We start from the raw sequence: 45,749 nt of genomic DNA, 5'->3' as shown, positions 1-45,749 counted from the left end.
GGGGGGGGGGGGGTGTGCCGCTTTCTCTCTTTTTTTTTTTTTTTTGTCCCCCGCGCCCATTTTTGGGGGGGGGCCCCCCCCCCCCCCCACGGAGAGGGGGAGCGCCGCACGGGATTGCTCTCCGCCGCTGGGTCAAGAGCGCACACCCGCAATTCTCGTCCAACACTGGGCCGCGGTGAAATGCGCCCCCACCCCAAACCCCAACCCTTCCCGCTCGACACGCTCACCGTGAACCGCTCAAACCCCGAGCATCTCTCGCGCCAGCTCTATCACGGCCTCGTCGCCATCATCCGCAGCCGCGCGCTTCCCCCTGGCTCGGAGCTCCCCTCCACCCGCGCGCTCGCCGCCGAGCTCGGCCTTGGCCGCAACACCATCGTCGCCGCCTACGACCAGCTCGTCACCGAGGGCTATCTCGCCAACCGCCAGGGCGCCCGCCCGGTCATCGTCGACCTGCCCGAGGGCCCGCGCGAATCGCCGCGCGAGGAGCCGCCCCTGCCGCTGCGATCACCCTCGCTGCGCGGCCGGCTGCTGCTCAGCCAGCCCTATCATCACGGCCGTCCAGGCCATGTCGCCTTCCACCCCGGCATGCCGGATGCGGGGAGCTTCCCCTTCGGCGTCTGGGGCCGGCTCGTGGCGCGCCGCGCCAGCCATGGCGGCGAGACGCTGTTCGGCACCTATGACGTCACCGGCCACCCGGCGCTGAAGGCGGCGATCGCCGGCTATCTCTATTCCGCGCGCGGCGTACGCTGCAGGCCGGAGCAGGTCGTCGTCACCACCGGCGCGCAGGCCGCCTTCGATCTTCTTGCCCGCCTGCTGCTCGACCCCGACGACACGGTGTGGATGGAGGAGCCCGGCTATTACGGCGCCAAGGCCGCCTTCACCGTGGCCGGCGCCAGGATCCTGCCGATCGCGGTCGACCAGGAGCGCGGCTGGCGCCTCGATGCGCCTGTGTTTTCGCCCCGCCTCATCTATGTGACGCCGGCCTGCCAGCATCCGCTCGGCATCACCATGCGCATGGAGGAGCGGCTGCGTCTGCTCGACATCGCCGAGACCGCCAATTCATGGGTGATCGAGGACGATTTCGACGGCGAATACCGGTTTCAGGGCCGCCCCGTGCCGGCGATCCAGAGCATGGACCGCTCCGGCCGCGTCATCTATGTCGGCACCTTCGCCAAGCTGCTGTTCCCGGCGCTGCGTCTCGGCTTCATGGTGCTGCCGCCGGAGCTCGCCAGCCGCATCGTCAACGCGCTCTCCACCACCGGCCAGTTCGCGCCGCTGCTCCTGCAGGCCGCGCTCGCCGATTTCATCACCGAAGGCCATATGAGCCGGCATCTGAAGCGCATGCGCCGAATCTACGCGCAGCGCCGCCAGCTGTTCCGCGACATCGTGTCGGAGCGCCTGCGCGACGAGATCACGCTCTCGCCCGCCGAGGCCGGGATCCAGCTGGTGGGCTATCTGAGGGACGGCATCGACGACATCAAGGTCAGCCAGGCGGCGGCGAAGCGGGCGATCAACGTCTCGCCCCTGTCGAAATATTTCCAGAACACGGCGCCGACCCAAGGGCTGGTGCTGGGCTATGCAGCGTGTGATGCCGCGCAGACGCGGGACGGGGTGGAGCGGCTGGCGGCGGCGATAGGGGAGGTGCTGGGGTGAGGAACAGTGGCGCCAACGCGTGGCGCACCCGACAAGATTCGAACTTGTGACCTCTGCCTTCGGAGGGCAGCGCTCTATCCAGCTGAGCTACGGGTGCTTCCCGGTGAACCGGAAAACGAACCGGCCGGTGAGCCGGCCAGCCACGGCTTCTTAGCGGAAGCCGCAGCACGCTTCAACGGGCAATTGGCGATTGTGCGGTGGGCGTCGCGGCTGATTGTCTGACTGAGGATTGGCGGATAGGGCGCTCCCCTCTCCGTCTCGGCTTCGCCGAGCCACCTCTCCCCGCCTCTGGCGGGCGAGGAACTCGAGTTCCTCACCCCTCCGCCGGCACCTTCGCGGTCTTGCGCCTCACGGCGCGCCTTGCAGCGTGCTTCTGCTTCTTCGCGCTTGCCAGCTCGTGCATCGCATCGAGCTGCATCTGCTGCATTTCGGCCAGGCGCTGCCATTGGCGCGAGATCAGGTAGTCGAGCTTTTCGTGCAGGTGGCGCACTTCCAGCTCGGCCTTCAGGTTCACCCGGTAGTCGTTGAAGGAGCGCAGCCGGTCTTTGGCTTCCTGGCGCTTCTGGCTCATCATGATCACCGGCGCCTGGATGGCGGCGATACAGGAGAGCATCAGGTTGAGCAGGATGAACGGGTAGGGGTCGAAGGCGTTGGTCGTGCCGGCGACCAGGTTGACCCCGATCCACAGCAAAAGCACCGCCGCGAACGAGATCAGGAACCACCAGCTGCCGCCGAACTCGGCCATGGTGTCGGAGACGCGGTCGGGGAAGGAGCGGTGCTCCTCATATTCCTCTTCCGAGTTCTCCGAGATCGTGTCCTGCTTGGCGATCGATTCCACCACCTGGCGGTCGAGCTCGGAGAATTCGCCGTGCTCCTGCTGCAGCAACTCCTCCATGTAGCGCATGCGGTAGCGGCCGAGCTCCTCGCGGCTGATGCGGGCGCCGCGCGGCAGGTCGGGATGGTCGGAGCGGATGCGGTCGGCCAGACTGGGCCTCAGGTCGTCGATGCGCACCAGGTCGCGCTTGCGGAATTTGCGCCCCGATATCGCCGAGGGCTTCTTCTTCGGCTTGATCCGGGCCGTGCCCGGAACATGCGGTTCGCCGTGGGGCTCGGAATCCGGCACCTCCGGCGCTTCGAGGATCTCGTCGGCGGCTGCCTGCGCATCCTCCAGCACGGTCTCCGCCTCGAGATACTCGCCGGCGACGTCGTCCTCGTTGTCGGCCTGGATTTGCGCGGATGCCTTCGGGTCGCCTGCCATGGTCGGTGCTCCTGTTCGAGGCTTTGTGGGTACGATACGCCAAGCCGGCGCGGCATATCCATGGTCAGTGTGAAAAGTGTGTGACGGAACAAGTTCTTGTGATTGGAGCAGGACGGGGAGCGCCCGGCGCTGCACGTGTATTGCATAGGGCAGCGCCGCTCGCGGTCGTCCCACCCTCCTGGCGCAATCGTCTCCGCCGCCTGGCCTTGATCCACATCGAACTGGCCCCTGTGGCGGGCCTGATAGGCTGACTATATCGAGATCAGGCCTGACCGTTCAGGCTCCCGCCACCTGGGCGCGCGCGGCGCCCCGCAAAAGAGGGATCGCCACCATGTACAAGAAAATCCTGATCGCCACCGACGGCTCGGAACTCGCCCAGAAGGGCGCCGCCCACGGGCTGGAGCTGGCCAAGGGCCTGGGCGCCACGGTTACCTTCGTCACCGTTTCCGAGCCGTTCCCGGCGCTGGCATGGGGCGGCGCCATGGCCGGCTATGTCGCCGCCGACGAGCTGGTCAATTACGAGGAAAGCGCGCGCAAATACGCCAGCGAGCTGCTGGGCAAATGCAAGGCCGAGGCGGATGCCAAGGGCGTCGGCTCGAAGGGTGTCCATATCGAGAACCGCACGCCCGCCGAGGCGATCCTCGAGGTCGCCGGCGCGGAGGGCAGCGACCTCATCGTCATGGCCTCGCACGGCCGCCGCGGGTTGGGCCGCCTCGTGCTGGGCAGCCAGACGGCGGAGGTGGTGTCGCTGACGCAGATCCCGGTGCTGGTGGTCAGATAAGCACTATCGGTAGCGATCCTTCGCGCCACCCTTGTCCTGCCGGACATCTCCCCCACAAGGGGAGATTGGCGGTTTTGACGTCCCGCTCATTCCTTTAGCGCTCGCGATTGGCGAAAGCCAGCGTGACATCTGATCTCCCCCAAGTGGGGGCGCTGTCCCGCCGGCGTCTCGGACTTTCCCGTTCGCCCCGCCGCCCTACTGTGTCGGCAGCAGCGGCGCGCCGGGCGATGCCAGGTCCGGAGACGGAAAATCGGATGCCGACTGGTCCGGCACCGCCGACCCAGGTGTCGGCTGATCCGGCGGCGGCAAACCGGGCAACGCCGGGTCCGTCGGCGGAAGGAGGCCGGGGGGCGGCGAGGCAGGCTGCTGCCCGGAATACATCAGCCTCGGCTGGCCGGCGTCCGCGATCGCCGGCCCCAGACTGCGCTGGATCAGCGCCTCGGCATGGTCGTTGCGTTGGCGCGCGCTGTCGGCGCCCATCACCACCACGATCAGATGCCGCCCGTCGGCATTGTAGGAGGTGACGATGTTGTAGCCGGAAGCTCTTATGTAACCGGTCTTGATCCCGTCGACGCCGCGCACGCGCCCCAGCATGTCGTTATGGCCGCGCACCAGCCGGCCGCGGAACATGAAGTCGCTTTCGGAGAAATAGTGGAAATGCTGCGGGAAGCGCTTTTCCAGCGCCATGCCAAGCACCGCCATGTCGCGCGCCGTGGTCACCTGGCCATCGTCGGGCAGGCCGCAGGCATTGCGGAAACTGGTGCCGGACATGCCGAGCGAGCGGGCCTTGGCGGTCATCATGGCGGCGAACTGGTCCTCCGAGCCGCCGCCCAGATATTCGCCCACCGCCACCGCCACGTCGTTAGCCGACTTAACCACCATGGCACGGATGGCGGAATCGACGTCGATCGTCTCGCCGCGCCGGAAGCGCAGCTTTGTTGGCGGCTGCGAGGCGGCGTGGTCGGAAACCGGGATCCGCGTCTCCTTGGTCACCCGGCCGCTCTCCAGCGCCTCGAACAGCATGTAGAGCGTCATCATCTTGGTCAGCGACGCCGGGTAGCGCTGCGACCGCGAATTGACCTCGAACAAGGTCTTGCCGGTCGAGGCGTCGACCACGATCGCGGCATATTTCTGCGGCTGCGCCGGGACAGCGAGCACGCTTTCCGGCGGCGCCGCAGTCGTGCAGCCGGCGACCAGCGCGAGCAATGCCAACAGGGCGATGAGTTTCTGGAGGACAGGGAAGAGACGGGGCAAGACGGGTCTGAAGCTGTTGCGAAGATGCGGCGAAGCTAACGTAACCCATGTGCCGCGTCCAACTGGTTAACGGGAGCAACGAAGCATATGCCCAGCTTTTGAAGGCTGGCGCCGCTGGCCTAACGGGACGGGCGCCGTATGCGACCGCCCGCCGTGGACGGAAGAGCAGGGGCCCGATGCAAAATGCCGATCGCCCTGCTTGCACGGAAGGCTGAACGCAGGCTTTCCTGACGTATAGCAAAGATTCGCAGGAGGCATTCATGGACACCGTCACCATCGGCGCAAAGGGCATCTCCGTCTCGCTCGATCTCGCCGTCGGCCATATCGCTGCCATGGAGGTCGAGGGCGAAGGCCGCACCCTGAGACCCCTGCATCGCGCGCCCTGGGTCGGCGTGCCGCGCGAGACATTGCCCGTGAACCTCCCGGAAGGCACCGTGCGGCTCTCGGGCGATTTCCTCTGCGCGCCTTTTTCGACGAGCGATGTCGAACCCGCGCCCCTGCATGGCTGGCCGGCCAACAGCGAATGGGACGTCGTCGAGAACGCCGCCATTGCCGGCGGCTGGCGGGCCGTGTTCCGGCTGCGCCGCAAGGTGATGGGCGCAGCCGTCGACAAGGTTTTTACCCTGCGCGACGGCCATCCTTTCCTTTACCAGGAGCACGTCTTCTCCGGCGGCTCCGGCGCCATCTCCGTTGCCCATCATCCGATGACGGTCATGCAAGGCGGCGGCCGGCTCGCCTTCTCGCCCAAGCGCGTCGCTGTCACGCCCCCAACGCCGCTTGAGTCCGACCCGGCGCGCGGCCGCTTCATGCTGGCCTATCCGGCCCGCGCCGCCGACCTCACACAGTTTCCGCTGGCAGTCGGCGGCACGACCGATCTAACCGACTACCGCATGGATGACAGGCGCGAGGATTTCATCACCCTGGTCGAGGCGGATCATGGCGGCCCGGGCTGGACCGCGATTGCGCGGCGGGCCGAAAAGGACCTGGTGCTGGTGCTGAAGAACCCGGCCGAACTGCCGGTCACCATGCTGTGGTTCTCGAATGGCGGCCGCGACTACGCGCCCTGGAGCGGTCGCCATCTCGGCGTGCTTGGCATCGAGGATGGCCGCACCGCTATCGGCCACGCCGCCTCGCTCGGCGACAACTGGCTGAAGCATGAAGGCGTGGCGACAGCCTTCGCGTTGGCCGAGGGGCGGTCGGTCTCGTTCCGCCATGTCATCGGCGCGGTTACGTTCGCCGAGGCCGAGGCGTCGGCCGACATTGAGGCAGTGGCCGACCGTTTGCGCATTCTTGCGCCGAACGGCGCGGCGAAGGAGGTGCCGTTCGACGGCGGTTTCCTGCGGATAGGGCGTTCGGTTCCGGCGTGAGAGTTCAGGCCGAGACGCTCCTTGCTCCGCCCGTGGACGACGAAGGGGATGGTCGCCTCGGCTGATCTCGAAGGCGTACAGGCCGCCGAAACTTCGGAACCGGGTTTGAATTTTCCACCGACACCCGCCAAAATACAGGCCAAACCGCACCGGAAAACCCCCCGATGTCCGAGATAGCCCATATCACAGCCGCCATCTTCAAGCGCGCCGGCAAGGCCAAGCGCTTCGTTGTCGCCATTGCCGGTCCGCCTGGTTCCGGCAAGTCGACGTTGTCGGCGAACCTGCATGAGCTCTTGCCGGAAGGCACATCCGAGGTCGTGCCGATGGACGGCTTCCATTATGACGATATCATTCTCAACCGCCGCGGCCTGCGTCCCCGCAAGGGCGCGCCCGAGACCTTCGATTTCGCCGGCTTCGAGACGCTATTGAAGCGCATCCGCTCAGGCGAACCTGACATCGCTATCCCGGTCTTCGACCGCAGTATCGAACTGTCGCGCGCGGCGGCCCAGATCGTTTCCGCCGACACCAAATTCATCCTGGTCGAGGGCAATTATCTGCTTCTCGACGAGGAGCCGTGGTCGCGGCTCGCACCCTTGTTCGATTTCACCATCTTCGTCGATGTGCCGCGGGCAGAGCTTGAGCGTCGGCTGATGGAGCGCTGGCGCGAACATGGCAAGTCAGACGAGGATGCCCGGGCCTGGATCGCCTCCAACGACATGCCCAACATCGAGCGGGTTCTGGCGCGGCGACGGCCGGCCGACATGGTGATTGGTCAATGACCGCGGTGATTGGTTAACCCGCTCAATTCTCAATATTTTCGGGCGGGAACTTTAAGGTTTTCTCGCCGTTATCAACCTGTCCCGAATTGTCCGGCGCCGGAGCAATTCCTGGAAGCGCGCAATCGCTCTCCGTCCGGAATTGTGAAAAGAACAGAGCAGGAGCCGTCAGATGGCAACCAACAGCAGAAAGCCCGTGGCCAAAAAAGCCAGGGCCACCCAATCCAGGACGACGCAGGCCAAGGCGGGCGCCAGCCCGGCGATCGCCGAGCGGTCAAAAGACGCCAAGCCGGCTTTCGGCAAGGCGGCGCCGAAGAAAGTGACGCCCGGCCTGACCCACAAGGTCGCGCCCAAGGCGCATAAGCCGCACAAGCCGGCAACGAAGACGTCGGGCCCGATCCGCACCGCTGCAAGCGTTGCGACCGGCGCGGTGGTAGCGACGGCAAGGCTGGCTGCGTCCGTCCTTGGCAGGAAAACCAGCGCCAAGTCGAAGTAGGGCCAGAGCACTTTTCGCGTCAGTGCTCCTAGCCCTTTGCCGGAATGGCGAGGCCCCTTTTCACCGCAGGTCGCGCCAACCCGCGCTCCAGCCATTCGGCGACGGTCGGGAAATCGTCGAAGCCCACCAGATCGCGCGCTTCATAGAAGCCAATCAGATTGCGCACCCAGCCCAGCATCGATACATCGGCAATTGTGTAGTCGTCATCCATGATCCATTTGCGGCTCTTCAGCCGCGTTTCGAGCACCCCGATCAGCCGCCGCGATTCGTCGCGGTAGCGCTCCAGCGGCCGCTTGTCGGCAATCTCGCGCCCGGCGAATTTGTTGAAGAACCCGACCTGGCCGAACATCGGGCCGATCGCCGCCATCTGGAAGAACACCCACTGGATCGTCTCATAGCGCCGTGCCGGATCGGCTGGAACGAGCTTGCCGGTCTTGTCGGCCAGATAAAGAAGGATGGCGCCGGACTCGAACAGACCCAACGGCTTGCCGCCGGGGCCGTCCGGGTCGACAATCGCTGGTATCTTGCCGTTCGGATTGAGCGACAGGAATTCCGGTGTCCAGCTCTCATTCTTGCCGATATCGACATAATGCGGCTCGTAGGGCAGGCCGATCTCCTCAAGCGCGATCGAGACTTTAACGCCATTCGGCGTTGTGGCGGAATAAAGCTGCAGGCGGTCGGGATGCTTGGCCGGCCAGCGCTTGGCGACGGGAAAGGCGGACAGGTCGGTCATTGAAGACTCCGGATAGGGACTGGCGCCGGGCAGCGCTCATGGCGGGGTGAGCAAGAATTAGGTCCGCGGCCGGCCGGGATCAATACACCGGCAATCGGCTAGAGCAATTCCAGGAAAAGTGTGAGCGCGTGTCCGGCCGTAATTGCGTAAAAACAAAGAGATAGAGCGGTTCGCCGTTTCCGGGAAACGGGGGACCGTTCTATCCATGCTCACACAGTCAAGCGGTCGGCTTCGGCTAGACCGCCTTGAAGGCCAGCACCGCATTGGTTCCGCCGAAGGCGAAACTGTTGCTGAGCGCGGCCCGCACCTTGCGCTCGCGCGCGACGTTAGGCGTCACGTCGAGATCGCAGTCAGGATCCGGCTCGCGATAATTGGCGGTCGGCGGCACGATGCCGTCGCGGATCGCCATCACGCAAGCGATCATCTCCAACCCGCCGGAAGCGCCCAGGCAATGCGCATGCATCGACTTGGTCGAGGACACTGAGAGCGAAGGGGCGTGGTTGCCGAAGACGCGCTTGATCGCGGCGGTCTCGATCTGGTCATTGGCCTTCGTGCCGGTGCCATGCGCGTTGAGGTAGTCGACGTCTTCCGGGTTGAGCCCGGCATCCGCCAGGCAGAAACGCATCGCCGCTTCCGGTCCCTCGACGGTCGGCGCGACGATGTCGGAGGCATCGGCCGAAAGCCCGACGCCGGCGATCTCGGCCAGGATTGTGGCACCGCGCGCCATCGCGTGATCGTAGCTTTCGAGCACCGCCATGCCGGCGCCTTCGCCAAGCACGAGGCCCGCGCGGTCGGCCGAGAACGGCCGGCAGGTGTCGGGCGAAAGCACCCTGAGTGCCTCCCAGCCCTTGAGCACGCCCCACACCAAGGGCGCTTCGGTACCGCCGGCAACCATCACGTCGGCACGGCCAAGTCTGATCTGGTCGACCGCCGTGGAAATTGCATGGTTGGCCGAGGAGCAGGCCGAAGTGGCGCCGAAGACAGGGCCGCGCAGCCCGAGCGCCATGCTGACCTGGCCGGCGGCCGCGCCCGGCATCACTTTCGGCACGGTGAAGATGGCGGCGCGATTGCGCCCCTCGAGCAGGATCGCGCGGTAATTCTCCTCGATGGTCTCGAAGCCCGCGACGCCGATGCCGACGATTGCGCCCATCCGGTAGGTGTTGTCGGCATGCGCCGTCAGTCCGGACTGCCGCATGGCCTCGCGCGCGGCGATCACCGCCAGCAGGCTGAAACGGTCCATCGACACGACCTGCTTGCGGTCGATGCCGTGGTCCGGCAGTTCCTTGATTTCGCAGCCGGTCTTGACCTTGAGGTCATGCAGCGACGGATTGTCGATCGGGCCGATGGCCGAGCGGCCGGCGCGCATGGCGTCCCACATCGCCGGCGCATCGTTGCCGAGCCCGCAAATCCCGCCAATACCGGTGATGACGACGCGTTTTTGCATGCAGTCAGGCTTTTTTCGCGATCAATTCGCGAACCGCCTCGACCATGTCGCCGACGTTCTTGAGATTGCTCCAGGCATCGACTGTGTTCATCTCGATCTCGATGCCGTACTTCTCCTCGAGATCGAAGATGATCTCGGTCAACTCCAGCGAATGGATGCCGAGCGTTCCGAGATCGGTGCTGGCGGTGATTTCCTCACCACCGGTATCGGCATGCGCTTTGATCTTTTCGATGATCTCGGTCGTCAGTTGGTCAGCCATTCGGTTCCTTCCCTGTCGTTTCCCGACGCCAACTGATCAGCGCCCCTTTTATCCCCGGATCCAACAACGCCGTTGCCCTTAACTCGCCAGACACCGCTACCTCGCCAGACACCGCGCGACCGCTCCAAGGTGGCTTCCCTCTATAGAAACCAAAACGATGTCAAGCAACAAGCGATATATCGACAAAGCCGCCGGAGTGCTTAACCTGTAGGCGTGGACATGATCGATGACACCGTGACATCCCGGCCCGTCCCGCCTGCCGCGCAACGTGTTGCCGGCCTGGGCAGGCTTTTCTGCGGCAAGAGCGATGGCCGGACGCGCCTGCAGCGGCTTTACCAGGACGGGTCGGCCAAGATCCGCCTGCCGACGGTAGAAAGCGATCCGCTCGAGGCGGTGCTGATCAACACGGCCGGCGGGCTGACCGGCGGCGACCGTCTCGGCTGGGCGATCGAGGTCGGCGCCGGCGCTTCCGCCTCCATCACCACCCAGGCCTGCGAGAAGGTCTATCGCGCCGCCGCCGACAGGGCCGAGGCAAGCGTCGGCCTGCGGGTCGGTTCGGGCGGCCGCATCGCCTGGCTGCCTCAGGAAACCATCGTCTTCGATCGCGCCGCCTTCGCCCGTACCTTGGATGTCGAGCTCGCCGACGATGCGGAGGCATTGGTGTTGGAAGCAACGCTGTTCGGCCGGCTTGCGATGGGCGAGCGGACGGTTCAAGGCAGCTTCCACGACCGCTGGCGGATCCGCCAGGGCGGCACGCTGATCCATGCGGAGGACTTCCGGATCGGTCCGGATATCGCGGCAACCCTTCGGCGGCCGGCGGCGGCCGGCGGCGCACTTGCCGTCGCCACGCTGCTGCTCGTTTCGCCGCAAGCGGAAAACCTGCTCGAGCCGGCCCGCGCCATTATCGGCGACTCTGCCGCTGGCGGTGCCAGCTTCTGGAGCGTCAGCGGATCTGGCAAGCTTCTTGCGAGGCTCTGCGCCGGCGACGGCTATCAGCTCCGCAAGCGGCTGGTTCCGCTCGTCGAACTGCTCAATGGACGGGCGGGCCTGCCCAAATTGTGGTCACTCTGATTCTGAGTATCAGGACATTGCATGAATCTTACGCCGCGTGAAAAGGACAAGCTACTGATAGCCATGGCGGCGATGGTGGCGCGCAGGCGCCTCGAGCGCGGCGTCAAGCTCAACCATCCCGAAGCCATCGCCCTGATCACCGACTTCGTCGTCGAAGGCGCCCGCGACGGCCGTCCTGTCGCGGAACTGATGGAGGCCGGCGCCCATGTCGTCACTCGCGCCCAGGTCATGGAGGGCATCGCCGAGATGATCCACGACGTCCAGGTCGAGGCGACGTTTCCCGACGGCACCAAGCTGGTGACCGTGCATGAACCCATAAGGTGAGGCCGATGCTGGAGCTCAGGCCCAATTGCGAATGCTGCGACAAGGATCTGCCGCCGGAGGCGACCGATGCGTTGATCTGCACCTTCGAATGCACCTTCTGCGCCGACTGCGTGGATACCGTGCTAGGCGGCGTCTGCCCGAATTGCGGCGGCAATTTCGCGCCGCGGCCGATCCGGCCGGCGGCCAAGCTGACGAAATATCCGCCATCGACCAGGCGCGTGCTCAAGGCCGAAGGCTGCGGCCCGCGCGAGGCTGCTTAACTAGGTCAATTGGAAAGGGCAGAAATGATCCCCGCCTCGACGAAACGAATCGCACTTGCCGCGATCCTTTTCCTGGCCGCCCCCATGCCAGCTGAAGCCCATGTCGGCGCAGGCTCCGCCTCGTCCTTCGCCGCCGGTTTCGCGCATCCGCTGTCCGGCCTCGACCACATGACGGTCATGATCGCCGTCGGCGTCTGGGCGGCGATGAAGGGTGGCAAGGCGGTCTGGGCCTGGCCGCTCGCCTTCCTCGGCGTGATGCTGGCCGGCGGCGCGCTCGGCATGCTGCATGTGCCGGTGCCTTTCGTCGAGCCGGCCATCCTTGCTTCCGTCGTGGCGCTCGGCCTGCTGGTGGCATTGGCGATCGACCTGCCGGTCCTGGCTGGGATCGCCATCATCGGCCTGTTCGCGCTGTTCCACGGCCATGCCCACGGCACGGAAGTGCCCGAAAATGCCGGCGGACTGGACTACGTGGCCGGTTTCGCGATTTCCACGGTGCTGCTCCACGGCGTCGGCATTGCAGCCGGCCTTCGGCTTGGGTCGCGCTTCCGTGGCCTGGCGCGCGCCGCCGGCGCCGCTTGCGCGGCTATTGGCGTGGGCCTTTCCTTCGGCGTGTTGTGAGGGCGCGATGATCCCCGGTGAAGTCATCACGGTAAAAGGCGACATCGAGCTGAACAAGGGTCTGCCCACGGTGACGCTCAAGGTCGCCAACAGTGGCGACCGGCCGATCCAGGTCGGCAGCCACTATCACTTCTTCGAGACCAATGAGGCCCTGAAATTCGACCGCGAGAGCGCGCGCGGCATGCGGCTCGACATCGCCGCCGGCACCGCCATACGCTTTGAGCCGGGGCAGGAATGCGACGTCACGCTGGTCCCGCTGGGCGGCAGGCGCGAGGTCTATGGCTTCCAGCAGAAGGTGATGGGCAAGCTGTGACGGCCGTCGGCGTGCTCGCATCACTTCGGAGGCTTGGCGGCCGCGTAGATGACGACCTTCCCCGGATTGTCGAACTCCACGGCGAGCACGTCCTCGGCCTGCACGCGCCGCGAATCGATCGCGTTGAAGAGCAGGGCGTTCGCCTCGATCTCCTTACGCAGCTCGGCGACGTCCTTCTGATGCTGCTTCATCTTGTTCTCGATGGCCGGCGGCGGCCCGCCTTCGCTGCGCGCCGCATCGGTCAGGAACACGATGTCGACCGTGTCGAGCTTGGTGGTCTTGCGCACCGCCCCGATATTCTCGCGGGTGCGGCCGATCGCCGTGATGACCTTTCCGGCCTCCGTGCTGGAGAGCGTCTCCTCCTGACGAACATCAGAATCGACGATTGCGGCGGCAGGCTTGCCGCTGCCCAACGGCTGCGCAGCGGATGCCGCCTGGGGCGCGGCCATGACAAACGCGGCGGCAACCAGGGCAATCCATCTTGCAGGGCGCAGATCATTCGCCATCGATCGCTCCTGACTGAACTCGTGAAGGGGCGAAAACAGCGAAACGGTCCGGTCTGGCCGGTGGTTCCCCTCAAAAGCCGGAAAGCGGACCGCGACACGGCCCGCATTCCCTTCAAAACATGGTTGGCGGACCGCAAGGCGGCCCGCCTGGGCCCGCGATCAGCTTGCCTTCTTGGTAATCAGCGTCAGGGCGCCATTGGGCTGCATGCTGGCGGCGATCACCTGCGCCGAGCTCATGCCCTTGGCTTCGAGCGCGGATTTCACCTTGGGCGTGGCGTCGATCGACTTTCGCAAGGTCTGCAGGCCGGCATCGCCGCGCTGCGCCACGATCTGGTTCACCTGCGTCTGCGCGTCCTTGGGCAGTTCGGTGATGTCGACGACGTTGACGCTCTGGATCGACGGCACCCCGGGCTGGGCTTTCGGCGCGGCCGGAGCGGTTGGCGCCGGGCTGGGCAGCGGCGTCGGCTGCTGCTGGGCATTCGCGGCGCCCGCCATCATCAGGGTTGCGGTCGCGGCGAGAACTATCGCTTTGCGCATGGATATTCCTTCCATCGGATTTGGAGTGGTTTCGCCCGCCTCAAGCGCCCGAGAGGAACGTCCAAATGGGCGCTCAAGGTGTCGCCGAGCGGGTCATTGCGTGACCATTGGGTGGCGACAATGTGCAGCCCACGCCCAAACAACCCTACTTTTGGCAAGCTGAATTTCGGGAGCAATCGCTGATGGCCAGGATAAGCCGCGCCGCCTATGCGCAGATGTATGGACCGACTGTCGGCGATAAGGTGCGGCTTGCCGACACCGAGCTGTTCATTGAAGTCGAGAAGGACCTCACCGTTTACGGCGAGGAAGTCAAATTCGGCGGCGGCAAGGTCATCCGCGACGGCATGGGCCAGAGCCAGGTGACGCGGGCAGGCGGCGCCGTCGATACCGTCATCACCAACGCGCTGGTCGTCGACGCGCTTGCCGGCATCGTCAAGGCCGATATCGGCCTGAAGGACGGACGCATCGCGGCGATCGGCAAGGCTGGCAATCCGGACACGCAGGCTGGCGCCACCATCATTGTCGGTCCAGGCACGGAAATCATTGCCGGCGAAGGCAAGATCCTGACCGCCGGTGGCTTCGACGCGCACATCCATTTCATCTGCCCGCAGCAGATCGAGGAAGCGCTGATGAGCGGCGTCACCACCATGCTGGGCGGCGGCACTGGCCCGGCGCATGGCACCTTGGCCACCACCTGCACGCCCGGCCCCTGGCACATGGCGCGCATGATCCAGTCGTTCGATGCCTTTCCGATGAACATCGGCCTGTCGGGAAAGGGCAACGCATCAAAGCCGGCGGCGCTGGAAGAGATGGTGCTGGCCGGCGCCTGCTCGCTGAAGCTGCACGAGGACTGGGGCACGACGCCTGCGGCCATCGACTGCTGCCTGTCGGTCGCCGACGCCTACGACGTGCAGGTGATGATCCACACCGACACGCTGAACGAATCGGGCTTTGTCGAGAACACGGTGGCGGCCATCAAGGGCCGCACCATCCACGCCTTCCACACCGAGGGCGCCGGCGGTGGCCATGCGCCCGACATCATCAAGGTCTGCGGCCTGCCTAACGTCATCCCGTCCTCGACCAATCCGACCCGGCCCTACACGGTCAACACCTTGGCCGAGCATCTCGACATGCTGATGGTCTGCCATCATCTGTCGCCGTCGATCCCGGAAGACATCGCTTTCGCCGAAAGCCGCATCCGCAAGGAAACGATCGCGGCCGAGGACATCCTGCACGACATCGGCGCCTTCTCCATCATCTCGTCGGACAGCCAGGCGATGGGCCGCGTCGGCGAGGTGGCGATCCGGACCTGGCAGACCGCCGACAAGATGAAGCGCCAGCGCGGGTCGCTCCCCGACGAGACCGGCGACAACGACAATTTCCGTGTCCGCCGCTATATCGCCAAATATACGATCAATCCGGCCATCGCGCATGGCCTGTCGAAGGAGATCGGCTCGATCACGGTCGGCAAGCGCGCCGATCTGGTGCTGTGGAATCCGGCCTTCTTCGGAGTCAAGCCGGAGATGGTGCTGGTCGGCGGCTCGATCGCGGCAGCGCCGATGGGCGATCCCAATGCCTCGATCCCGACGCCGCAGCCGATGCACTACCGGCCGATGTTCGGCGCCTATGGCAAGGCCTTGACCAACTCCTCGGTGACCTTTGTCTCGAAGGCGGCGCTCGATGCCGGCCTGCGGGACAGCCTCGGCGTCGACAAGGCGATGGTCGCGGTCGAGAACACGCGCGGCGGCATCGGCAAGCATTCCATGGTGCTCAACGACGCCACGCCGCATGTCGAGGTCGATCCCGAAACATACGAAGTGCGGGCCGACGGCGAGCTGCTGACTTGTGAGCCGGCGACCGTGCTGCCAATGGCGCAACGGTATTTCCTGTTCTGACAACGGCTGATCGGTGAGCGGGCAAATATCGTTGCGGCTCGCGCTCGCCGATTGCAATATGCTGCCAAGCAGCAGCATTGTGATCGCGCATGGCCACCGAAATCGCGTCCCAGCACGACATCTTCCCGCATATCCGCATCGTCATGGGCATGGTGATCGGCCTTGGTGTCACACGGCTGCTTTCGGGAACCGCCCGCATCGTCCAGCATCCCGGCCAATACCGGCTCTATGCGGTGCATCTCGCCTGGGTCGCCTCGGTGCTGTTGATGCTGGTGCACTTCTGGTGGTGGGAGTTCGGCCTCTACGCCATCGAGAACTGGACCTTCGGCAAATATCTTTTCATTATCTTCTACGCCATCACGCTGTTCCTGCTCTGCGCGCTGCTGTTTCCGGATTCGATGCTCGATTACACCAGCTACGAGGACTATTTCTATTCGCGCCGCGCCTGGTTCTTCGGGCTGCTGGCCGCGACCTATCTGCTCGATGTGATCGACACGCTGCTCAAGGGCCCCGAGCATTTCGCCCGCTTCGGCAACGAATATCTGTTCCGGACGCCGGTGTTCGTGGCGTTTTGCCTCGTCGCGATCCGGGTGCGGGACAAACGTTTCCACGTCGCCTTCGTCGCGGCGGCGCTGATCTATCAGATATCCTTTATCCTGCGGCTCTTCGACACGATCGTGTGAGTACGGCGGATGGTCTAAGGTTGCTGCAAATGCAGGACTCAACCATGTATAAGGCCGTCGGATCGCGCGGCTCCCGCGTCAGCCGGGTGCTCTGGATGCTCGAGGAACTCGGCCAGCCCTACGAATTCGTCGAGGTGAAGCTGCGCTCGCCGGAGGCTTACGCGCTCAATCCTTCCGGCAAGGTGCCGATCCTGATCGATGGTGACCTGAAAGTCACCGATTCGGCGGCGATCTGCGTCTATTTGGCCGACAAGCATGCCGATAAAGGTATGGGCGCCAGTCCCGGCATCGCCGGTCGCGCCGAGATGGATTCCTGGATGCATTTCGCCCAGAGCGAGCTCGAAGCGCCGCTCTGGAACAAGCTGCGCCACCGTTTTCTCTTGCCCAAGAATGTTCGGGTCGACGTCGGCCCGGCTGCGGCGTATGATTTCGCATCCGAAATAAAGGCCCTGGACCGCCGGCTTGGCGACAAGCCCTATGCCTTGGGCGACCGGTTCTCTGCGGTAGACGTCCTGCTCGGCGATATGGGTGGCTGGGCGCGTGCCGGCCGCTTCCCGATCAAATCCGACCGGGTGAATGCCTATTTCGACCGTGTCCTCGAACGCCCCGCCCGTGCAAGGGCGCAAGCCAATGGTGGAGCCATGAAATGAAGCTCAACATCAACACCGATTTCACCAAATTCCCGCGTGCCGTCTCTGTTCTGACAGCGAGCGAAGCGGGAGCAGCCGCGCCCTACGACAAGGCCGTGCTGCCGCATGACGAGCGCCATCTGCGCCGCCGCGCCATCGAGACCGTCGGCGGCGACAAGGTGCTGGTCGACCTGCCCGAGCCGGTGGCTCTGGACAATGGCGACCGGCTGGTGCTGGAAGACGGCCGCCAGCTCGAGATCGTCGCGGCACCCGAAGAGGTCTACGACATCCGTGCCCGCGACGCCGTTCATCTGAGCGAACTCGCCTGGCATATCGGCAATCGTCACCTCGCGGCGGCGATCGAGCCGGACCGCATCCTCATCCTGCGCGACCATGTCATCAAGGCGATGCTCGAAGGCCTCGGCGCCAAGGTAAGCGAGGTCTCGCTGCCGTTCAGCCCCGTGCGCGGCGCCTATTCCGGGCATGGCCACGACTACGGCCATTCGCACGATCATGACCACCATGACCATGATCATCACGATCATGCGCACGACTGTCATCACCACGGCCACCACCATCACGATGACTGAGCAGCTTTCCACCGTCGCGCTGCTGCGGCTGATGACCTGGCTGTCGCCGGCCTTTCCGGTCGGCGGCTTCTCCTACAGCCACGGGCTTGAACGCGCCGTGCACGATGGCCTGATCGCAAATCGCCACGGTCTCGCCGGCTGGCTGGAGACGCTGGTCGATGTCGGCTCGGGCTGGAACGACGCCGTGCTGTTCGCCGAAAGCTGGCGCCGCGCACGCGAGGGTGGCGATCTCAACGAAGTCGCCGCGCTGGCCGAGGCGCTTGCCGGGTCGCGGGAGCGTCATCTGGAAACCATGCTGCAGGGCGCGGCCTTCCTCAAAGCGGCGTCCGCCTGGCCGTCTCAGGCGCTGCAGCGCCTGCCGGCCGATTGCCCCTATTGCGTCGCGGTCGGCGCTCTTGCCGGCAGCGGCGGCATCGGCCTTTCGGGGGCGCTTTCCGCCTTCCTGCAGGCTTTCTTCTCCAACCTCGTGCAAGCGGCGATCAGGCTTGGCGTCGTTGGCCAAACCGATGCCGTCGCATTGTTAGCCGGCTTCGAATCTCTTGCGCTGGCGGCTGCCTCGCGCGCCGCCGGTTCCAGCCTGGACGATCTGGGTGGCGCGGCCTTCATGTCTGACATCGTGGCGATGCAGCATGAGACGCAATACTCCAGGCTGTTCCGCTCATGATCGCGCTTGCCGTCATCCTCTCCTTCGTCCTGCTTTTGATCACTACGCTGCATGTCTATTGGGGTATAGGCGGCATCTGGCCGGGCACGGACCAGGCCTCCTGCGCGCGCGCCGTGGTCGGTTTTCGCGGCGTCGATGAGATGCCGTCTTCCTTCGCGAGTTTTGCCGTCGCCGCTTGCCTGGCACTGGCGACGCTCTGGCCGCTGGCGCTGGTCGGCGTCTTTGCGACGCCCTTTCCAATAGAAGGCCTGGCGGCCACGGCATTGATGATCGGCCTCGTCTTTCTTGGCCGCGGCATTGCCGGCTTCACGCCATGGTGGCGCAGGCTCACGCCTGAACAGCCTTTCGCGCGGCTTGACCAAAGCCTCTATTCGCCGCTCTTCTTGCTGATCGGGCTGGGCTTTATAGTTCTCTCTATCTCGGAGTTTCCGGCATGACGTCGAAAAACGGTCCTCTTCGCATCGGCATTGGTGGCCCCGTCGGCTCCGGCAAGACGACGCTTACCGAAAAGCTGTGCAAGGCGTTGCGCGACGATTTTTCGATCGCCGTCGTCACCAACGACATCTACACCAAGGAGGACGCGATGATGCTCGCCCGGCTACAAGCATTGCCGGAGGAGCGCATCGTCGGCGTCGAGACCGGCGGCTGTCCGCACACCGCCATCCGGGAGGACGCCTCGATCAATCTGCGGGCAATCGCGGAGCTGAACAAAAAGTTCCCCGACCTCGACATCATCTTCATCGAATCCGGCGGCGACAATCTCGCAGCCACCTTCTCGCCGGACCTTGCCGACCTGACGCTGTATGTCATCTCGGTCTGCCAGGGCGAGGAGATCCCGCGCAAGGGCGGCCCGGCCATCACCCGCTCGGATTTCCTCATCATCAACAAGAGCGATCTGGCGCCCTATGTGAACGTCAACCTCGACGTCATGGAGAGCGATGCCGGCCGCATGCGCGGCAAAAGGCCCTTCGGCTTCACCGACCTGTCGCGGGGCAAGGGCTTGCAAGAGGTGATCGACTTCATCGTCGAGCAGGGCGGACTGCAGTCGGCGCGCCCGGCGGCTTGATCCGCTGAGCCACCGATTATCGGTTGCTGGCAGCGGCATCGCACGGCATTCTCATCCAAACAGGAGGATTTTCGATGAGCCTTGCCCGCCTGCACAAGGAACCGCTGAGCAACCTGCCCTATTACGAGGAGCGGGTCGATCTTGCCGCCGCCTTTCGCTGGACCGCGCGGCTCAACATGCATGAGGCGGTGGCCAATCACTTCTCGCTGTCCGTCAACGAGGACGGCACGAAATTCCTGATGAACCCGAACCAGGTGCATTTCTCGCGCATCAAGGCGAGCGACCTGCTCCTGATCGACGCCAACGATCCCGACACCCTGTCCGGTCCCAATGCGCCGGACCCGACCGCCTGGGGCCTGCATGGCGCCATCCATCGCAACGTCCCGCATGCGCGCTGCGCCATGCATGTCCATTCGATCCACGCCACGGTGCTTGCCTCGCTCGCAGATTCGACGCTCCCCCCGGTCGATCAGAACTCGGCCATGTTCTTCAACCGCCATGTCGTCGACGCCAATTATGGCGGGCTGGCCTTCGAGGAGGAGGGCGAGCGCTGCTCGCAGCTTCTCACCGACCCCAAGGTCAAGGTGATGGTCATGGGCAATCATGGCGTCATGGTCATCGGCGACAATGTCGCCGACACCTTCAACCGCATGTTCTATTTCGAGCGCGCCGCCGAGACCTACATCAAGGCGCTGTGGACTGGCCGCCCGCTGCGCACGCTCTCCGACGAAGTCGCCGAGAAGGCCGCGCGCGAGATGGACGACTACCCCGGCCAGGCCGAGCGCCATCTGGCCGAGCTGAAAGCGATCCTCGACGAGGAAGAGCCCGTCTACCGGAATTGATGCCGGTTACGCTACGCCTGTGACCGGCGTGACTGATCAGGCCTCGGCTTGATTGCCACGTGGTTCCCCCAATCCGTCGCTGCTTCGCAGCGCCACCTTTCCCCCTCCGGAGGGAAAGGAAGGGAGCGTTGCTGGAGGAGCGTTGACGGCAAGAGCTTGGCGCCTTTCCTCTACCCCGCCGATCGGGGGAGAGGTGGCTCGGCGAAGCCGAGACGGAGTGGGGGTCGACCAGCGCACCATTAGACAATGCATGCGCCAAGCTGAAGGGCGGATGAAGCGCGGCGGCGACGTTCGGGGTTAAAGCCCCAACTGCGCCCGCAGCTCTTCAACGCTCTTGATCACAATCGCGCCGGCCGGACCTTCCATCGGCGCTTCCGGCCAGAAGACCGTCTTCATGCCTGCAGCCAGTCCGGCCATGGCGCCCGTCAGACTGTCGTCGACGGCAAAAGCATCCGCCGGATCGACGCCGGCGAGATAAGCGGCGCGCAGGAAGGGCTCGGGAAGCGGCTTGCCGTCGATCACGTCGTTGCGGCTGACCGTCATCATGCCCGGATAGGTGAGGCCGACGGAGCGCAGATTGGCATCGACGATCAGCCGGTCGGAATTGGACACCACCGCCTGCTCGACGCCGAGCGCGCGCAATTCGTTGAACACCTCGATCGCGCCGGGTCGCGGCTTCAGCGTTTCCGCCAGCGGCAGATAATGATCGTATTTGCGCACGATCCAGTCGTCGAAGGGGAGGGCGAGGCCGAACTCATCGCGCAGCATCTCGTAGACCGGCCATGCCGCGATACCCAGCACACGCTCATGCAGGTCGTGCGGCGGGGCGATGCCGACGCTGCGCAACGCCGCCACAAGCGCTGCCTCATGCAACGGCTCGCTGTCGACCAGCGTCCCGTCCATATCCCAGAAAACGGCTTTCGGCGTCATGCGCGGCTCCCTTTGCCGATCCCCTTAAAGCATGTCTCCCAAAAGTGGTAACCGGTTTCGGGACAAAGACATGCGCAAAACAAAAAACTGAAGCGCATTGAGCGAAGCTGAAAGATCGCGACGCGCTTTAGTACGTTTCCCGCCCGAGATAAACCGTCGCGCCGGCAAATGGTTTGGCGCGCGACGGCAGACCTTCCGGAGGCCTCTGGGGCATCCAAGCAATTGCTCTTTCGATAGACAATTGCGCGCCGGCATATTCGCTGTAAGCTATGGCGCCCGTTTCAGCGTTGTGCGGGTTGGGAGGCAGGACGTGAGTTTGCGACAGGAACCCGGCAGCACCAGGTTGGACGACGCCGCGCGCGCCGGCTGGCTTTATTATGTTGCCGGTAACACGCAGGATCAGATTGCCGCCAAGTTGGGCATTTCCAGGCAGACGGCGCAGCGGCTGGTGTCGCTGGCGATGTCGGAGGGGCTGATCAAGGTTCGCGTCGATCATCCGATCGCCAACTGCCTGGACCTTGCCGCGCGGCTGAAGTCACGCTTCGCGCTCGATCTCGTCGAGGTGGTGCCGAGCGATCCGGCGTCGAACTCGACGACGATCGGTATTGCCGAGGCGGCGGCGGCCGAGATCGAGCGCCGGCTGCGCTCGGAAGCCCCCATCGTCATGGCGATCGGCACCGGACGCACGCTGAAGGCGGCGATCGAGCAACTGCCGCCGATGGACTGCCCGCAGCATAAGGTCGTGTCCTTGACCGGCAACATCTCGCCGGACGGCTCGGCCGCCTTCTACAACGTCATCTTCACCATGGCCGATCGCGTCAAAGCGCGTTCCTTCCCGATGCCGCTGCCGGTCATCGCCTCCTCGCCGGCAGAGCGCGAGATGCTGCTCAACCAGCCGATGATCCAGCCGACGCTAGCATTGGCCGCGGAAGCCGATGTCACCTTCGTCGGCATTGGCGATCTCGGGCCCAAGGCCCCGCTCTACGAAGACGGCTTCATTTCCGAAAGCGAGTTGAAGGCGCTGCAGAAGGCCGGCGGCATCGCCGAGATCGTCGGCTGGGTGTTCGATCGCGAGGGCCGCATGATCGAGGGCATCACCAACGACCGCGTGTCTTCCGCGGCGCTGCCGTCGCGGGAGAAGTCGCTGGTCATCGCCTTGGCGATGGGCGACCGCAAGCTGCCGGGCATCCTCGCCGCCGTCAATCGCCGGCTGGTGAATGGCCTCATCACCGACGAGCGGACGGCCGAAGCCCTGCTTTCCGGCTGATTGTCATAAAAAGAGCCGGCTATTGCGAGGGGCCGCGCGGGTCGTTGCCGTCGAGAAAACCCATGTCGCGCTGCAGATGCTCGGATAATTCCCGGACATCGACATAGCCGCGCCTGCGGCGCGAAAACCTTGCAAACTCCCGCACGAGCGTGAAAAACCAGCGGTGCGCCGGGTTGGAAACGAGCTTTTCCTGGACCGTGGTCATGATCGTCAGCCTTTGCAATGCTTGAACTGGATTGATCGTCGACCCCAAATATCGGGCTGGCCGGTTCGTGCTTCCAATTAAACCTCGATCATGACCCATAAGGAGGCCTTATGCCCGATCTTAAGCCCCCGCAGCTTGCGCCGCTGCCGCCGCTGCAGGCGATCCGGGTGTTCGAAGCGGTGGCAAGGCACCTGTCCTTCACCAAGGCGGCGCAGGAATTGGGCATGACCCAAGCGGCCGCCAGCTACCAGATCAAGGTATTGGAGGAGCGCGTCGGCGCGCCGCTGTTCCTGCGCCGTCCGAAGCAGATCGAGCTGACCGAGCCCGGCCAGCGCCTTGCGCCTGCCGTCAGCGAAGCTTTTTCCATCCTGGGTCAGGCCTACGCCGCGGCGCGCGGCGGCGCCGACGGACTGCTTTGCGTTACCACGGTGCTGACCTTCGCCTCGAATTGGCTGGCGCAGCATCTGGGCTCGTTCCAGCTCGCCCATCCGGCACTCGCCGTGCGGCTCGATACCTCGGCCCGCCTCACCGATTTCGCGCGCGAGGATGTCGATCTCGCCATCCGCTCGGGCGCCGGCAAATGGCCGGGCCTGGAAGCGCACAAATTGCTCGACGCCGACTTTACGCCGATGCTGAGCCCCAAGCTCGCGGCCAGCATAGGCGGCGTCAAGGAACCGGCCGACCTTTTGCGCCTGCCGATCCTCGATCCCGGCGACATCTGGTGGTCGCAATGGTTCGAGGCCGCCGGCGTCACCGGGCATGATCTCGCCAAACGGCCGGGCTCCAGCATGGGTGCGCAGGCCTATGAGGCGAACGCGGCGATGGCGGGCCACGGCGTGGCGATCCTGACCAGGGCGCTGTTCAAGAACGAGATCGCCGACGGCCGCCTGATCCAGCCCTTCGATCTGGTCGGCGACGATGGCCATGCCTATTGGTTGGTCTATCCGACAGCGCGCCGCAATGTGCCGAAGATACGCGCCTTCCGCGACTGGATCCTCGCCGAGATCGCCTGCGCGTAAGCGAGCCCCTTACGTCCTCCAGTGCTGCCGGTGCTGCCTGCGGATCGGGTCGCCTTGGCTAATTTCTGCTGCGCCGCAGCATAGATTCCGACTTGACATAAATCACGGTAAGTGAGTAATTGCTCAAAGCCAAGGCAAATGCTCATCTTGGTTTAAGGGAGGAATTTGATGAAACTTCACACGCTCACCCTGGGCCTGTTGTCGGCAAGCGCCCTTGCTTTCGCCGCGCATGCCGAATCCATCACCATCGCCACCGTCAACAACGGCGACATGGTCCGCATGCAGAAGCTGACGGACGACTTCACCAAAGCCAACCCCGACATCCAGCTCAACTGGGTGACGCTTGAAGAGAACGTGCTGCGCGAGCGCGTGACCACCGACATCGCCACGAAGGGTGGCCAGTACGACGTCATGACCATCGGCACCTACGAGGTTCCGATCTGGGCCAAGCAGAACTGGCTCCTGCCGCTCGACAAGCTGGGCGCCGACTACGACGTCAAAGACATCATCCCGGCAATCGCCGGCGGCCTTTCGGTCGACGGCAAGCTCTATGCCGCGCCCTTCTACGGCGAGAGCTCCTTCGTCATGTACCGCAAGGACCTTATGGAGAAGGCGGGCTTGAAGATGCCCGATGCGCCGACCTGGGACTTCATCAAGCAGGCCGCCGACAAGATGACCGACCGCGCCAATGGCGTGAACGGCGTCTGCCTGCGCGGCAAGGCCGGCTGGGGCGAGAACATGGCCTTCCTCACCGCCATGTCGAACTCATTCGGCGCCCGCTGGTTCGACGAGAACTGGAAGCCGCAGTTCGACCAGCCGGAATGGAAGAAGACGCTGCAATTCTATGTCGACCTGATGAAGGCCGACGGTCCGGAAGGCGCTTCGTCAAACGGCTTCAACGAGAACTTGGCGCTGTTCCAGCAGGGCAAGTGCGGCATGTGGATCGACGCCACCGTCGCCGCGTCCTTCGTTTCCGATCCGAAGGCCTCGAAGGTCGCGGACAAGGTCGGTTACGCGTTGGCGCCCGACAATGGGCTCGGCAAGCGTGGCAACTGGCTGTGGGCTTGGTCGCTGGCGATCCCGGCCGGCACGCAGAAGGCCGATGCCGCCGAGAAGTTCGTCTCCTGGGCAACCAGCAAGCACTATGCCGAGCTGGTCGCCTCGAAGGAAGGCTGGGCCAATGTTCCTCCGGGCACGCGTTCTTCGCTGTACGCCAATCCGGAGTACCAGAAGGCGGCGCCTTTCGCGAAGATGACGCTGGACTCCATCAACGCTGCGGACCCGACGCACCCGACCGTCAAGCCGGTGCCTTATGTCGGCGTGCAGTTCGTTGCCATTCCTGAATTCCAGGGTCTTGGCACCACCGTCGGCCAGCTCTTCTCGGCCGCCCTTGCCGGCCAGTCGAGCGTCGACGACGCCCTCAAGCAGGCCCAGGACGCAGCCACCGCGGCGATGACCGAAGGCGGCTACATCAAGTAAGGCTCCTCCCGGTGCCGAACGCCGGTCGCCTATCAAGGCCGGCAAGGGGCCGCCCGAAACCCAGTTCGGGCGGCCACCCTTCTAAATCGGGAAGATTCTGGGCACAACTCTGAAATCCGGCTGACTTTGGGAGGGTGACCGTCATGGCTACTCAGCAAACCCGTTCGCTTGCCCGTTTCATGATGGCGCCATCGGTGATCCTGCTGTTCGTCTGGATGATCGTGCCGTTGGCCTTCACGATCTGGTTCTCCCTGCTGCAGTACAATCCGCTGAACCCGATCCGCGACGGGTTTGTCTGGTTCGACAATTACAAGCTCTTCTACTCGAACCCGGCCTTCCTCTACTCGATCCTCAACACGCTCACTATCGTCGTCAGCGTCCTGGTCATCACGGTGGTCGGCGGCATCCTTCTGGCCATGCTGCTCGACCAGCCGATCTGGGGCCAGGGCGTCGTGCGCATCCTGGTCATCTCGCCGTTCTTCGTCATGCCGCCGGTCGCGGCGCTTGTCTGGAAGAACATGATCATGCACCCGCAATACGGCGTCTTCGCCGACATAGCGCGCTTCTTCGGCGCCCAGCCGATCGACTGGTTCGGCCAACATCCGCTGACCGCCATCATCCTGATCGTCGCCTGGCAGTGGCTGCCCTTCGCCACGCTTATCCTGCTCACCTCCTTGCAGTCGCTCGACGGCGAGCAGAAGGAGGCGGCCGAGATGGACGGCGCGGGCTTCCTCAGCCGCTTCTGGTATCTGACGCTGCCGCATATGTCGCGCGCCATCACCGTCGTCATCCTGATCCAGACGATCTTCCTGCTCTCGATCTATGCCGAGATCCTGGTCACCACCAATGGCGGCCCGGGCTACGCCTCCACCAACCTGCCCTTCCTCGTCTACCAGAAGGCGCTCCTGGAATTCAAAATCGGCCAGGCATCTGCCGGTGGCGTGATCGCCGTCATTCTCGCCAACATCGTTGCCTTCTTCGCCATGCGCGCCGTCGGCAAGAACCTGGACAAGTGAGGGAGGACCTGACATGGCCCGCGCAGTTACCACCCAGCACAAGACCATCGCCACGGCCGCGGCCTGGATCGTCGCCCTGCTGATCTTCTTTCCGATCCTCTACACGATCATCACCTCGTTCAAGTCGGAGCAGGAGGCGATCCAGGGCTTCAACCTGATCCCGTCCGGGACCTTCGAGAGCTATTCGGAGGTCCAGCAGCAGAGTGGCTATTTCAAGTTCTTCTTCAATTCGGTGCTGCTGTCGGTCGGCTCGACCGTCCTCGCGCTCATCGTCGCCATCCCGGCGGCCTGGTCGATGGCGTTCTCGCCGACCAAGCGCACCAAGGACATCCTGATGTGGATGCTGTCCACCAAGATGATGCCGGCTGTCGCGGTGCTGTTCCCGATCTACCTGATCTTCCGCGACAGTGGCCTGCTCGACAGCCGCATCGGCCTCACCGTCATGCTGATGCTGATCAACCTGCCGATCGTGGTCTGGATGCTCTACACATATTTCCGCGAGATCCCGGGTGAGATCTTGGAGGCGGCTCGCATGGACGGCGCCTCGCTGTGGAACGAGATCATCTATGTGCTGACGCCGATGGCCGTTCCCGGCATCGCCTCGACCATGCTCTTGAACATCATCCTCGCCTGGAACGAGGCGTTCTGGACCATCCGGCTCACCACCACCAACGCCGCGCCGCTGACGGCCTTCATCAGCTCCTTCTCCAGTCCGCAGGGCCTGTTCTGGGCGAAGCTCTCGGCAGCCTCGACGCTGGCGATCGCGCCGATCCTGATCATGGGCTGGTTCAGCCAGAAGCAGCTGGTTCGTGGACTCACCTTTGGCGCCGTGAAGTAAGAGCGCCCAAGCGGCGGACGACGAAGACCATCCCCGGGAGGAAACCATGGGAAACATCACGCTCAAGAACGTCTCCAAGTCCTTCGGGTCGACGACGATCATTCCGAACATCGACCTCAACATCGAGGACGGCGAGTTCGTGGTGTTCGTCGGCCCCTCGGGTTGCGGCAAGTCCACGCTGCTCAGGCTGATCGCCGGGCTGGAGGACACCAGCGGCGGCACCATCTCGATCGATGGCCGCGACGTCACCCGCGAGGCGCCGGCCAAGCGCAAGCTCGCCATGGTGTTCCAGTCCTACGCGCTCTACCCGCACATGACGGTCGCCAAGAACATCGCCTTCCCGCTGAAGATGGCCGGCGAGGACCAGGCGACCATCGACAAGAAGGTGAAGGATGCCGCCCGCATCTTGAACCTCACCAACTATCTCGAGCGCCGTCCGGGCCAGCTCTCCGGCGGCCAGCGCCAGCGCGTCGCCATCGGCCGCGCCATCGTGCGCCAGCCCTCGGCCTTCCTGTTCGACGAGCCGCTGTCCAACCTCGACGCCGCGCTTCGCGGCACGATGCGGCTGGAGATCAGCGAGCTGCATCAGCAGTTGAAGACGACGATGATCTACGTCACCCACGACCAGGTCGAGGCCATGACGATGGCCGACAAGATCGTCGTGCTTAACGCCGGCAACATCGAGCAGGTCGGCTCGCCGATGGAGCTCTACAAGACGCCGAAGAACCTCTTCGTCGCTGGCTTCATCGGCTCGCCCAAGATGAACATGATCGAAGGTGCGCCGGCGGAGAAATATGGCGCCAAGACCATTGGCATCCGGCCCGAACACCTTGCCATCTCGACCACGTCCGGCGACTGGAAGGCGACGGTCGGCGTAGCCGAGCATCTTGGCTCAGACACGTTCCTGCACGTCCAGGCGGACGGCATCGGCACCATCAACGTCCGCGCCGACGGCGAGGTCGCGGTCAGGCATGGCGACACGATCTATCTGACGGCAGACAAGACCAAACTCCATCGCTTCGGCGCCGACGGCAAGGCGCTGGTCCAGTGAGGACGGGACAGTGAGGCTGAAAGGCAGATCGGCGCTGATCACCGGATCGGCGCGCGGCATCGGCAGGGCCTTCGCCGAAGCCTATGCGCGCGAAGGCGCGACGGTGGCGATTGCCGATATCGACCTCGAAGCAGCGGAGGCAACTGCGAAAGCGATCGGCTCCGCCGCTTACGCGCTGCGGCTCGACGTCGCCGATCAGTCCTCGATCGAGGCGGCGGTGAAGGCGGTCGAGGCGAGGACCGGCGGGCTCGATGTGCTGATCAACAACGCAGCGATCTTCGACCTTGCGCCGATCGTCGAGATAACCAGGACAAGCTACGAAAAGCTGTTCTCGGTCAATGTCGCCGGCACGCTCTTCATGCTGCAGGCCGCCGCCCGCTCGATGATCGCGCGTGGCAAGGGCGGCAGGATCATCAACATGGCTAGCCAGGCCGGCCGGCGCGGCGAGCCGCTGGTCGCGGTCTACTGCGCCACCAAGGCCGCCGTTATCTCGCTGACGCAATCGGCCGGGCTCGACCTGATCAAGCACCGCATCAACGTCAACGGCATCGCGCCGGGCGTCGTCGACAGCGACATGTGGGACCAGGTCGACGCGCTCTTCGCCAAATATGAGAACCGGCCGAAGGGAGAGAAGAAGCGGGCTGTCGGCGAAGGAGTGCCTTACGGGCGCATGGGCAGGCCCGAGGACCTCGCCGGCATGGCCGTGTTCCTTGCCAGTGACGAGGCCGAATACATTGTCGCCCAGACCTACAATGTCGACGGCGGCCAATGGATGAGCTGATGGGATGAGTTGAGGGGGGAAGGCGCTTCTCTCTTTTCCTCCGGAGAAAGCGTCTCGGGGCAGGTGAGGGGCAGCACACTGAAACGCCAGATGTTGCCCCTCATCCTCGCTCCTCCGAAGGGGGCGTAGTCAGTCAGGCTGACGATCGGCCAAAGGGTAAATGAGATGACCGTGAAACTCTCTTCATCGAACCTCGTCAGGCTCCCGGCCAAAGTTGCCGGTCCGAAATACGACCGCTCGGCCCTGAAGGCCGGCATCGTCCATTTCGGCGTCGGCAATTTCCACCGCTCGCACCAGGCGGTCTATCTCGACGATCTGTTCGCCACCGGCGAAGGCCATGACTGGGCGCTGATCGGCGCCGGCGTGTTCGAAGGCGAGAAGATCGGCCGCTCCAAGCTGGAAGAGCAGGACTGGCTGACCACTGTCGTCGAGCAGGACCAGGGCCATATGAGCGCCCGCGCCACCGGGGCCATGATCGATTTCCTGACGCCCGGCGACGCGGCGGCGATCATCGAGCGGCTTGCCGATCCGGCGATCAAGATCGTCTCGCTGACCATCACCGAGGGCGGCTATTTCATCGACCCGGCTTCCGGCAAGTTCAACCCGGCCCATCCGGACATCGTCGCTGACGCGCAGCCGGGTGCCGTGCCGAAAACCGTGTTCGGCATCATCCTTGCCGGACTGCTGCGCCGGCGCGCCGACGGCATCGTGCCCTTCACCGTCATGTCCTGCGACAACATCCCCCATAACGGTCACGTCACCTCGGACGGCGTCATCGGCCTCGCGCGGCTGATCGACGAGGACCTCGCCAAATGGGTGGAAGACAAGGTCGCTTTCCCGAACGGCATGGTCGATCGCATCACACCCGCCACCACCGACCGCGAACGCCGGATTCTCGCCGACGATTTTGGGCTGGAGGACAATTGGCCGGTGTTCTGCGAGCCTTTCAAGCAATGGGTGCTGGAGGACCATTTCACCGCCGGCCGCCCGGCGCTGGAAAAGGTCGGCGTGCAGTTCGTCAAGGACGTCTCGCCCTACGAGCTGATGAAGATACGCATCCTCAATGGCGGCCACGCGACAATAGCCTATCCGGCCGGCCTGATGGACATCCATTTCGTCCACGAAGGCATGGAGGAACCGCTGGTGCGCGCCTTCCTGTCGAAGCTCGAGCATGACGAGATCATCCCGACCGTGCCGCCAGTGCCCAACACCGATCTGGAGGACTATTACCAGCTTATCGAGCGCCGTTTCTCCAATCCCAAGATCGGCGACACCATTCGCCGGCTTTGCCTCGACGGCTCCAACCGTCAGCCGAAATTCATCATCCCGACCATCGCCGACCGGCTGAAGGCGGGCAAGGGCGTCGCTGGCCTCGCGCTGGAATCCGCGCTCTGGTGCCGCTACTGCTTTGGCACCACCGACAGCGGCGCCGTCATCGAGCCGAACGATCCGAGCTGGGACCGCATGCAGGCCACCGCCAAGGCGGCGAAGGACGATCCGAAGGCCTGGCTGGCGATGGAGGACATCTATGGCGATGCCGGCCGCTCGCCCGTCTTCGCCGAGGCCTTCGCCCATGCCTTGAAAGTGCTGTGGGCGAACGGCGCGCGCGAAACCCTGGCGCGCTATCTCGCCGGCAAGCTCTGAGGTCAGCGGAAGCCTGCCCGATGACGCCTGAGCTGGTCATCTTCGACTGTGACGGCGTGCTGGTCGACAGCGAGGCGCTCTCGGTCTCGGCGCTGCTCGGCATGATCGAGCTCGCCGGCGGCACGGTGAGTGAGGACGCCGCCTACGAGCATTTTCTCGGCAAGAGCATGAAGAGCGTGCGCGAGATCCTCGGCCGCGATTTCGGGGTGGAGATCAGCGACAAGCACCTGACCGCCATGCGCGTCGACCTTATGCGCAAGTTCCGCGAGGAATTGAAGCCGATCCCGGGCGTCAAGGACGTGCTGCCGAAGCTCAGGCTTCCCTGCTGCGTCGCCTCGTCCGGCACGCTGGAACGGATCCGCTACGCGCTCGACGTCACCGGCCTGCTTTCGCTGCTGGAGCCGCATATCTTCAGCGCCACCATGGTCAAGCGCGGCAAGCCGGCGCCCGACCTTTTCCTCCATGCCGCTGCCTCCATGCGGGCGCAACCGCGCAATTGCCTGGTCGTCGAGGATAGTCCAGCCGGCGTCGCCGCGGCGCGCGCGGCCGGCATGCGCGTCTTCGCCTTTACCGGCGGCTCGCATGCCGGAAATCCCGGCTTGAAAGCCCGGCTTGCGTCGACCGAACCGGACTCTATATTCGCTGACATGCTGCAATTGCCCGATCTGATTGCAGGCCTGGGAGCGAGAGTAAAAGCATTTTGACGAAGAATTTCGTTTGCGCGGTCGATGTCGGCACCGGGAGCGCTCGCGCGGGCATTCTCGACGCGCGCGGCAACCTGCTTGCCCGCGCCGATCATCCGATCGCCATGCATCAGCCCAAGCCCGATCACGCCGAGCACGATTCGGAGGATATCTGGTCGGCAGTGTGCAAATCAGTTCGGGACGCGCTCCAGAAATCCGGCGTTGCCGCAGACGATATCGCCGGCATCTCCTTCGACGCCACCTGCTCGCTGGTCGCTCGTGACAGGCAAGGCCGGCAAATCAGTGTCTCGGTCACCGGCGAGAAGCGCTGGGACACGGTCGTCTGGCTTGATCACCGTGCCATCGCCGAGGCCGATGAATGCACGGCAAGCGGCCATGCCGTGCTCGACTATATCGGCGCCGTGATGTCGCCGGAGATGGCGACGCCGAAGCTGATGTGGCTGAAGCGCCATCTGCCGAAGACGTGGAATGAAGCCGGCTATCTGTTCGACCTCGCGGATTTCCTGACCTGGAAAGCTTCAGGCTCGCTCGCCCGCTCGCAATGCACGCTGACGGCCAAGTGGACCTATCTCGCGCATGAGGAAGAAAGCTGGCGGCGCGATTTCTTCGAGCTTGTCGGGCTCGGCGATCTGTTCGAGCACGGCAATCTGCCGGAAAAGGCAAGCCCGGTAGGCACCGATATCGGTCCGCTGACGGTGAAGGCCGCCGCCGAGCTCGGTCTCACTGAAAAATGCCGGGTCGGCGCCGGCGTCATCGATGCCTATGCCGGCGCGCTGGGTGTCCTGGGCGGTTTTGCCGGTGACGAGAAGGACATCAGCCGGCATCTGGCGCTGATCGCCGGCACATCGTCCTGCGTCATGGCGATGTCGCAGGACCCGCAGCCCTTCGCCGGCGTCTGGGGCCCGTATTACGGCGCGGCATTGCCGACGCTGTGGCTGTCGGAAGGCGGCCAGTCGGCTACCGGCGCGCTGCTCGACCACATCATCCGCTGGCATGGCGCCGGTGGCGAGCCCGACGCGGCCATGCATATGAAGATCGCCCGGCGCGTCGCTGAGCTGCGCGCCGAGGACGGCGATGCGCTGGCGGCCAGGCTGCATGTGCTGCCGGATTTCCACGGCAACCGCTCGCCGCTCGCCGATCCGCACGCAGTCGGCGTCATCAGCGGCCTGACGCTCGATTCCTCCTTCGACAGCCTGTGCAAGCTTTACTGGCGCACCGCTGTCGGCATCGCGCTCGGCGTGCGCCATGTGCTCGAGGCGTTGAACGAGAACGGCTACCTGATCGACACGCTGCATGTCACCGGCGGCCACACCAAGAATCCGCTGCTGATGGAGCTCTACGCCGACGCCACCGGCTGCACGGTGGTCGAGCCGCTGGCCGACGAGGCGGTGCTGCTCGGCACCGGCATGGTAGCGGCGACCGCCGCAGGTCTCTATCCCGATCTCAACGCCGCCTGCGTCGCCATGCAGCAGGGCGGCCGGACTCGCGCGCCCAACAAGGAAGCCGGTGCCCGCTTCGACCGTGACTACCGCATCTTCCTCGAGATGCACCGGCAGCGGCAGATGCTCGACGCGATCAGCTAGCTTCCATCTCTTGTTTCACGCAATTCCGGACGGAAAACCGTGTCGCACTTTTCCTGGAATTGCTCTATTGTTTGCGGAGCGACTTGCCGGTCTCGGCGTCGAACAGATGGATGCTCTCTTCCTCGAAGCTGTAGCGCACAGGCGCGCGCAACTCCGGGCATTCGCGGGCCGGCACCAGCGCGCAGATCTCCTTGCCGCCGGAGCCGAACGTCACCAGCGCGTCATTGCCGTGGAATTCGATGAGATCCGCGGTGCCTTGAAGGATGTTGCCTGCGCCTCCGTTTGCCGTCTTCATATCCGGAGGCCGGATGCCGAGCACGACCCGATCGCCGTGCTGCAGATGGAAGTCGCCGCCCTCCAGCGATAGCACCGTTCCGGCGCCGGTCAGCGTCCAGCCATCGCCCTTGCGGCCGACCGTGGCCTCGATGAAGTTCATGTTCGGCGTGCCGATGAAACCGGCCACGAACTGGTTGCCGGGGCGCCGATAGATCTCCGCCGGCGAGCCGATCTGCTCGATCACGCCGTCCTTCAAAAGCACGATCCGGTCGGCCAGCGTCATCGCTTCGAGCTGGTCGTGCGTGACATAGACGGTGGTGGTCTTCAGCGACTGGTGCAGCCTGGCGATCTCGACGCGCATATGGTTGCGGAGCTTGGCGTCGAGATTGGAGAGCGGCTCGTCGAAGAGAAAGACTTTCGGCGTCTTGATCATGGCGCGCGCGATCGCCACGCGCTGCTGCTGGCCGCCGGAAAGCTCCGTCGGCTTGCGGCCGAGATAGGGCTCCAGCCCGAGCGTCCTGGAAACGGCCTCGACGCGCTTCCTTATCTCGGCCGCCGGCACCTTCTGCCGCTTCAGCCCGAAGGCGATGTTGTCGAAGATCGTCATATGCGGATAGAGCGCATAATTCTGGAACACCATGGCGATGCCGCGGTCGCCCGGCTCGAGATCGTTCACCACCTTGCCGCCGATCGACACCTCGCCGCCGCTGATATCCTCCAGTCCGGCCAGCATCCTCAGAAGCGTGGACTTGCCGCAGCCGGACGGCCCCAGGAACACAACGAACTCATGCTCCTCGATCGCGAGGTTGAGATCGCGGATGACGGTCGTGGCGCCATAGGCCTTGTCGACATGGGAGCAAACGATGGCGGACATGCCTTATCCCTTCTCGCCGGTCAGCAGGATCTGCAGCTTGACGTCCTGCGGTCTGCCTTGCGCCGCGCGCTCGAACGCCTTGATGCTTTCGGAGAAATCATAGGTGCCGGTGATCAGCGGCTTGAGATCGACCTTGCCGGAGGCGATCAGCTGCAAAGCGCGGTCGAAGATGTTGGCATAGCGGAACACGGTCTCGATGCGCACTTCCTTGGAGATGGCCGCCGGAACGTTGAGCTCGACCGTTTCCACCGGCAGCCCGACCAGCACCACCGCGCCGCCCGGCCGCACGATGTCGAACAAATTGGCGAAGGCCTTCGGGCTGCCGCTCGCCTCGAATACGATATCGGCGCCCCAATTGTCCGTCGCGCTCCGCACAGCGTCGACCAGCGACTGCTCGCCGACATTGACCGGCACGATGCCCGGATACTGGCCGGCGATCTCAAGCTTCGGCGCGGAGAAGTCCGAGATCAGCACCTTGGAACAGCCGCCCGCCAGCGCGGCGAGCGCGATCATGATGCCGATCGGGCCGCAGCCGACGACGACGGCGACGTCGCCCGGCACGATACGGGCGCGCGCCGCCGCCTGCATGCCGATGGCGAAGGGCTCGACCATCGCGCCCTCGGCGAAGGAGACATTGTCCGGCAGCTTGTAGGTGAAGGCTGCCGGATGAACGGCGAAAGGTGCCAGCACCCCATGCACCGGCGGCGTTGCCCAGAAGCGGACATCCGGGTCGACATTGTAGATGCCAAGCTTCGTCGCACGCGATGAAAGATTAGGCACACCGGGTTCCATGCAGACGCGGTCACCGACCTTCAGGTTCGTCACATTGGCGCCCGCCTCGACGATCGTGCCCGAGGCCTCATGGCCGAGCACCATCGGCTGGCGCACGATATAGCTGCCGATCGCGCCATGCGTGTAGTAATGCACGTCGCTGCCGCAGACGCCGACCGTATGGATGGCGATCCTGACATCGTCCGGTCCAACGTCTTGCGGCAGCGCGATCTCGCGCAGCGACAGTTCGCCTTTTTTCTCAAGCACCAGTGCCCGCATCGGGTATCCTCACTTCAACTTTTCTTTTGCCGGAAGACGGAATTCAGGAAGCCGCTCAAAACACCGAGGAACAGCAGCGGCGGCAGCGACAGGAGCACGACCGAGGCGTTGAGGATGCCCCACGGCACGTTCATGCCTTGCTGCGACAGCTCGGAAGCCACGATCGGCAGCGTCTTGGCGTTGGAGCTCGACAGCATCAGCGCAATCAGGAACTCGTTCCAGACCAGCACGAAGCTGAAGGCGATGGCGCCGATCAGCGAGCGCGCCGCGACAGGAAGCGCGATCCGCCAGAACACCGAATAGGCGCCGTAGCCGTCGACGAAGGCCGCCTCCTCGATCTCCTTCGGCACGCCCTGGAAGGCGGGGATCGCAAGCCACATGATCACCGAGATGGTGAGCAGCGAGTAGGTGACGATCAGCGCGGGAAGCGTGTCGTAGAGGCCGACCTGCAGCCAGATCACCATCAGCGGGATGGCGACCGCCACCGGCGGCAGGAAGCGCAGCGAAAGCACGAAGAACTGGATGTCGCCGGCGAAGCGGTTGGGATAGCGTGCCACCGCATAGGCCGCCGGCAGTCCAAGCACGATGCCGATCAGCACCGCCGCGCCGCAGGTGACCGCGGAATTGTAGAGCCCGGTCAGCACGCTGTCGCGGCCAAGGATGTAGCTGATATTGGCGAGCGTCGGCGTAAAGATCACCTTCGGCACCCGCGTGATGATGTCGACATTGTTCTTCAGCGCATTGAGCGCCGTCCAGACAAGAGGGAACACGGCCAGGAATCCGGCCAGCGCCAGGATGGCTTTGGCGATCAGGCGGCCGGGTCTCATCCGATATTGCTTCATGCCTGCACCCGCTTCCAAAGCATGGTGAAGGTGATGACGGTCGCGATCATCATCAGCACCGCCATGGCCGAAGCGTAGGAGACCTTGCCGGATTCGATGAAGCCTTGCGAGAAGGCGTACATGTCGAGCGTTTCGGTCGCGACGCCGGGCCCGCCGCGCGTCATCACATAGATCAGGTCGAAGGAGCGCAGCGACTCGATCATCTTGACGAACATCAGGCTGATCAGCGGCGCCTTCAGCATCGGCAGAGTGACATAGGCATGGATCTGCCAGCGCCTGGCATGGTCGAGCCTGGCCGCCTCGATCGGCTGCGGCGGCAAGGTTTCGAGCAGCTTCAGCACGATGACGGCGAAGAACAGCCCCCACTGCCAGACATCGACCGAAGCGACGGCGAAGAGTGCGGTGCCGGGCTTGGACAGCGGATCGAAGATCAGCCCGCCGGTGATCAGCCGGTAGGGATAGGTGGCGATGCCGTAAAGCGGGTGATAGGCGAACTTCCAGACGAAGGCGGCCGAGACGCGCGGCAAAAGCACCGGGATGATGAACAGAAGGCAGTAGAAATTGCGCAGGCGCGGGCCGGCGACCTCGAACATCAGCACGCCGAGCCCGATCGCCACCACCATCGTCGCCACCACGGTGACGATCTCCCATTTCACCGACACCCAGACCGCGTTGAGGAAACGGCGGTCGCTGAAGAGATCGGCGAAGTTCGAGAACCACACCCAGGAATAGCCCTGCGCGCTCAGTTCGCGGTTCTGCAGCGCGATCACGATGGCGTAGAGCGTCGGCACCATCGACAGCACCAGCAGGATGGCGAGGGTGGGAACCAGAAATGTGACCGGCAGGGAAGAGTGTCGGCGCATTGCCTCTCCTCGGGTTTTTGCTGCTGTCTGGTGAAGATCCCGCGGCGCGGATCCCGGCATTCCCTCGAATGCCGCGAACCGCGCGCCGCGGGCGGGAGGATTACTTCTTCTTCACCAGATCGTTGGCATAGGCCTCGAGCTCGTTGAGGCCGCCCTTGATATCGGTGCGCGTGCCGGTGACCAGTTCCTCCAGGATGATGCCCCAGCGATCGCCGAGATCAGGCCAGCGCGGATCCTGCCAGAAGTTCACCGCCGTCACCTTGCCGGTTTCAGCCAGGGCCTGGCCGAGATCGGCGCCATAGATGTCGGCGAATTCCTTGCTGGAGAGCACACTGGTGCGGTTCAGCTCGCCGAACTGATGCGCATCGAGACGACGCTTCTCGTTCTCCTTCGACGTCGCCCAGGCGATGAACAGGCCGGCGCATTTCTTGGCCGCGTCATCCGCGTTGGCCTTGGTGCCGATGGCGAGCCCATGGCCGTAGCCGCCGCCAGGCAGCGGCGAGGGGGGCGGGAGGAAGCCGACCTTGCCGACCACCTGGGAGGTCTTCGGGTCGACGGCCATGCCGGACAGCGGCGTCGATTCGACGAGGATCGCGACCTGGCCGGAGAGGAAGGCGCCGGTCGATTCATCCCAGCTGCCGGTCTGCGTGCCTGGGGCCGAGTCCTTGAACAGCTTGAGATAGGTCTCCGTCGCCTTCACGGCGGCGTCCGAATTGAAAGCCGGCTTGTCGCCGTCGAACCACTTGCCGCCATAGGCCTTGAAGAACGGCATCCAGCGCCAGACATTGGCGCCCGAGCCGCGCGCGCCGCGCAGCGCGATGCCGTACATGCCCTTGTCGGCATTAGTCAGCTTCGGCACGTCGGCGATCAGCTCGTCCAGCGTCTTCGGTGGCTGGATGCCGGCGGCTTCGAGCACGTCCTTGCGATAGACCATCAGGTCGCCGCCGCCGGTCAGCGGCGCGAACCAGACCTTGCCGTCATAGGTGGCAACCTTCTGGCGGCCGGGATCGAAATCGGCATAGTCGTAGTCAGCCGGATAATAGTCGGTCAGCGGCACGATCCAGCCCGACGAGGCGAACAGCGCCACATTGGCCTCGTCGACATAGTAGACGTTGTAGTTGCCGACGGTGGAGGCATCGGCGCGCGACTTGGCGCGGCGGTCGTTCTCGTTGAGGTAGTCGATCTGGAACGAGGCGCCGGAGAGCTTCTTGAACTCGTCCTTGGAGTCCTCCAGAAGCGTCAGGCCGTCGCGCGGCTGCGCCAGCACCTTGACCGGCGCCGAGCAGACGGGCGCCTGGGCAAGTGCTGCCGTTGACACGGAAGCGGTAAGCACGAACGCTGCGCCGAGGCTGGCAGCGAGCCGATATGATTTCATTGATTTTTCTCCTCCAGGAACACTCGCGGCAGCGGAGGTCATCCGACTAGCGACCCTCACCGTCGCCCGTCTGACCTGCCACCCGTCGCCAAAATGAGCAGTTAGAGAAGGCGAGACTAGAAGCCTCGTTGCAGCAGACATGTACTTTTATGCATTGTGCGGCGCAAAAAATGTCACCGGCAGAGTCTGCCCGTCACACGAGTATCAGTACCACCGGAAGTGGGCGGAGATCGGCTGTGTCACGCCCTTAGCGTCAGCCGTTGCCGCGACAGCTTGCGGTAGGATGACGGCGTTATCTTGTGCTTGCGCAGGAAGGCGCGGTTGAAGTTCGAGATGTTCATGTAGCCGACCTGGAAGCAGATCTCGGTGATCGGGATCTCGGTATCGGCGAGCAGCTTGCAGGCCTGCCAGAGCCTCAGCTTGGCGAGGTGGTCGCTGAAGGAGTTGCCGGTGTTCTTCTGGAAGAAGCGCGAGAAGGTGCTCTCGCTCATGCCGGCCAAGGCCGCTACGTCGGGCAGCTTCAGATCCTCGGCGAAATGCTGGAACAGATAGGTCAGCGAGCGCTGGATGATGTCGAGCGACTCCGCATCGAGCAGCGGCGAAAAGTCCGGCGACGACAAAAGCTGGTATTCGTCGGTGGTAGCCAGAAGGTCGAGCAGCTCGAGGAACATGCGGAACCGCGCCAGCCCATGCACTTCGCCCATCCGTTCCATCAGCTCGGCGCCGTCGAGTGCGGTCTGGCCATGGAAGACCATGCCGCGCAGTGAGCGTTCCAGGAACGGCTCCAACTCGCGCAGCTCCGGTAGCAATCCCGAAGAGCCGCGCAGCCGCTCAGGATCGAATTGCAGCACGATATCGCGGCCTTCGATCAGCTCGCCCGGCTGCACCGCCGTCACCCAGTCATGCGGCAGTCCGCCGCCGATGATGGTCAGGTAGCCCGGCCCGAACTCGCCGATATGGTCGCCGACCAGCACCACGCCGGACGATTTCCTGAGCAGGTGGATCTCGTATTCCGGATGGAAATTCCAGACATTGCGCTCCCAGGGATAATCGTCCAGCCGCCACAGGAAGCTCTCGCTCGCCTCCGTCACGATGTGCTCGAAGGCGGGCGCCGTGCGCGGAATCGCGGCCGTGTTCTTTCTGCGCCTGAACGGCATCCATTCCTCCTGCCATGGCGCGCCGGCTGCGCATGCCAAGGGGCATCCGTAGCAGCCTACGGGCGGCAAATGAAAGAGGCGCCGCGGAATCCGGGCTCCACCTGGATCAATCGCTAACCGTGCCTCCTCCCTTGCCAACATGTCGCGTTTCGTTCACAAGGCGACGCAAATGGCGCCATTTTGCGCCATTGTGTACGGCTTCCGGCCTTTTTTGCCGACGCGCCGTGTTCTGAAAGAGCGGAACAATGTCTGCGATCGAAACCGGCGCCCTCGCGCCGGAAAACCTTTGGCGTCAGGAAATCAGAGCGACGATCGCGCTCGCCTGGCCGATGGTGCTGACCAATCTCGGCCAGACCGCCATGACCGCGACCGACGTCATGATGATGGGCCGCCTCGGACCCGATACGCTGGCGGCCGGCGCGCTAGGCTCCAACCTCTATTTCATGCCGCTGATCTTCGGCCTCGGCCTGATGCTGGCGACCTCGCCGATGATGGCGACCGAGCTCGGCCGCCACCGCCACTCCGTCCGCGACCTGCGCCGCACCGTGCGCCAGGGCCTGTGGCTGGCGATCCTGATCTCGATCCCGATCTGGCTTTTTCTCTCGCATGGCGAAGAGGTGCTGCTGGCAATGGGCCAGAAGCCGGAACTCGCGCATGAGGCCGGCATCTACCTGCACTGGCTGCAATGGGCGGTGCTGCCCTTCTATGGCTACATCGTGCTGCGCTCCTTCATCTCGGCACTGGAGCGGCCGGGCTGGGCGCTGATCATCGTTTTCGTCGCGGTCGCCTGCAACGCCTTCTTCAACTGGGTGTTCATGTTCGGCAATCTCGGCCTCAAGTCGATGGGCATCGCCGGCTCGGGCCTCGCCACGACCTTGTCCAGCACGCTGATGTTCATCGGCATGGCGGCGGTGGTGATCAAGGAGAAGAAGTTCCGCCGTTATCGTCTCTTCGGTCGCTTCTGGCGCTCCGACTGGCCGCGCTTCCGTGGTCTGCTCAGGCTCGGTCTGCCGATCGCCGGCATCCTCGCCTTCGAGGTTACGATCTTCAATGCGGCGGCCCTGCTCATGGGCCTGATCGATGCGGACTCGCTCGCCGCCCATGCCATCGCCATCCAGATCGCCTCGATCTCCTTCATGGTGCCGCTCGGTCTCAACCAGGCCGTCACGGTTCGGGTCGGCCTGGCACATGGTGCCGGCAATTCCGAAGCGGTTTCGCGCGCCGGCTGGACCGCCTTCGTCATCGGCGTGTCCTTCATGGCGCTGATGGGTCTGGTGATGGTTCTCTGGCCGCACACGCTGATCAGCGCTTTCATCGACCTAGGCGATCCGGCCAACGCCAGGGTGATCACGCTTGCCGTATCGTTCCTGGTATTCGCGGCATTGTTCCAGATTTTCGACGGCGCGCAGGCGGTGGCCGCCGGCATGCTGCGCGGCCTGCACGACACCAAGGTGCCGATGATCTATGCGGCGATCGGCTATTGGGGTGTCGGCCTGCCGCTCGGCGTGTTGCTCGCCTTCCGCTTCGGCTTGAACGGCGTCGGCATCTGGATCGGCTTGGCGTCCGGGCTGGCGGTCGTGGCAGCACTTTTGCTGGCGCGCTGGCTGAGGCGCGATCGCATCGCGCCAGCGCTGTCATTCAGCCACTGAGAATAGGACCGCTGGGGAGTGTCCTGCGGCTGCGTTGGCGGCATCAGCCTTTCTTGATCGCCGGACTGAACACCATGAGGCTCAGGATCTCGAACAGGACCTGGGCGCCGACATGGGCGGTGTTGGTGGTTGCGTCATATTGCGGCGCCACCTCGACGACGTCGCCGCCGACGATGTTGAGACCCTTCAGGCCGCGCAGCAGCTCCAGGACCTCGCGCGTCGTCAGCCCGCCTACTTCCGGCGTGCCGGTGCCCGGCGCGAAGGCCGGATCGATGCTGTCGACGTCGAAGGAGATGTAGGTCGGGCCGTCACCGACGATTTTGCGCGCCTTCTCGATAATTGCGGGGATGCCGAGCCCGGTCACCTCTTCGGCATGCACCACCGTCATGCCGGACTCATAGGTGAACTCCCATAGATATTCGGCCGAGCCGCGAATGCCGATCTGGATCGTGCGGGTGGGATCGAGCGCGCCGTCCAGCACCGCGTTGCGGAACGGTCCGCCATGGTGGAACTTGGTCATGTCGAACAGCCCGCTTGTGTCGCAATGGGCATCGATATGGATCATGCCCACCGGCGCTTGTCTGCCGACCGCCTTCAGGATCGGATGGCTGATCGAATGGTCGCCGCCGACCGATAGCGGCAGCACACCGGCATCGACGATCTGGTTGGTGCGCTTTTCGATGTCCTCATGGCTGATCTCCAGCCGGTAGCGGCTGCGGAACGGCGTATCGCCGATATCGGCGACGCGCAGCTCATGCGTCGGTGCGCATTCCAGCACATGATTGTAGGGGCCGATGCGCTCGATGGCGCGCAGCGCCCGAGGCCCGAAGCGAGAGCCAGGACGGTTGGTGACGCCGAGGTCCATCGGCACGCCGATCATCGCCACCTGCAGGTCGCCGAAATCCGGGTTCTCGGCGGCAATTTCACGGAAGGGCGCGGCGAGGAAGGTCGGGATGCCGGAATAGGGGGCAAGGCGCGTGCCCGACTTGTTGAAGATCTTGTCGGCGACCTTGCGGAATTTCGGGTCGAACATCTCGCCACCATGGCTCTCGCCATATTTGCGGCGCAACGCTTCGAGCTTGCCGCGATCGTAACCCATGTCCGGATACTCCTGTCTCTTGTCCGCCAGAGTGTCCGGTAGCGCATCTGAAAAATCAAATCCATTCGGCCTCGCCGCTGGCTGGACGATAGTTCTTTTTGTCGGGCCAGCTTGCAAAGCCGGGAGCGCGTTGGAAAATACGGTGCTAAGAGGCAGTTGGCTGAGCCAATTCCAGGAAAACCGCACGACGGTCTTCCATCTGGAATTGCTCGAATAAGGACTTGAAGCATGGCGCCCGCGTTTGAGTGCGTCATGCTTCATGGGTGAGGAAGCATGGCAAAGACCGATATAGCGCGGCGCGTCTACAACCACACCTGGAAGCTGGACCCGATCGTCCGCAGCCTGCTGGACACCGACTTCTACAAACTTCTGATGCTGCAGATGATCTGGGGCATGTATCCCAAGGTCGACGCCACCTTCACCTTGATCAACCGCACAACCTCGGTGCGCCTGGCGGATGAGATCGATGAAAGAGAATTGCGCGAGCAGCTCGACCATGCCCGCACCTTGCGTTTCTCCAAGAAGGAGATGATCTGGCTGGGCGGCAACACCTTCTACGGCCGCAAGCAGATCTTCGAGCCGGAATTCCTGGCATGGCTCGAAGATTTCCGCTTGCCCGAATACGAGCTGTCCAGGCGGGACGGCCAGTACGTGCTCTCCTTCCCCGGCCCCTGGATGTACACGACGCTCTGGGAAATCCCGGCCTTGGCCATCATCAACGAGTTGCGCTCCCGCGCGGCGATGCGTTCCTACGGGCCGTTCGCGCTCGATGTGCTCTATGCCCGCGCCAAGGCCAAGATGTGGGCCAAGACGGAGCGGCTGAAGGCGCTGCCCGGCATTCGTATTTCCGACTTCGGCACAAGACGCCGTCACTCTTTCCTCTGGCAGCGCTGGTGCGTCGAGGCGCTGAAGGAAGGCATCGGCGACGCCTTCACCGGCACCTCCAACGTGCTTCTGGCCATGGACAACGACCTCGAGGCTTTGGGCACCAATGCGCATGAACTGCCGATGGTGTTCGCGGCCCTTGCCAATTCCGAGGCAGAGTTGCGGCAGTCGCCCTACAAGGTGCTGCAGGACTGGCAGCGCTATTACGGCGGCAATCTCCTGATCGTGCTGCCCGACGCCTTCGGCACGGAATCCTTCCTGCGCGACGCGCCGGACTGGGTCGCCGACTGGACCGGCTTCCGCCCCGACAGCGCGCCTCCGATCGAGGGCGGCGAGAGGATCATCGACTGGTGGCGCAAGAAGGGCAAGGACCCCAAGCAGAAGCTGCTGATCTTCTCCGACGGCCTCGAGGTCGAGACCATCGAGGAGACCTACAGGCACTTCCGCGGCAAGGTGCGCATGTCCTTCGGCTGGGGCACCAACCTCACCAATGATTTCGAAGGCTGCGCCCCGACGGAGACCGACAGCCTCGACGCGATCTCGCTGGTCTGCAAGGTGACAGAGGCCAATGGGCGGCCGGCGGTGAAGCTGTCGGACAACCCCGCCAAGGCGACGGGGGATGAGAAGGAGATCAAACGGTATCTCAGGATCTTTGGCGAGAAGGGAAGGGTGGAGCATCTGGTGAAGGTGTAGAGGAATCTGACTCACCCGAGCTAGCCATAGATGGAATTCGGATAAGTTGAGTTCCCGCCCACCCCCCTCTGTCCTGCCGGACATCTCCCCCGCAAGGGGGGAGATTGGCAGCTTCGGGCACCTCGCCTCTTTCTGCGCCATCGAAAATTGGCGAAAGCCTTGGCGACATCTGATCTCTCCCCTTGCGGGGGAGATGTCCGGCAGGACAGAGGGGGATGGGAAGGATCGCGGCGCTGGCGTTGTTCTCGCATTAGCCACCAGCCTCGCCCTCCCCACCCCCGCCTTCGCCCATGCCTCCGACCGCGGCCACGTCCTGCTGCTCCCCACCGGCTACTACCTCGCCGGCGGCGCGCTGGCCGTGGCCGTCAGCTTCCTCGTCCTGGCGCTGCTGCCGGCCGCTGTCCTCGACCGTTTCTGGCGCGGGCGCCTGACACTGCGCGCCTTCGGCGACGCTCCGCGCACCCTCGTCAGCCTGATTTCCTTTGCCGGCTTCATACTTCTCATCGCCGCCGGCTTTCTCGGCAGCCGCGACCCGCTCTCCAACCCGCTGCCGCTGGTGATCTGGACGCTGCTCTGGGCCGGCTTCACCCTGCTGCAGGGCTTGCTCGGCGATCTCTGGTCATGGCTCAACCCGTGGTACGGGCCGTGGCGTGTCGCGTCTCGCGTCTTCGGCCTTTCTGCGGACGATGCAAACCGATCGCGCCTGCCCAACTGGCTCGGCTACTGGCCGGCCTTCGTCCTGTTCTTCGCCTTCGCCTGGTTCGAGCTGATCGATCCCGCGCCCGACGACCCGGCCCACCTCGCCTTTGCCGCCGGTCTCTACTGGCTGGCGAGCTTCATCGCCATGCTTGTGTTCGGCTACGATGCCTGGAGCAAGCGCGGCGAATTCCTGAGCGTCTTCTTCGCCATGGTCGCCCGCTTCGCGCCATTCGAACGTGTCGATGGCCGGCTCGGACTTTGCTGGCCCGGCGCCAAGCTGCTGGCGGTCGACCCCTTGCCTCTAAGCGGCACGGCTTTCCTGTTGCTGGCGCTGTCGTCGGTATCCTTCGACGGACTGTCGAAAACCTTCTTCTGGCTCGGCCTGTTCGGGGTCAACCCGCTGGAATTTCCCGGCCGCACCGCGCTGATCGGCATCGGCAGCTTCGGCCTTGCGCTCACCTTCGTCTTGCTGGCAGCAGTGTTCGCGCTGGCCGTCTTTCTCGGCCAACGTCTTGCCGGCGACGACCGCTCTTTCGGCGCCAATGCCGGCCTGCTGGTCTGGTCGATCGTGCCCATCGCGCTTGCCTATCACGTCGCGCATTACCTCACCGTGCTTCTGGTCGACGGTCAGTATGCGCTGGTCGCGCTCTCCGATCCGTTCGCGCTTGGCTGGAACCTGTTCGGCACCGCAAACATGATGGTCGAAGCAGGCGTCGTGGCCGGCGCTGAGTCGGCCTGGTGGCTATGGAACTTGCAGGCCGGCGTCATCATCGCCGGCCATGTGCTGGCGGTGCTTGTCGCGCACGGCCTTGCCTGGCGGCTCTGTAGGCAGCCATCGCGCGCAGCGCTCAGTCAATTGCCGCTCGCCTTGCTGATGATCGCCTACACGATCTTCGGCCTTTGGTTGCTTGCCACGCCGACCGCCGGATGACACAAGAGCGTGCCTCCGCTGCCGTCGGGTAAAGCTCGCTTGCCAGGTCAAAGCTTTGGTGATTTAGTTTGTACACATGCAATTTTCCAATCCCCAAAACGGGGATGGATTAGCCGCCTTATCGCTGGTCAAGACTGAAAAACAGGGGAACGGACATGGCTGACAAGAACGGATTCTTCGACCTCTCCAAAAAATCGCTTTCGCGCCGCACGGCGTTGAAAGGCATGGCCGCTGGCGCCGGCCTTGCGCTGGCGCCCGGTTTCGTGCGCTACAGCCAAGCGCAGAGCTCGGCACCGATCAAGATTGGTTTCCAGTCGCACCGCACCGGCATCGGCGCCGCTTATGGCCGCTGGTACGAGAAGACGAGTGCTGCCGCCGTCAAGGCGATCAACGACGCAGGCGGCATCAACGGCCGCAAGGTCGAGCTGGTGATCGAGGATGACGGCACCGACCCGGCGCGCGGCGCCGAGGTGGTCAACAAGTTCGCCAAGCAGCACAAGACCGACATCGTCTTCGGCACCTTGTTCTCGCATGTGGTGATCGGCTCCGCGCCCGCCGCCGGCGAGAACAAGATCCCCTATTTCGTGGTCAGCGAAGGCCACCACGTCGCCTCCACCAAGCTCAACCGCTACGTCTTCCAGCCCGGCATCACCGACGTGAAGAGCCAGATCCAGTCCATGGCGCCGTGGATCGCGGCGAACGCCGGCAAGAAGGTGACGCAGATCTTCCCCGACTTCGCCTTCGGCTACGATCATCGCGACTACCTGCCGCCGGCGCTGAAGGCGCAAGGCGCCAACGTCATCGCGCAGATCGCCATCCC

The 45,749-nt window shown here is 64.3% G+C and carries 48 protein-coding genes and 1 tRNA gene (1 of these 49 cut by a window edge); 32 read left to right on the top strand and 17 right to left on the bottom strand.

What is annotated here, in order from left to right; translation table 11 throughout:
• The first annotated feature begins 180 nt into the window (after window positions 1-180).
• Entirely contained in the window at window positions 181-1,653 is a 1,473-nt protein-coding gene (locus tag P9272_RS13210) for an aminotransferase class I/II-fold pyridoxal phosphate-dependent enzyme (RefSeq protein ID WP_278160872.1), read from the top strand.
• Window positions 1,654-1,673: 20 nt separating this feature from the next.
• On the opposite strand, the gene P9272_RS13205 is transcribed toward P9272_RS13210, so the two are convergent.
• A tRNA-Arg gene (locus P9272_RS13205) sits at window positions 1,674-1,750 on the bottom strand.
• A gap of 216 nt (window positions 1,751-1,966) precedes the next feature.
• Window positions 1,967-2,911, bottom strand: coding sequence for a DUF1003 domain-containing protein (locus P9272_RS13200; protein ID WP_278160871.1), 945 nt, complete (start codon window positions 2,909-2,911; stop codon window positions 1,967-1,969).
• A 331-nt stretch (window positions 2,912-3,242) separates the two neighbouring features.
• On the opposite strand from P9272_RS13200, the gene P9272_RS13195 reads away from it, so the two are divergent.
• A complete protein-coding gene (locus P9272_RS13195; RefSeq protein WP_128260981.1) occupies window positions 3,243-3,692 on the top strand; it encodes a universal stress protein in 450 nt (149 codons plus the stop codon).
• 195 nt (window positions 3,693-3,887) lie between these two features.
• Here the strand turns inward: P9272_RS13195 and P9272_RS13190 are convergent, their stop codons facing one another.
• On the bottom strand, window positions 3,888-4,946 hold the full coding sequence (locus P9272_RS13190; protein ID WP_278160870.1) for a serine hydrolase: 1,059 nt from the start codon (window positions 4,944-4,946) through the stop codon (window positions 3,888-3,890).
• A gap of 260 nt (window positions 4,947-5,206) precedes the next feature.
• Here P9272_RS13190 and P9272_RS13185 point away from each other — a divergent pair, with 260 nt between their 5' ends.
• From P9272_RS13185 to P9272_RS13175, 3 genes are all read left to right on the top strand, one after another.
• Window positions 5,207-6,313, top strand: coding sequence for a hypothetical protein (locus tag P9272_RS13185; RefSeq protein WP_278160869.1), 1,107 nt, complete (start codon window positions 5,207-5,209; stop codon window positions 6,311-6,313).
• Between the two features lie 164 nt (window positions 6,314-6,477).
• Window positions 6,478-7,092, top strand: a complete 615-nt coding sequence (locus P9272_RS13180; RefSeq protein WP_128260978.1) for a nucleoside triphosphate hydrolase — start codon at window positions 6,478-6,480, stop codon at window positions 7,090-7,092.
• A 169-nt stretch (window positions 7,093-7,261) separates the two neighbouring features.
• Window positions 7,262-7,585, top strand: a complete 324-nt coding sequence (locus P9272_RS13175) for a hypothetical protein (RefSeq protein ID WP_128260977.1) — start codon at window positions 7,262-7,264, stop codon at window positions 7,583-7,585.
• A 28-nt stretch (window positions 7,586-7,613) separates the two neighbouring features.
• On the opposite strand, the gene P9272_RS13170 is transcribed toward P9272_RS13175, so the two are convergent.
• The 3 genes from P9272_RS13170 to P9272_RS13160 all read right to left on the bottom strand — a co-directional run bounded on the left by P9272_RS13170 (window position 7,614) and on the right by P9272_RS13160 (window position 10,021).
• Window positions 7,614-8,318, bottom strand: a complete 705-nt coding sequence (locus P9272_RS13170; protein ID WP_278160868.1) for a glutathione S-transferase N-terminal domain-containing protein — start codon at window positions 8,316-8,318, stop codon at window positions 7,614-7,616.
• Window positions 8,319-8,553: 235 nt separating this feature from the next.
• Window positions 8,554-9,762: a beta-ketoacyl-[acyl-carrier-protein] synthase family protein gene (locus P9272_RS13165; protein ID WP_128260975.1), complete on the bottom strand. Its 1,209-nt coding sequence runs from the start codon at window positions 9,760-9,762 to the stop codon at window positions 8,554-8,556.
• A 4-nt stretch (window positions 9,763-9,766) separates the two neighbouring features.
• Window positions 9,767-10,021 (bottom strand): acyl carrier protein, encoded by a 255-nt coding sequence (locus tag P9272_RS13160; RefSeq protein WP_041003067.1) that lies wholly within the window; start codon window positions 10,019-10,021, stop codon window positions 9,767-9,769.
• Window positions 10,022-10,240: 219 nt separating this feature from the next.
• Here P9272_RS13160 and P9272_RS13155 point away from each other — a divergent pair, with 219 nt between their 5' ends.
• Genes P9272_RS13155 through P9272_RS13135 form a run of 5 tightly spaced genes read left to right on the top strand, consistent with a single transcriptional unit; the run spans window position 10,241 to window position 12,607 of the window.
• The gene (locus P9272_RS13155) at window positions 10,241-11,092 is read left to right on the top strand and encodes an urease accessory protein UreD (protein ID WP_278160867.1); all 852 of its coding nucleotides are present in this window, start codon (window positions 10,241-10,243) and stop codon (window positions 11,090-11,092) included.
• Window positions 11,093-11,113: 21 nt separating this feature from the next.
• Window positions 11,114-11,416: an urease subunit gamma gene (locus P9272_RS13150; protein WP_128260973.1), complete on the top strand. Its 303-nt coding sequence runs from the start codon at window positions 11,114-11,116 to the stop codon at window positions 11,414-11,416.
• A gap of 5 nt (window positions 11,417-11,421) precedes the next feature.
• On the top strand, window positions 11,422-11,676 hold the full coding sequence (locus tag P9272_RS13145) for a DUF1272 domain-containing protein (protein ID WP_128260972.1): 255 nt from the start codon (window positions 11,422-11,424) through the stop codon (window positions 11,674-11,676).
• Between the two features lie 24 nt (window positions 11,677-11,700).
• Complete coding sequence (locus P9272_RS13140; RefSeq protein ID WP_278160866.1) at window positions 11,701-12,294, top strand: HupE/UreJ family protein; 594 nt, start codon at window positions 11,701-11,703, stop codon at window positions 12,292-12,294.
• A gap of 7 nt (window positions 12,295-12,301) precedes the next feature.
• On the top strand, window positions 12,302-12,607 hold the full coding sequence (locus P9272_RS13135; RefSeq protein ID WP_278160865.1) for an urease subunit beta: 306 nt from the start codon (window positions 12,302-12,304) through the stop codon (window positions 12,605-12,607).
• A 20-nt stretch (window positions 12,608-12,627) separates the two neighbouring features.
• Here the strand turns inward: P9272_RS13135 and P9272_RS13130 are convergent, their stop codons facing one another.
• Entirely contained in the window at window positions 12,628-13,113 is a 486-nt protein-coding gene (locus P9272_RS13130; protein ID WP_128260969.1) for a hypothetical protein, read from the bottom strand.
• Window positions 13,114-13,272: 159 nt separating this feature from the next.
• Window positions 13,273-13,650 (bottom strand): hypothetical protein, encoded by a 378-nt coding sequence (locus tag P9272_RS13125; protein WP_128260968.1) that lies wholly within the window; start codon window positions 13,648-13,650, stop codon window positions 13,273-13,275.
• 179 nt (window positions 13,651-13,829) lie between these two features.
• Here P9272_RS13125 and ureC point away from each other — a divergent pair, with 179 nt between their 5' ends.
• The 8 genes from ureC to P9272_RS13085 all read left to right on the top strand — a co-directional run bounded on the left by ureC (window position 13,830) and on the right by P9272_RS13085 (window position 20,019).
• On the top strand, window positions 13,830-15,545 hold the full coding sequence (ureC, locus tag P9272_RS13120; protein ID WP_278160929.1) for an urease subunit alpha: 1,716 nt from the start codon (window positions 13,830-13,832) through the stop codon (window positions 15,543-15,545).
• A gap of 89 nt (window positions 15,546-15,634) precedes the next feature.
• Complete coding sequence (locus P9272_RS13115; protein WP_278160863.1) at window positions 15,635-16,228, top strand: hypothetical protein; 594 nt, start codon at window positions 15,635-15,637, stop codon at window positions 16,226-16,228.
• 44 nt (window positions 16,229-16,272) lie between these two features.
• On the top strand, window positions 16,273-16,878 hold the full coding sequence (locus P9272_RS13110; RefSeq protein WP_278160862.1) for a glutathione S-transferase family protein: 606 nt from the start codon (window positions 16,273-16,275) through the stop codon (window positions 16,876-16,878).
• Window positions 16,875-17,447: an urease accessory protein UreE gene (gene ureE / locus P9272_RS13105; protein WP_278160861.1), complete on the top strand. Its 573-nt coding sequence runs from the start codon at window positions 16,875-16,877 to the stop codon at window positions 17,445-17,447. The genes P9272_RS13110 and ureE overlap by 4 nt, the downstream gene beginning before the upstream one ends.
• Window positions 17,440-18,111 carry an urease accessory protein UreF gene (locus P9272_RS13100; RefSeq protein ID WP_278160928.1) on the top strand — a complete coding sequence of 224 codons (672 nt, stop codon included), beginning with the start codon at window positions 17,440-17,442 and terminating at the stop codon, window positions 18,109-18,111. Before ureE ends, P9272_RS13100 begins: the two co-directional genes overlap by 8 nt.
• On the top strand, window positions 18,108-18,548 hold the full coding sequence (locus P9272_RS13095) for a DUF3995 domain-containing protein (protein WP_278160860.1): 441 nt from the start codon (window positions 18,108-18,110) through the stop codon (window positions 18,546-18,548). Before P9272_RS13100 ends, P9272_RS13095 begins: the two co-directional genes overlap by 4 nt.
• A complete protein-coding gene (gene ureG / locus P9272_RS13090) occupies window positions 18,545-19,177 on the top strand; it encodes an urease accessory protein UreG (RefSeq protein ID WP_140628301.1) in 633 nt (210 codons plus the stop codon). The genes P9272_RS13095 and ureG overlap by 4 nt, the downstream gene beginning before the upstream one ends.
• A 74-nt stretch (window positions 19,178-19,251) precedes the next feature.
• On the top strand, window positions 19,252-20,019 hold the full coding sequence (locus P9272_RS13085) for a class II aldolase and adducin N-terminal domain-containing protein (protein WP_128260961.1): 768 nt from the start codon (window positions 19,252-19,254) through the stop codon (window positions 20,017-20,019).
• A 297-nt stretch (window positions 20,020-20,316) separates the two neighbouring features.
• Here the strand turns inward: P9272_RS13085 and P9272_RS13080 are convergent, their stop codons facing one another.
• Window positions 20,317-20,949 carry an HAD family phosphatase gene (locus P9272_RS13080; protein ID WP_128260960.1) on the bottom strand — a complete coding sequence of 211 codons (633 nt, stop codon included), beginning with the start codon at window positions 20,947-20,949 and terminating at the stop codon, window positions 20,317-20,319.
• Between the two features lie 310 nt (window positions 20,950-21,259).
• Here P9272_RS13080 and P9272_RS13075 point away from each other — a divergent pair, with 310 nt between their 5' ends.
• Window positions 21,260-22,216, top strand: coding sequence for a sugar-binding transcriptional regulator (locus P9272_RS13075; RefSeq protein ID WP_128260959.1), 957 nt, complete (start codon window positions 21,260-21,262; stop codon window positions 22,214-22,216).
• A gap of 19 nt (window positions 22,217-22,235) precedes the next feature.
• Here P9272_RS13075 and P9272_RS13070 read toward each other — a convergent pair whose 3' ends face one another.
• Complete coding sequence (locus P9272_RS13070) at window positions 22,236-22,421, bottom strand: hypothetical protein (RefSeq protein ID WP_128260958.1); 186 nt, start codon at window positions 22,419-22,421, stop codon at window positions 22,236-22,238.
• A 110-nt stretch (window positions 22,422-22,531) separates the two neighbouring features.
• Here P9272_RS13070 and gcvA point away from each other — a divergent pair, with 110 nt between their 5' ends.
• The 9 genes from gcvA to P9272_RS13025 all read left to right on the top strand — a co-directional run bounded on the left by gcvA (window position 22,532) and on the right by P9272_RS13025 (window position 32,536).
• Entirely contained in the window at window positions 22,532-23,440 is a 909-nt protein-coding gene (gcvA, locus tag P9272_RS13065; protein ID WP_128260957.1) for a transcriptional regulator GcvA, read from the top strand.
• Window positions 23,441-23,608: 168 nt separating this feature from the next.
• Window positions 23,609-24,919, top strand: a complete 1,311-nt coding sequence (locus P9272_RS13060) for a sugar ABC transporter substrate-binding protein (RefSeq protein ID WP_128260956.1) — start codon at window positions 23,609-23,611, stop codon at window positions 24,917-24,919.
• Between the two features lie 143 nt (window positions 24,920-25,062).
• Window positions 25,063-25,935 carry a sugar ABC transporter permease gene (locus P9272_RS13055; RefSeq protein ID WP_128260955.1) on the top strand — a complete coding sequence of 291 codons (873 nt, stop codon included), beginning with the start codon at window positions 25,063-25,065 and terminating at the stop codon, window positions 25,933-25,935.
• 13 nt (window positions 25,936-25,948) lie between these two features.
• On the top strand, window positions 25,949-26,773 hold the full coding sequence (locus P9272_RS13050; RefSeq protein WP_128260954.1) for a carbohydrate ABC transporter permease: 825 nt from the start codon (window positions 25,949-25,951) through the stop codon (window positions 26,771-26,773).
• Window positions 26,774-26,819: 46 nt separating this feature from the next.
• Window positions 26,820-27,824, top strand: coding sequence for an ABC transporter ATP-binding protein (locus P9272_RS13045; RefSeq protein ID WP_128260953.1), 1,005 nt, complete (start codon window positions 26,820-26,822; stop codon window positions 27,822-27,824).
• A gap of 10 nt (window positions 27,825-27,834) precedes the next feature.
• The gene (locus P9272_RS13040) at window positions 27,835-28,605 is read left to right on the top strand and encodes an L-iditol 2-dehydrogenase (RefSeq protein ID WP_278160859.1); all 771 of its coding nucleotides are present in this window, start codon (window positions 27,835-27,837) and stop codon (window positions 28,603-28,605) included.
• A gap of 165 nt (window positions 28,606-28,770) precedes the next feature.
• Window positions 28,771-30,249 carry a mannitol dehydrogenase family protein gene (locus P9272_RS13035; RefSeq protein WP_278160858.1) on the top strand — a complete coding sequence of 493 codons (1,479 nt, stop codon included), beginning with the start codon at window positions 28,771-28,773 and terminating at the stop codon, window positions 30,247-30,249.
• A 20-nt stretch (window positions 30,250-30,269) separates the two neighbouring features.
• A complete protein-coding gene (locus P9272_RS13030) occupies window positions 30,270-30,953 on the top strand; it encodes an HAD-IA family hydrolase (protein WP_278160857.1) in 684 nt (227 codons plus the stop codon).
• Window positions 30,950-32,536: an FGGY-family carbohydrate kinase gene (locus tag P9272_RS13025; RefSeq protein WP_278160856.1), complete on the top strand. Its 1,587-nt coding sequence runs from the start codon at window positions 30,950-30,952 to the stop codon at window positions 32,534-32,536. Before P9272_RS13030 ends, P9272_RS13025 begins: the two co-directional genes overlap by 4 nt.
• A gap of 64 nt (window positions 32,537-32,600) precedes the next feature.
• On the opposite strand, the gene ugpC is transcribed toward P9272_RS13025, so the two are convergent.
• The 6 genes from ugpC to P9272_RS12995 all read right to left on the bottom strand — a co-directional run bounded on the left by ugpC (window position 32,601) and on the right by P9272_RS12995 (window position 38,973).
• Window positions 32,601-33,686 carry a sn-glycerol-3-phosphate ABC transporter ATP-binding protein UgpC gene (gene ugpC / locus P9272_RS13020; RefSeq protein WP_278160855.1) on the bottom strand — a complete coding sequence of 362 codons (1,086 nt, stop codon included), beginning with the start codon at window positions 33,684-33,686 and terminating at the stop codon, window positions 32,601-32,603.
• A gap of 3 nt (window positions 33,687-33,689) precedes the next feature.
• Window positions 33,690-34,736 (bottom strand): NAD(P)-dependent alcohol dehydrogenase, encoded by a 1,047-nt coding sequence (locus tag P9272_RS13015; RefSeq protein ID WP_278160854.1) that lies wholly within the window; start codon window positions 34,734-34,736, stop codon window positions 33,690-33,692.
• A gap of 14 nt (window positions 34,737-34,750) precedes the next feature.
• Window positions 34,751-35,563 (bottom strand): carbohydrate ABC transporter permease, encoded by an 813-nt coding sequence (locus P9272_RS13010; protein WP_128260983.1) that lies wholly within the window; start codon window positions 35,561-35,563, stop codon window positions 34,751-34,753.
• Window positions 35,564-35,574: 11 nt separating this feature from the next.
• Window positions 35,575-36,441, bottom strand: coding sequence for a sugar ABC transporter permease (locus P9272_RS13005; RefSeq protein ID WP_128260946.1), 867 nt, complete (start codon window positions 36,439-36,441; stop codon window positions 35,575-35,577).
• Between the two features lie 100 nt (window positions 36,442-36,541).
• Entirely contained in the window at window positions 36,542-37,816 is a 1,275-nt protein-coding gene (locus P9272_RS13000; RefSeq protein WP_278160853.1) for an extracellular solute-binding protein, read from the bottom strand.
• A 239-nt stretch (window positions 37,817-38,055) separates the two neighbouring features.
• Entirely contained in the window at window positions 38,056-38,973 is a 918-nt protein-coding gene (locus tag P9272_RS12995) for an AraC family transcriptional regulator (protein WP_128260944.1), read from the bottom strand.
• 245 nt (window positions 38,974-39,218) lie between these two features.
• Here P9272_RS12995 and P9272_RS12990 point away from each other — a divergent pair, with 245 nt between their 5' ends.
• A complete protein-coding gene (locus tag P9272_RS12990) occupies window positions 39,219-40,622 on the top strand; it encodes an MATE family efflux transporter (RefSeq protein ID WP_128260943.1) in 1,404 nt (467 codons plus the stop codon).
• Window positions 40,623-40,665: 43 nt separating this feature from the next.
• On the opposite strand, the gene speB is transcribed toward P9272_RS12990, so the two are convergent.
• The gene (gene speB / locus P9272_RS12985) at window positions 40,666-41,721 is read right to left on the bottom strand and encodes an agmatinase (RefSeq protein ID WP_278160852.1); all 1,056 of its coding nucleotides are present in this window, start codon (window positions 41,719-41,721) and stop codon (window positions 40,666-40,668) included.
• Window positions 41,722-41,994: 273 nt separating this feature from the next.
• On the opposite strand from speB, the gene pncB reads away from it, so the two are divergent.
• The 3 genes from pncB to P9272_RS12970 form a co-directional block, all read left to right on the top strand.
• A complete protein-coding gene (pncB, locus tag P9272_RS12980) occupies window positions 41,995-43,299 on the top strand; it encodes a nicotinate phosphoribosyltransferase (RefSeq protein WP_128260941.1) in 1,305 nt (434 codons plus the stop codon).
• Window positions 43,300-43,492: 193 nt separating this feature from the next.
• Window positions 43,493-44,929, top strand: a complete 1,437-nt coding sequence (locus P9272_RS12975) for a hypothetical protein (RefSeq protein ID WP_278160851.1) — start codon at window positions 43,493-43,495, stop codon at window positions 44,927-44,929.
• Between the two features lie 155 nt (window positions 44,930-45,084).
• Window positions 45,085-45,749 carry the 5' portion of an ABC transporter substrate-binding protein gene (locus P9272_RS12970; protein WP_278160850.1) on the top strand. The gene runs 640 nt beyond the window's last position, so 665 of the gene's 1,305 nt are visible here — the first part of the coding sequence; its start codon is at window positions 45,085-45,087; its stop codon lies beyond the right edge, outside the window.

The sequence above is a fragment of the Mesorhizobium sp. WSM4976 genome (genome assembly GCF_029625685.1).
Taxonomy (GTDB): Bacteria; Pseudomonadota; Alphaproteobacteria; order Rhizobiales; family Rhizobiaceae; genus Mesorhizobium.
Note: the sequence above shows the minus strand (reverse complement) of the source record. Positions and strands in the feature narration are given on the sequence as shown.

Excerpts from the sequence above, each read along its gene's own strand:
- P9272_RS13210 (WP_278160872.1), top strand. The coding sequence starts at position 181 with ATGCGCCCCCACCCCAAACCCCAACCCTTCCCGCTCGACACGCTCACC.
- P9272_RS13200 (WP_278160871.1), bottom strand. The coding sequence starts at position 2,911 with ATGGCAGGCGACCCGAAGGCATCCGCGCAAATCCAGGCCGACAACGAG.
- P9272_RS13195 (WP_128260981.1), top strand. The coding sequence starts at position 3,243 with ATGTACAAGAAAATCCTGATCGCCACCGACGGCTCGGAACTCGCCCAG.
- P9272_RS13185 (WP_278160869.1), top strand. The coding sequence starts at position 5,207 with ATGGACACCGTCACCATCGGCGCAAAGGGCATCTCCGTCTCGCTCGAT.
- P9272_RS13180 (WP_128260978.1), top strand. The coding sequence starts at position 6,478 with ATGTCCGAGATAGCCCATATCACAGCCGCCATCTTCAAGCGCGCCGGC.
- P9272_RS13175 (WP_128260977.1), top strand. The coding sequence starts at position 7,262 with ATGGCAACCAACAGCAGAAAGCCCGTGGCCAAAAAAGCCAGGGCCACC.
- P9272_RS13170 (WP_278160868.1), bottom strand. The coding sequence starts at position 8,318 with ATGACCGACCTGTCCGCCTTTCCCGTCGCCAAGCGCTGGCCGGCCAAG.
- P9272_RS13165 (WP_128260975.1), bottom strand. The coding sequence starts at position 9,762 with ATGCAAAAACGCGTCGTCATCACCGGTATTGGCGGGATTTGCGGGCTC.
- P9272_RS13160 (WP_041003067.1), bottom strand. The coding sequence starts at position 10,021 with ATGGCTGACCAACTGACGACCGAGATCATCGAAAAGATCAAAGCGCAT.
- P9272_RS13155 (WP_278160867.1), top strand. The coding sequence starts at position 10,241 with ATGATCGATGACACCGTGACATCCCGGCCCGTCCCGCCTGCCGCGCAA.
- P9272_RS13150 (WP_128260973.1), top strand. The coding sequence starts at position 11,114 with ATGAATCTTACGCCGCGTGAAAAGGACAAGCTACTGATAGCCATGGCG.
- P9272_RS13145 (WP_128260972.1), top strand. The coding sequence starts at position 11,422 with ATGCTGGAGCTCAGGCCCAATTGCGAATGCTGCGACAAGGATCTGCCG.
- P9272_RS13140 (WP_278160866.1), top strand. The coding sequence starts at position 11,701 with ATGATCCCCGCCTCGACGAAACGAATCGCACTTGCCGCGATCCTTTTC.
- P9272_RS13135 (WP_278160865.1), top strand. The coding sequence starts at position 12,302 with ATGATCCCCGGTGAAGTCATCACGGTAAAAGGCGACATCGAGCTGAAC.
- P9272_RS13130 (WP_128260969.1), bottom strand. The coding sequence starts at position 13,113 with ATGGCGAATGATCTGCGCCCTGCAAGATGGATTGCCCTGGTTGCCGCC.
- P9272_RS13125 (WP_128260968.1), bottom strand. The coding sequence starts at position 13,650 with ATGCGCAAAGCGATAGTTCTCGCCGCGACCGCAACCCTGATGATGGCG.
- P9272_RS13115 (WP_278160863.1), top strand. The coding sequence starts at position 15,635 with ATGGCCACCGAAATCGCGTCCCAGCACGACATCTTCCCGCATATCCGC.
- P9272_RS13110 (WP_278160862.1), top strand. The coding sequence starts at position 16,273 with ATGTATAAGGCCGTCGGATCGCGCGGCTCCCGCGTCAGCCGGGTGCTC.
- ureE (WP_278160861.1), top strand. The coding sequence starts at position 16,875 with ATGAAGCTCAACATCAACACCGATTTCACCAAATTCCCGCGTGCCGTC.
- P9272_RS13100 (WP_278160928.1), top strand. The coding sequence starts at position 17,440 with ATGACTGAGCAGCTTTCCACCGTCGCGCTGCTGCGGCTGATGACCTGG.
- P9272_RS13095 (WP_278160860.1), top strand. The coding sequence starts at position 18,108 with ATGATCGCGCTTGCCGTCATCCTCTCCTTCGTCCTGCTTTTGATCACT.
- ureG (WP_140628301.1), top strand. The coding sequence starts at position 18,545 with ATGACGTCGAAAAACGGTCCTCTTCGCATCGGCATTGGTGGCCCCGTC.
- P9272_RS13085 (WP_128260961.1), top strand. The coding sequence starts at position 19,252 with ATGAGCCTTGCCCGCCTGCACAAGGAACCGCTGAGCAACCTGCCCTAT.
- P9272_RS13080 (WP_128260960.1), bottom strand. The coding sequence starts at position 20,949 with ATGACGCCGAAAGCCGTTTTCTGGGATATGGACGGGACGCTGGTCGAC.
- P9272_RS13070 (WP_128260958.1), bottom strand. The coding sequence starts at position 22,421 with ATGACCACGGTCCAGGAAAAGCTCGTTTCCAACCCGGCGCACCGCTGG.
- gcvA (WP_128260957.1), top strand. The coding sequence starts at position 22,532 with ATGCCCGATCTTAAGCCCCCGCAGCTTGCGCCGCTGCCGCCGCTGCAG.
- P9272_RS13060 (WP_128260956.1), top strand. The coding sequence starts at position 23,609 with ATGAAACTTCACACGCTCACCCTGGGCCTGTTGTCGGCAAGCGCCCTT.
- P9272_RS13055 (WP_128260955.1), top strand. The coding sequence starts at position 25,063 with ATGGCTACTCAGCAAACCCGTTCGCTTGCCCGTTTCATGATGGCGCCA.
- P9272_RS13050 (WP_128260954.1), top strand. The coding sequence starts at position 25,949 with ATGGCCCGCGCAGTTACCACCCAGCACAAGACCATCGCCACGGCCGCG.
- P9272_RS13045 (WP_128260953.1), top strand. The coding sequence starts at position 26,820 with ATGGGAAACATCACGCTCAAGAACGTCTCCAAGTCCTTCGGGTCGACG.
- P9272_RS13035 (WP_278160858.1), top strand. The coding sequence starts at position 28,771 with ATGACCGTGAAACTCTCTTCATCGAACCTCGTCAGGCTCCCGGCCAAA.
- P9272_RS13030 (WP_278160857.1), top strand. The coding sequence starts at position 30,270 with ATGACGCCTGAGCTGGTCATCTTCGACTGTGACGGCGTGCTGGTCGAC.
- ugpC (WP_278160855.1), bottom strand. The coding sequence starts at position 33,686 with ATGTCCGCCATCGTTTGCTCCCATGTCGACAAGGCCTATGGCGCCACG.
- P9272_RS13015 (WP_278160854.1), bottom strand. The coding sequence starts at position 34,736 with ATGCGGGCACTGGTGCTTGAGAAAAAAGGCGAACTGTCGCTGCGCGAG.
- P9272_RS13010 (WP_128260983.1), bottom strand. The coding sequence starts at position 35,563 with ATGAGACCCGGCCGCCTGATCGCCAAAGCCATCCTGGCGCTGGCCGGA.
- P9272_RS13005 (WP_128260946.1), bottom strand. The coding sequence starts at position 36,441 with ATGCGCCGACACTCTTCCCTGCCGGTCACATTTCTGGTTCCCACCCTC.
- P9272_RS13000 (WP_278160853.1), bottom strand. The coding sequence starts at position 37,816 with ATGAAATCATATCGGCTCGCTGCCAGCCTCGGCGCAGCGTTCGTGCTT.
- P9272_RS12995 (WP_128260944.1), bottom strand. The coding sequence starts at position 38,973 with ATGCCGTTCAGGCGCAGAAAGAACACGGCCGCGATTCCGCGCACGGCG.
- P9272_RS12990 (WP_128260943.1), top strand. The coding sequence starts at position 39,219 with ATGTCTGCGATCGAAACCGGCGCCCTCGCGCCGGAAAACCTTTGGCGT.
- speB (WP_278160852.1), bottom strand. The coding sequence starts at position 41,721 with ATGGGTTACGATCGCGGCAAGCTCGAAGCGTTGCGCCGCAAATATGGC.
- pncB (WP_128260941.1), top strand. The coding sequence starts at position 41,995 with ATGGCAAAGACCGATATAGCGCGGCGCGTCTACAACCACACCTGGAAG.
- P9272_RS12975 (WP_278160851.1), top strand. The coding sequence starts at position 43,493 with ATGTCCGGCAGGACAGAGGGGGATGGGAAGGATCGCGGCGCTGGCGTT.